The organism is Methylobacterium sp. 37f (assembly GCF_023093475.1).
Taxonomy (GTDB): domain Bacteria; phylum Pseudomonadota; class Alphaproteobacteria; order Rhizobiales; family Beijerinckiaceae; genus Methylobacterium.
The window spans coordinates 1-56526 of record NZ_JAGHKN010000001.1; the positions used below are offsets into that span (position 1 = coordinate 1).

50 protein-coding genes and 1 tRNA gene (1 of these 51 only partly in view) are annotated in these 56526 nt (G+C 68.6%); 27 read left to right on the forward strand and 24 right to left on the reverse strand.

Annotated features, from left to right (window positions below):
- The first annotated feature begins 338 nt into the window (after positions 1–338).
- The 4 genes from J7U37_RS00005 to J7U37_RS00020 all read left to right on the forward strand — a co-directional run bounded on the left by J7U37_RS00005 (position 339) and on the right by J7U37_RS00020 (position 3628).
- Positions 339–1619 carry an O-acetylhomoserine aminocarboxypropyltransferase gene (locus J7U37_RS00005; RefSeq protein WP_247634432.1) on the forward strand — a complete coding sequence of 427 codons (1281 nt, stop codon included), beginning with the start codon at positions 339–341 and terminating at the stop codon, positions 1617–1619.
- A gap of 70 nt (positions 1620–1689) precedes the next feature.
- On the forward strand, positions 1690–1848 hold the full coding sequence (locus J7U37_RS00010) for a hypothetical protein (protein WP_247634433.1): 159 nt from the start codon (positions 1690–1692) through the stop codon (positions 1846–1848).
- A 62-nt stretch (positions 1849–1910) separates the two neighbouring features.
- Positions 1911–2297: a response regulator gene (locus J7U37_RS00015; RefSeq protein WP_056481841.1), complete on the forward strand. Its 387-nt coding sequence runs from the start codon at positions 1911–1913 to the stop codon at positions 2295–2297.
- A gap of 35 nt (positions 2298–2332) precedes the next feature.
- Positions 2333–3628, forward strand: coding sequence for an aminotransferase class I/II-fold pyridoxal phosphate-dependent enzyme (locus tag J7U37_RS00020; protein ID WP_056190125.1), 1296 nt, complete (start codon positions 2333–2335; stop codon positions 3626–3628).
- 31 nt (positions 3629–3659) lie between these two features.
- Here J7U37_RS00020 and J7U37_RS00025 read toward each other — a convergent pair whose 3' ends face one another.
- The 6 genes from J7U37_RS00025 to J7U37_RS00050 all read right to left on the reverse strand — a co-directional run bounded on the left by J7U37_RS00025 (position 3660) and on the right by J7U37_RS00050 (position 11419).
- The gene (locus J7U37_RS00025) at positions 3660–4679 is read right to left on the reverse strand and encodes a PAS domain-containing protein (protein WP_247634434.1); all 1020 of its coding nucleotides are present in this window, start codon (positions 4677–4679) and stop codon (positions 3660–3662) included.
- A 275-nt stretch (positions 4680–4954) separates the two neighbouring features.
- Positions 4955–5974 (reverse strand): PAS domain-containing protein, encoded by a 1020-nt coding sequence (locus J7U37_RS00030; protein WP_247634435.1) that lies wholly within the window; start codon positions 5972–5974, stop codon positions 4955–4957.
- Between the two features lie 393 nt (positions 5975–6367).
- On the reverse strand, positions 6368–7342 hold the full coding sequence (locus tag J7U37_RS00035; protein WP_247634436.1) for a PAS domain-containing protein: 975 nt from the start codon (positions 7340–7342) through the stop codon (positions 6368–6370).
- Positions 7343–7592: 250 nt separating this feature from the next.
- Positions 7593–9932: an EAL domain-containing protein gene (locus J7U37_RS00040; RefSeq protein ID WP_247634437.1), complete on the reverse strand. Its 2340-nt coding sequence runs from the start codon at positions 9930–9932 to the stop codon at positions 7593–7595.
- Positions 9933–9999: 67 nt separating this feature from the next.
- Positions 10000–10773 carry an RNA methyltransferase gene (locus J7U37_RS00045; protein WP_282103482.1) on the reverse strand — a complete coding sequence of 258 codons (774 nt, stop codon included), beginning with the start codon at positions 10771–10773 and terminating at the stop codon, positions 10000–10002.
- A gap of 97 nt (positions 10774–10870) precedes the next feature.
- The gene (locus J7U37_RS00050) at positions 10871–11419 is read right to left on the reverse strand and encodes a formaldehyde-activating enzyme (RefSeq protein ID WP_055952093.1); all 549 of its coding nucleotides are present in this window, start codon (positions 11417–11419) and stop codon (positions 10871–10873) included.
- A gap of 309 nt (positions 11420–11728) precedes the next feature.
- Here J7U37_RS00050 and J7U37_RS00055 point away from each other — a divergent pair, with 309 nt between their 5' ends.
- The 4 genes from J7U37_RS00055 to J7U37_RS00070 all read left to right on the forward strand — a co-directional run bounded on the left by J7U37_RS00055 (position 11729) and on the right by J7U37_RS00070 (position 15843).
- Entirely contained in the window at positions 11729–12379 is a 651-nt protein-coding gene (locus tag J7U37_RS00055; protein WP_282103446.1) for a TadE/TadG family type IV pilus assembly protein, read from the forward strand.
- A gap of 40 nt (positions 12380–12419) precedes the next feature.
- Positions 12420–13097 (forward strand): TadE/TadG family type IV pilus assembly protein, encoded by a 678-nt coding sequence (locus J7U37_RS00060; RefSeq protein ID WP_056481820.1) that lies wholly within the window; start codon positions 12420–12422, stop codon positions 13095–13097.
- Positions 13098–13107: 10 nt separating this feature from the next.
- Complete coding sequence (locus J7U37_RS00065; protein WP_247634439.1) at positions 13108–14472, forward strand: pilus assembly protein TadG-related protein; 1365 nt, start codon at positions 13108–13110, stop codon at positions 14470–14472.
- Between the two features lie 159 nt (positions 14473–14631).
- Positions 14632–15843 carry an NADP-dependent isocitrate dehydrogenase gene (locus tag J7U37_RS00070; protein WP_056190406.1) on the forward strand — a complete coding sequence of 404 codons (1212 nt, stop codon included), beginning with the start codon at positions 14632–14634 and terminating at the stop codon, positions 15841–15843.
- Between the two features lie 262 nt (positions 15844–16105).
- Here the strand turns inward: J7U37_RS00070 and J7U37_RS00075 are convergent, their stop codons facing one another.
- The 3 genes from J7U37_RS00075 to glgX form a co-directional block, all read right to left on the reverse strand.
- Complete coding sequence (locus J7U37_RS00075) at positions 16106–16429, reverse strand: plasmid stabilization protein (protein WP_247634440.1); 324 nt, start codon at positions 16427–16429, stop codon at positions 16106–16108.
- Between the two features lie 37 nt (positions 16430–16466).
- A complete protein-coding gene (locus J7U37_RS00080; protein WP_247634596.1) occupies positions 16467–18035 on the reverse strand; it encodes a histidine kinase famiy protein in 1569 nt (522 codons plus the stop codon).
- A 321-nt stretch (positions 18036–18356) separates the two neighbouring features.
- Positions 18357–20633 carry a glycogen debranching protein GlgX gene (glgX, locus tag J7U37_RS00085; protein ID WP_247634441.1) on the reverse strand — a complete coding sequence of 759 codons (2277 nt, stop codon included), beginning with the start codon at positions 20631–20633 and terminating at the stop codon, positions 18357–18359.
- 397 nt (positions 20634–21030) lie between these two features.
- Between glgX and J7U37_RS00090 the strand changes: the two genes are divergently transcribed.
- Together J7U37_RS00090 and J7U37_RS00095 are read left to right on the forward strand one after the other, a co-directional pair.
- Complete coding sequence (locus J7U37_RS00090) at positions 21031–21816, forward strand: SHOCT domain-containing protein (protein WP_056190143.1); 786 nt, start codon at positions 21031–21033, stop codon at positions 21814–21816.
- Between the two features lie 139 nt (positions 21817–21955).
- Entirely contained in the window at positions 21956–23023 is a 1068-nt protein-coding gene (locus J7U37_RS00095; protein WP_247634442.1) for a spore photoproduct lyase family protein, read from the forward strand.
- Between the two features lie 33 nt (positions 23024–23056).
- On the opposite strand, the gene J7U37_RS00100 is transcribed toward J7U37_RS00095, so the two are convergent.
- From J7U37_RS00100 to J7U37_RS00115, 4 genes are all read right to left on the reverse strand, one after another.
- Entirely contained in the window at positions 23057–23893 is an 837-nt protein-coding gene (locus J7U37_RS00100; RefSeq protein WP_247634443.1) for an MBL fold metallo-hydrolase, read from the reverse strand.
- On the reverse strand, positions 23890–24537 hold the full coding sequence (locus tag J7U37_RS00105; protein WP_247634444.1) for a DsbA family protein: 648 nt from the start codon (positions 24535–24537) through the stop codon (positions 23890–23892). The genes J7U37_RS00100 and J7U37_RS00105 overlap by 4 nt, the downstream gene beginning before the upstream one ends.
- Before the next feature lie 268 nt (positions 24538–24805).
- Entirely contained in the window at positions 24806–26065 is a 1260-nt protein-coding gene (locus tag J7U37_RS00110; RefSeq protein ID WP_247634445.1) for a glycosyltransferase, read from the reverse strand.
- A gap of 777 nt (positions 26066–26842) precedes the next feature.
- A tRNA-Ser gene (locus J7U37_RS00115) sits at positions 26843–26932 on the reverse strand.
- 311 nt (positions 26933–27243) lie between these two features.
- Here J7U37_RS00115 and J7U37_RS00120 point away from each other — a divergent pair.
- The 3 genes from J7U37_RS00120 to flhA all read left to right on the forward strand — a co-directional run bounded on the left by J7U37_RS00120 (position 27244) and on the right by flhA (position 31663).
- Entirely contained in the window at positions 27244–27897 is a 654-nt protein-coding gene (locus J7U37_RS00120; protein WP_056190152.1) for an ABC transporter ATP-binding protein, read from the forward strand.
- 101 nt (positions 27898–27998) lie between these two features.
- On the forward strand, positions 27999–29243 hold the full coding sequence (locus tag J7U37_RS00125) for a hypothetical protein (protein WP_056481800.1): 1245 nt from the start codon (positions 27999–28001) through the stop codon (positions 29241–29243).
- Between the two features lie 257 nt (positions 29244–29500).
- Entirely contained in the window at positions 29501–31663 is a 2163-nt protein-coding gene (flhA, locus tag J7U37_RS00130; protein WP_056481797.1) for a flagellar biosynthesis protein FlhA, read from the forward strand.
- 109 nt (positions 31664–31772) lie between these two features.
- On the opposite strand, the gene J7U37_RS00135 is transcribed toward flhA, so the two are convergent.
- From J7U37_RS00135 to fliI, 3 genes are all read right to left on the reverse strand, one after another.
- Positions 31773–32822: a lysylphosphatidylglycerol synthase domain-containing protein gene (locus tag J7U37_RS00135; RefSeq protein ID WP_247634446.1), complete on the reverse strand. Its 1050-nt coding sequence runs from the start codon at positions 32820–32822 to the stop codon at positions 31773–31775.
- Between the two features lie 157 nt (positions 32823–32979).
- Positions 32980–33387 (reverse strand): flagellar export protein FliJ, encoded by a 408-nt coding sequence (gene fliJ, locus J7U37_RS00140; protein ID WP_056190161.1) that lies wholly within the window; start codon positions 33385–33387, stop codon positions 32980–32982.
- 93 nt (positions 33388–33480) lie between these two features.
- On the reverse strand, positions 33481–34836 hold the full coding sequence (fliI, locus tag J7U37_RS00145) for a flagellar protein export ATPase FliI (protein WP_056481791.1): 1356 nt from the start codon (positions 34834–34836) through the stop codon (positions 33481–33483).
- 424 nt (positions 34837–35260) lie between these two features.
- Between fliI and J7U37_RS00150 the strand changes: the two genes are divergently transcribed.
- Positions 35261–35962, forward strand: coding sequence for a response regulator transcription factor CtrA (locus tag J7U37_RS00150; RefSeq protein ID WP_019903129.1), 702 nt, complete (start codon positions 35261–35263; stop codon positions 35960–35962).
- Between the two features lie 260 nt (positions 35963–36222).
- Here J7U37_RS00150 and J7U37_RS00155 read toward each other — a convergent pair whose 3' ends face one another.
- The 6 genes from J7U37_RS00155 to J7U37_RS00180 form a co-directional block, all read right to left on the reverse strand.
- A complete protein-coding gene (locus tag J7U37_RS00155; RefSeq protein WP_082503767.1) occupies positions 36223–37164 on the reverse strand; it encodes a protein-glutamate O-methyltransferase CheR in 942 nt (313 codons plus the stop codon).
- Positions 37161–38339: a chemotaxis response regulator protein-glutamate methylesterase gene (locus J7U37_RS00160; protein WP_247634447.1), complete on the reverse strand. Its 1179-nt coding sequence runs from the start codon at positions 38337–38339 to the stop codon at positions 37161–37163. Before J7U37_RS00160 ends, J7U37_RS00155 begins: the two co-directional genes overlap by 4 nt.
- A gap of 83 nt (positions 38340–38422) precedes the next feature.
- On the reverse strand, positions 38423–38806 hold the full coding sequence (locus J7U37_RS00165; RefSeq protein ID WP_056481788.1) for a response regulator: 384 nt from the start codon (positions 38804–38806) through the stop codon (positions 38423–38425).
- 23 nt (positions 38807–38829) lie between these two features.
- Positions 38830–39315 (reverse strand): chemotaxis protein CheW, encoded by a 486-nt coding sequence (locus J7U37_RS00170; protein WP_056190412.1) that lies wholly within the window; start codon positions 39313–39315, stop codon positions 38830–38832.
- Positions 39316–39347: 32 nt separating this feature from the next.
- On the reverse strand, positions 39348–42080 hold the full coding sequence (locus J7U37_RS00175) for a hybrid sensor histidine kinase/response regulator (RefSeq protein ID WP_247634448.1): 2733 nt from the start codon (positions 42078–42080) through the stop codon (positions 39348–39350).
- A 171-nt stretch (positions 42081–42251) separates the two neighbouring features.
- Positions 42252–42989, reverse strand: a complete 738-nt coding sequence (locus J7U37_RS00180; protein WP_056190167.1) for a histidine phosphotransferase family protein — start codon at positions 42987–42989, stop codon at positions 42252–42254.
- Between the two features lie 142 nt (positions 42990–43131).
- Between J7U37_RS00180 and J7U37_RS00185 the strand changes: the two genes are divergently transcribed.
- Positions 43132–43998 carry a 3'(2'),5'-bisphosphate nucleotidase CysQ gene (locus J7U37_RS00185; protein WP_247634449.1) on the forward strand — a complete coding sequence of 289 codons (867 nt, stop codon included), beginning with the start codon at positions 43132–43134 and terminating at the stop codon, positions 43996–43998.
- A 16-nt stretch (positions 43999–44014) separates the two neighbouring features.
- Here J7U37_RS00185 and J7U37_RS00190 read toward each other — a convergent pair whose 3' ends face one another.
- The gene (locus J7U37_RS00190) at positions 44015–44494 is read right to left on the reverse strand and encodes a hypothetical protein (RefSeq protein ID WP_247634450.1); all 480 of its coding nucleotides are present in this window, start codon (positions 44492–44494) and stop codon (positions 44015–44017) included.
- Positions 44495–44698: 204 nt separating this feature from the next.
- Between J7U37_RS00190 and J7U37_RS00195 the strand changes: the two genes are divergently transcribed.
- From J7U37_RS00195 to lysA, 5 genes are all read left to right on the forward strand, one after another.
- Positions 44699–45319 carry a DUF1134 domain-containing protein gene (locus tag J7U37_RS00195; RefSeq protein ID WP_056190172.1) on the forward strand — a complete coding sequence of 207 codons (621 nt, stop codon included), beginning with the start codon at positions 44699–44701 and terminating at the stop codon, positions 45317–45319.
- 262 nt (positions 45320–45581) lie between these two features.
- Positions 45582–46325, forward strand: coding sequence for a hypothetical protein (locus J7U37_RS00200; protein WP_247634451.1), 744 nt, complete (start codon positions 45582–45584; stop codon positions 46323–46325).
- Between the two features lie 228 nt (positions 46326–46553).
- A complete protein-coding gene (locus J7U37_RS00205) occupies positions 46554–46853 on the forward strand; it encodes a hypothetical protein (protein ID WP_056190176.1) in 300 nt (99 codons plus the stop codon).
- Positions 46854–46955: 102 nt separating this feature from the next.
- Positions 46956–47309 carry a hypothetical protein gene (locus tag J7U37_RS00210; RefSeq protein WP_056190178.1) on the forward strand — a complete coding sequence of 118 codons (354 nt, stop codon included), beginning with the start codon at positions 46956–46958 and terminating at the stop codon, positions 47307–47309.
- Between the two features lie 110 nt (positions 47310–47419).
- Positions 47420–48697: a diaminopimelate decarboxylase gene (lysA, locus tag J7U37_RS00215; protein WP_247634452.1), complete on the forward strand. Its 1278-nt coding sequence runs from the start codon at positions 47420–47422 to the stop codon at positions 48695–48697.
- Between the two features lie 3 nt (positions 48698–48700).
- Here the strand turns inward: lysA and J7U37_RS00220 are convergent, their stop codons facing one another.
- A complete protein-coding gene (locus J7U37_RS00220; RefSeq protein WP_247634453.1) occupies positions 48701–49228 on the reverse strand; it encodes a DUF533 domain-containing protein in 528 nt (175 codons plus the stop codon).
- Between the two features lie 203 nt (positions 49229–49431).
- Here J7U37_RS00220 and J7U37_RS00225 point away from each other — a divergent pair, with 203 nt between their 5' ends.
- From J7U37_RS00225 to J7U37_RS00255, 7 genes are all read left to right on the forward strand, one after another.
- A complete protein-coding gene (locus J7U37_RS00225) occupies positions 49432–52089 on the forward strand; it encodes a TIGR02302 family protein (protein ID WP_247634454.1) in 2658 nt (885 codons plus the stop codon).
- Positions 52090–52241: 152 nt separating this feature from the next.
- Complete coding sequence (locus J7U37_RS00230) at positions 52242–52427, forward strand: twin transmembrane helix small protein (RefSeq protein WP_056190414.1); 186 nt, start codon at positions 52242–52244, stop codon at positions 52425–52427.
- Between the two features lie 175 nt (positions 52428–52602).
- Entirely contained in the window at positions 52603–53223 is a 621-nt protein-coding gene (locus J7U37_RS00235; protein WP_247634455.1) for an acyloxyacyl hydrolase, read from the forward strand.
- A 207-nt stretch (positions 53224–53430) separates the two neighbouring features.
- Positions 53431–54003, forward strand: a complete 573-nt coding sequence (locus J7U37_RS00240) for a cob(I)yrinic acid a,c-diamide adenosyltransferase (RefSeq protein WP_056190187.1) — start codon at positions 53431–53433, stop codon at positions 54001–54003.
- A gap of 213 nt (positions 54004–54216) precedes the next feature.
- Positions 54217–54966 carry an electron transfer flavoprotein subunit beta/FixA family protein gene (locus J7U37_RS00245; protein ID WP_247634456.1) on the forward strand — a complete coding sequence of 250 codons (750 nt, stop codon included), beginning with the start codon at positions 54217–54219 and terminating at the stop codon, positions 54964–54966.
- Positions 54967–55065: 99 nt separating this feature from the next.
- Positions 55066–56013, forward strand: coding sequence for an FAD-binding protein (locus J7U37_RS00250; RefSeq protein ID WP_247634457.1), 948 nt, complete (start codon positions 55066–55068; stop codon positions 56011–56013).
- Positions 56014–56204: 191 nt separating this feature from the next.
- Positions 56205–56526, forward strand: the 5' end (the start) of a protein-coding gene (locus tag J7U37_RS00255) for a 3-hydroxybutyryl-CoA dehydrogenase (RefSeq protein ID WP_056190193.1). The gene runs 560 nt beyond the window's last position; only the first 322 of its 882 coding nucleotides appear in the window; it begins with the start codon at positions 56205–56207; its stop codon lies beyond the right edge, outside the window.

Here is a 56526-nt window from a genome sequence, read left to right on the forward strand (position 1 = left end):
GCTTGCGACTCGCCCCTTCGCAGAGGCGGGCGTCGTCGCGCGCAACCCCTCTCCCCTCTGCGGGAGAGGGTGGCCCGCGTCAGCGGGTCGGGAGAGGGGAGCGACGGTGCCGGAGAGGTTGCTGCCCCTCTCCCGGTCGCTCCGCGACCACCCTCCCCCGCAGAGGGGGGAGGGAAGGCGCCCGCTCCCGCCTCGCTCCTCTTCCCGCCTTGACCCCCTCCCCCGTCCGGCATAAAGAACCAGCGTTCGTTTCAGCGGATGGCAGCCTCTTCACCCGGCTTTTGGCGGGGCGTAGAAGACTGGCATGTGCGGGCCGGCGGGCCCGGGAGGATTTTGCGATGACCGATCGTCTGCCCGGCTTCAACACGCGGGCCATCCATGCCGGCGCGGCGCCCGATCCGACCACGGGCGCGCGGGCGACGCCGATCTACCAGACCGCCTCGTTCGTGTTCGACGATGCCGAGCACGCCGCCTCGCTGTTCGGGCTCGAGGCCTTCGGCAACATCTATTCGCGCATCACCAACCCGACCAACGCGGTGCTGGAGGAGCGCGTCGCCGCGCTGGAGGGCGGCACCGCCGCGGTGGCGGTGGCCTCGGGCCACGCGGCCGAGTTCCTGGTGATGCACGCCCTGATGCAGCCGGGCGACGAGTTCATCGCCGCCGACCGGCTCTACGGCGGCTCGATCAACCAGTTCAACCATTCCTACAAGAACTTCGGCTGGAATGTGGTCTGGGCCCAGACCGACGACCCGTCGTCGTTCGAGCGCGCGATCACGCCCCGCACCAAGGCGATCTTCTGCGAGTCCATCGCCAATCCGGGTGGCGTGATCACCGACATCGCGGCGTTGTCCGAGATCGCGAAGCGCCACAACATCCCGCTCATCGTCGACAACACGATGGCGAGCCCCTACCTGATCCGCCCCTTCGAGCACGGGGCCGACATCGTCGTGCACTCGGCGACCAAGTTCCTCGGCGGCCACGGCAATTCCATCGGCGGCCTCGTGGTCGACGGCGGCACCTTCCCGTGGGCGGGCGATGCGCGCTTCCCCATGCTGTCGGCCCCGCGCCCGGAATATGCCGACAAGGTGCTGGCCGAGACCTTCGGCAACTTCGCCTTCGCCATCGCCATCCGGGTGCTCGGCCTGCGCGACCTCGGGCCGGCCCTGTCGCCGTTCAACGCCTTCCTGCTGCTCGCCGGCATCGAGACCCTGCCGCTGCGGATGCAGCGCCATTGCGACAACGCGCTGGCCGTCGCCACCTTCCTGCAGGGCCACCCGGCGGTGGACTGGGTCAGCTATCCGGGGCTGGAGACCGACCGCTACCACCAGCTCGCCCGGCGCTACACGCCGAACGGGGCCGGGGCGGTGTTCACCCTCGGGCTCAAGGGCGGCTACGAGGCCGGCGTCAAGCTGGTCTCCGGCCTGACCCTGTTCTCGCATCTGGCCAATATCGGCGACACCCGCTCGCTGATCATCCACCCGGCCTCGACCACCCACCGCCAGCTCACCGATCCGCAGCGGATCGCCGCCGGGGCCGGGCCGGAGGTGGTGCGCCTGTCGGTCGGCCTCGAAGATCCACAGGATTTGATCGCGGATCTCGACGCGGCCCTGACGGCTTGAGCGGCGGCCGTGTTAACGCATCCTTTACCATGCGCGGTGGACCCTGGTCCGGCGACCCTCGGAGGCGATGATGTCGGCCTGGGCCACTGCGGACTCGATCAACGACGGATTGGCGTTCCTCGCCATCCTGGCCGGGCTGGTGTCGCTGGCGATCGCCTTCGCGCCGGAGTTGCCCGGTCGCCGCGTCACCGCGCCGGCGAAACGGATGCGCGACACCGCCCGTTATTGACGGCACTGCCGGCGGGGAATAGGCCCCGACCGTCCCCGTATCGCGAGAACGTCCGGCCGCCGATGACGCAACCCCAGCCAGACCTCCCCGTCGTGCTCCTCGTCGAAGATGACGGCCTGCTCCTGATGGAAGCCGCCGACACCCTCGCGGATGCCGGGTTCGAGGTGCTGGAAGCGAGCCACGCCGACAACGCCCTCACGGTGTTGGAGACGCGCAGCGACGTCGATGTGCTGATGACCGATGTCGACATGCCGCGCGGCTCGATGGACGGCTTCGCGCTCGCCCGCCTCGTGGCCCATCGCTGGCCGACCATCCCCGTCCTCGTCGTCTCCGGCATGGGCACCCCCGGCCCGAACGACATGCCCGACGGGGCGCGCTTCATCCCGAAGCCCTACGAGCCCTCGACCCTGGTCCGGACCCTGCGCGCCTTCACCCACCGCGCCGCCTGACCGCTCACCGCGCCCTTCACAGACGGGAGGCCCCGATGGCCACCGAGACCCAGACCCACCGCTTCGCGACCCAGGCCATCCATGCCGGCGCCGCGCCCGACCCCGCCACCGGCGCGCGGGTCCAGCCGATCTACTTCACCAACGGCTTCGTCTTCGAGGACACCCAGCAGGCGGCGGATATCTTCGCCCTGCGCCGCACCGGGTTCTCGTATTCGCGCGGCTCGAACCCCACCGTCGCCGCCCTGGAGCGCCGCGTCGCCGCCCTGGAGGGCGCCAAGGCCGCCGTGGCGGTGGCCTCGGGCCAGTCGGCCGTGCTGATGGTGCTGATGACCCTGATGAAGAGCGGCGAGGCTTATGTCGCCTCCTCGCGCCTGTTCGGCGGCTCCCTCGGCCTGATGAATCGCCTCGACGCGCGCTACGACCTCAAGCCCCAGTTCACCAAAGGGCTGACCCCGGCCGATTTCGAGGCGCAGATCACCCCGGAGACCCGGGCGATCGTGTGCGAGTCGATCGTCAATCCGTGCGCGACCGTGATGGATCTGGCCGGGATCGCCGAGGTGGCGCACCGGCACGGGCTGCCGCTCGTCGTCGACAACACCCTGGCGTCGCCAGCCCTGATCCGGCCGATCGAGCACGGCGCCGACATCGTCATCCACTCGACCTCGAAGTTCCTCGGCGGCTCGGGCCAGACTATCGGCGGGGTGATCTGCGATGCCGGCCGCTTCGACTGGGCGGCGGTGCCCGGACGCTACAACCTGATGAGCGAGCCCTGGGCCGATTACGACGACCTCGTGCTCACGGAGCGCTTCCCGGATTTCGCCTTCGCGTCGGCCTGCCGCGTCTTCGGGATGCGCGAACTCGGCCCCGGCCTGTCGCCGATGAACGCCTTCCTGACCCTGACCGGCATCGAGACCCTGCCGCTGCGGATGGAGCGGCACTGTTCCAATGCCCGGGCGGTGGCGGCCTTCCTCAAGGACCACCCGGCGGTGGCCTGGGTGAGCTACCCGGCCCTGCCCGGCCAGGCGGGCGAGGCCATGGCGGCCCGCTACGTGCCGCAGGGTCCGGGCTCGATCTTCACCGTGGCGCTGAAGGGCGGCGAGCCGGCGGCGGTCACGTTCATCATGAGCCTGAAGCTGATCTCGCACCTCGTGAACATCGGTGAGATCAAATCCCTGGCGATCCACCCGGCGACCACAACCCACCGCCAGCTCGACCCCGCCGACAAGGCCGCCGCCATGGTCGGTCCCGAGACGGTGCGCCTGTCGATCGGTCTCGAAAACGTCGAGGACCTGATCGCCGACGTGGAGCAGGCCCTGGCGCAGCTCGGCTGAGGCCGCTCCCTTCGCCACGACCGTCAGCGCGCTACGTCGCGCTGACGCCGATGACGCCGCCCTCCATCAGGGAGAAGCGGATGCCGAAGCGGCGCAGGGTCGCCACGGCCTTGTGGCGGGACTGCAGCGCGATCCCGTCGATGTTCTCCTCCATGCGCTTGACGGTAGAGAGCGACAGGCCGGCGGCCTGGGCGAACTGGGTCATCGACCAGTCGAGCAGGGCACGGGCGGCGCGCAGATGACGTCCGTCGATGGCCTGCTCGAGACCTTCGAGAAATTGATCGGCGACCGGCGACGTGGTCGAGCCCATCGGGCGGGTGACGCCGGCCCATTCCCGGACATCCCCGCCCTCAGTACGGACCGGGACGATGAAGCTCTCGAAGCGGCCGCGGTTGTTGCCGGCAAGGCGCAAGAGAGCGACCGACCGGTAGGCCTTCCCGGCCTCCAGCAATACTCCGTTCTCGACCCGCATGCGCTCCCGGTCCTCGTTCACGATGGCCACGAACGCATCGGTTGCGATTTCACCCATCGGGATGCCGGTCATTTCGGACGATTCTTCCTGCGATGAGAACCGATTGGTCTCATGGCTGGAGAAGGTCAGAATGCGCTTTTCCAGAAACAGCGCCCGCCGATGCCGTTTCTCGGTCAAACGCGCCTGTTGCAGGATCGCCTGATCCGTCACGTCCAGCACGACCCCGGCCGCGCCACGGGGACGTCCGTCCACGCCCAGATAGATCTCGGTCCGAGCCGACAGCATGCGGACGGTTTTGTCCGGTCGGAGGATGCGGAGAGTCTGCTGGCCGAGCGTCACGCCGTGCCTCAGGTCGGCGCCGGTCTGCACCCTGTGGCGGTCCTGGGGATGGATCAGGCCAACCAGACGATCGTAGCTCGGCCGGGTACTCTGGGCGTCGAGCCCGAGGATGCAGAACAGGCCCGGCGACCAGACGTGCTGGTGGTCGGCGAAACGCCAACCCCAGGTTCCGGTCACACCCTGGCTCTCGATCAGGGTGAGGAAATACCGGGATGAGAATCCGAGGTCGTCGACGTCCATGCGTTTCGGGCCAGAAACCAACAAAAGATATTTTAGACCTATAGTGACGATATTGGTCCGGGATCAACACGCGGTAATACAAGTTTACGTCAGTCAATCGAGAGTTGCATGAACGAACTCAAGCATCTTTCGGTCAGGACGAACTATCCATAGCAAGGTGGGCAGGCCGACACCCAGGCGAGCCGGCGTCGATGACGCTCATTTCAATCCGGACGCTGAGTTTGCCGAACCGGACGCTGATTTTTTGTCTCGCGAGGTTCGGTCGACCGAGCACTTCATGTCGCGCTGACGCCGATGACGCCGCCGTCCATGAGGGAGAAGCGGATGCCGAAGCGGCGCAGGGTTTCCATGGCCCGGTGTCGGGATTGGCTCGCGATCCTGTCGACGTTCTCCTCCATGCGCTTGACGGTGGAGAGCGACAGGCCGGCAGCCTGGGCGAGATCGGTCATCGACCAGTCCAGAAGCGCGCGGGCGGCGCGCAGATGGCGCCCGTCGATGGCCTGCTCAAGGCCCTCGCGAAGCCGGTCGTCGGCCAGGGGTGTGTGCGATCCGATGGGGCGGGTCAGGCTGCTCCAGTCCACCACCACGCCGGCCGCATCGCGGATCGGAACGGTGAACACCTCGAAGCGCCCGCGATCATCGCCGGCCAGGTACAGGACGGGTTTCGTCACATGCACCAGCCCTGAGCGCTGGCCCTCGATGCTCAGCCCGCGCCAATGCTCGCGCTCCTCGCGAACCACCGACAGGAACGCATCGGCCGAGATGTCCTGGAGCGGCAGACCGGTCAGCTCGGAGGCCTCCTGGGGCATCGAGAACGCGTAGTCCGGATCGTTGGAGAAGGTCAGTGTCCGCGTCTGCCGGAACAGGGCTCGCCTGCGCTGCTGCTCGGTGATGCGGGCCTCGCGCAGCCGCTCCTGGTCCGTCACGTCCAGCACGACGCCGGCCGCGCCGCGCGGACGTCCGTCCGCCCCGAGGTAGATCTCGGTCCGGGCCGACACGACACGGATTGTATTGTCCGGACGGAGGACGCGGAGGGTCTGCTGGCCGAGCGTCACGCCGTGGATCAGGTCGAAGCTGGTCTGTACCCTCTCGCGATCCTCGGGATGGATCAGGCCGACGAGACGATCGTAGCTCGGCCGGGTGCTCTGGGCGTCGAGGCCGACGACGTGGAACAGGCCCGGCGACCAGACGTGCTGGTTGTCGGCAAAGCGCCAGCCCCAGGTGCCGGTGACCCCCTGGCTCTCGATCAGGTTCAGAAACTGCCCAGACGAAAATACGAGATCGTCGACGTTCATTGGTGTCCGACCAAAGGAAAACAACAAATGATATTTAAATTGGATAATGTCAAATCGAACAAAGCATTTTTGCGTATGATGCAACTTAAAGTCGGTTATCTGGCGTACGAAACATGTAAATCAGACCGGATGGCGGTCGGTACCGAACTATTCGCGTGACGCGGTCGGCGTTGAACCCATGGCGAAGTGGTGCCGATGTTCGTCAGAGCCTGACGCTGTTCTTGCCCCGGGCGCATAACGTCCACTGGGCCGCCGCAGGGGCCGGCCCGACACGGTGCCGGCGCCGACCGCCCTGGAGCATGCCGGGCACCTGATCGCCGATGGAATGCGGGCCCCGGCGCGACGCGGCCGAGGGGCTTATCCCAGGCAGGGTGCCCCGGCCGACGGAGCGCGTCAGGTCGCGCTGACCCCGATGACGTTGCCCTCCATCAGGGAGAAGCGGATGCCGAAGCGGCGCAGGGTCGCCACCGCCTTGCGACGGGACGCCGGCGCGGAGCCGTCGACATTCTCCTCCATGCGCTTGACCGTCGACAGCGACAGGCCGGCGGCCTGGGCGAGGTCGGTCATCGACCAATCGAGCAGGGCACGGGCGGCGCGCATGTGGCGCCCGTCGATGGCCTGTTCGAGCCCCTCCAGAAGCAGTTCGGTGGCCGGAGAGGCCTTCGAGCCCATCGGCCGGGTGATGCCGGCCCATTCTCGGATCGCTCCGCCCGCATCGCGGATCGGGACGATGAACGCTTCGAACAAGGCCCGATCATGCCGGGCGATGCGCATGTGGGGCGTCACCCGGAAGGCCCTTCCCGCCGCCAGTGCCTCGGCATTCTCGGCCCGCGCATGCTCCCGCTCATCCGCCACGATCGTCACGAACGCGTCGGCTGCGATTTCGTCCGATGAGAGGCCGGTCAGTTCCGAGGCTTCCTCCTGACAGGTGAACAGATGGGACTGGTCGCTGAAGAACGTCAGGATACGCTGGTCGTCGTACCAGGCGCGGCGGCGGCGCTGCTCGGCCATGCGCGCCTCCCTCAGGATTTCCTGATGCGTCACGTCCAGCATGACCCCGGCCGCCCCGCGTGGGCGCCCGTCCGGGGTGAGAGAGATCTCGATCCGGGACGACAGCACACGGATCGCGCCGTCCGGTCGGCGGATGCGGAGTGTCTGACGGCCGAGCGTCACGCCATGGAGCAGGTCGACACCGGTCTCCACCGTGTCCCGGTCCTGGGAATCGATCAGGCTGACCAGGCGATCGTAGCTCGGCCGGATGGTCTGCGGGTCGAGGCCGAGGACGCGGAACAGGCCCGGCGACCAGACGTGCCGGTTTTCGGCAAATTGCCAACTCCAACTGCCGTTGACCCCCTGGCTCTCGATCAAATCAAAAAAATAACGAGAGGAAAATTCCAGGTTTTCGACGTACATCTGAATTGCGCCGGGAAACTCAATAATGATACTTGCCTCTATATTATCATTTGTCGTTCAAGATCAATAGAGGTGAATACAACCTGGGGTTGATTATCCGTTCGTGGAAGCGCGTATCATGACTTGGTTTCTGAACTCTTGAGCGACTTGGTGGGTCAGCCCCTTCGCTCTGGGACGGTTCGGGGCGCCCTGACCGACGATCCGATCAGGCGATTTGGCGCACGATTCCCGCTTCCTCGTCGCCGAGCCGGTCCAGGCGGTTGCGCAGGAAACCCGGGACGCGGTTTGCCGCCATCGGCTTGGCGTGGAGGTAGCCCTGCACGAAGGTGCAGCCGTGGTCGCGCAGGAAGCCAGCCTGCTCCGCCGTCTCGACCCCCTCGGCGGTGATGTCGAGCCCAAGGCTTCGGCCGAGTTGCAGCACGGCGGCGACGATGGCGGCATCGTTGGTGTTGCGTCCCAGGTCCTGGATGAAGCTGCGGTCGATCTTGATCTCGTCGACCGGGAACTGCTTGAGGTGGGTGAGCGAGGCGTAGCCGGTGCCGAAATCGTCGAGCGCCACGCGGATGCCGGCCGCGTGCAATTCCGACAGGACGCTGCTGACCCGGTCCACGTGGCTGCCGAGCAGGACGGTCTCGGTGACCTCGACCCCGACCCGCGCGCGCGGGAGGCCGGCGCCGTCGACGTCGTCGAGGAAGGCCCGGGTCAGATCGCCGTGCGCGAACTGCACCGAGGCGAGGTTGAGGAAGACCCGGCCCGGCTCGAGTCCGAGGCCGATCCAATGCAGGATGTCGGCGATGATCTGCCGGCGCAGGGCGTCGCTCGCCGCGATGCCGATCTCGCCGTCGTCGAACACGGCCGAGAAGTCCCGGGGCTTGAGCAACCCGCGGGTCGGGTGCTGCCAGCGCGCCAGAGCCTCGAAGCCGATCACGGCCCCGGACAGCATGTCGATCTTCGGCTGGTAATGGGCCACGAGTCCGCTGCCCATCTCCAGGGCCGCGCGCATCTCGCGGGTCACCGTCACCCGGTCCTCGATGCTGGCCCGCAGCGCCGGCGCGAACAGGGTGGCGCGGTTGCGCCCCGAGGCCTTGGCGGCGTAGAGCGCGAGATCGGCATTGGTGAACAGGTCCGCCGGATTGCGCGCGTGCTCCGGATAGAGCGCGAGGCCGAGGCTCGCCCGGAGCGAGACGACCCGCCCGCCGATCGGCATCGTGGGACGCAGGGCGTCGAGGATGCGCGCCGCGACGTCGTGGATGCGGCTCCGGCCGGACCCGTCGGTTCCGCAGGAGAGGATGACGAATTCGTCGCCGCCGAGCCGGGCCACGAGATCGTCGGGGCCGATCACCTGACACAGCCGCCGGGCCACCTCCTTGAGCAGGGCGTCGCCGGAATCATGCCCAAGGGTGTCGTTGATCTCCTTGAACGCGTCGAGGTCGAGGAGGATGAGCCCGACCTGCGCGTCCTCGGAGGCGGCGCGCGCCAGGGCGGTGTCGAGCGTCGCCTGGAACAGGGCCCGGTTGGCGAGGCCGGTCAGCACGTCGTGGTTGGCGGCCAGGCGGATCTGCGCCTCGGCGGCCTTGCGGCTGGTGATGTCGACGAGGCTGGAGACGTGGCAGACGATCCCGTCCACCTGCAGCGTCTCGACCGACAGGAGCACGTCGCGGCGCTCGCCCGTGAGGACCTCGATGCTGGTCTCCCGGTCCCGGATCACCGCCTGGCGGCCCAGGATCTCCTGCACCTGATGGTGATCGGCCTGGGAGAGGAAATGCCGGGTCCCGTAATTGGTCAGAACGTCACCGGCGCCGATCTTGAAAAATCGGAATCCGGCATCGTTGGTGCTGACGAGTCGTCCGGTGGCGGCGTTCGACATGACGATCGGCACCGGGACCGCCCGGAACATCGCCTCGAACAACTCGCGGCTCTCCGCGAGTTCGCCGCTCACCTTGCGCTCGGCTCCGGCCGCAGCCCATTCGAGCCGCCGCAGGCGGTTCGAGCGCGCGACGAACAGCAGGATCGTCAGGATCGCCAGGCTGACCTCGATCGTCATGCCGATGCCCGCGGCGGGCGCGGATCGCGGCATCAGGTATCCCGCCAGCAGGACGATCCCGGAGAAGCTGCCGGCGATGGCCGTCCAGGCGAAGCTCAGCGGCAGCAGGAGCATGAAGGCGGAGGGAACCAGAAGGGTCGCCAGGACGGCGTTGTCCGTCCGCGACCCGCAGAGGCAGCCGATGGCCACGCTCACCAGCACCTGCCACAGGATGAGGAGCTGCTGCAGCCGGGCGAACGTCCGGATATGCGGCAGGGCGACGAGCCCGCCCAGGGTCGCCAACAGGATGGTAAGGCGTGCCACCAGCATCTCGCCGAGACCGTCCTGACCGCTGATGAAGCTCGCATCGTTGGCAAACAGCAGCACGTTCACCGCGATGCAGGTCAGGAAGATCACCCACGTGTGCCGCAGCGTCTCCGGCAGGCGCTCCGCCTGGAACGCCGCTTCGCGGGAGGCGGAGGCGAACTCGCCGCCGAACGTGGTGAGACGATGAAGAGGCATGGGGCTGTAGGCTGCCATGCAAATATAGCGACGCCGTTAAGATCGCCTGTTCTTGATTGTGTTGCCGTCAGTTTGTCTTGCGAGTCATGAGGGCGCGCAAAGCGCCGCGCATCGTCCGCACATCCTGCTCGGTCATGGCCATGCGGTGGAGCATGTCGCGCATGTTCCGGGCGATGATGTCCCGCTTCTCGGGCGGATAGAACCCGGCCCGGGCCAGGCCCTCCTCCAGGGACGCGAACAGGGAGGCCATCGCCTCGCGGGTGGCGGGCGGCGACAGCATCTCCCCGGTGAAGGGCAGCGCCGACAGGCCGGCGGCCCGGCGCCACTCGTAGCCCATCAGCAGGACGCCCTGGGCGAGGTTCAGCGACGAGAAGCGCGCGTCGACCGGGAAGGTCACGATGGCGTCGGCGAGCGAGACCTCGTCGTTGTCGAGGCCCGCACGCTCGCGCCCGAACAGGATGCCGACGCGCTGGCCGGTGCGCCCCGCCACGTCGCGCATGGCCTCGTCCGGGGCGTAGACCCGCTTCATCTGCCCGCGCTCGCGGGCGGTGGTGGCCAGCACGTAGTGCAGATCGGCGATCGCCTCGCCGAGGGTGGCGTGAACGGAGGCGCCGTCGAGGATGTGGGTGGCGCCGGAGGCCGCCTCGCGCACGCCCTTCTTGGGCCAGCCGTTCTTCGGCGCCACCAGACGAAGCTCCGACAGGCCGAAATTCGCCATGGCGCGCGCGGTCATGCCGATGTTCTCGGCGAGCTGCGGCTGGACCAGGATGACGACCGGGCCGGCGGGCGGGTTCGAGTCTGGTTGGGTCGAGTCTGGTTGGGTCGAGTCTGGTTGGGTCATGGCGTCGGCAGCGGGTGGGGCGGCGGGCATCCGCGCCCTGTCGCACAGGCCGGGCGCGACGGCAAAGCGCCGCCGGCCCGGCCGGGCGTGGTCCGTCTCAGATCTTTCCGTCGAGACCCATCTGATAATACTTGTGGATGATCTTGTCCTGGTTCTCCAGCAGCCAGTCGATCGAAGGCTCGTTGGTCATCGCCTTGCGGATCGCCTCGGTCATGCCCCGGCGCTGGATGTCGAACAAAGCCTTGTGGTCGACGGTCTCGGCCTCGATCACGCCGGGGCTGAGCCAGACCGAGCAGATGATGCCGAGGTCGTTGGCCTTCTCCTTGGGGATGTAGCCGGCCCGCACCGCGTCGAGCACGCCGTTGGCGATGGCGAACTGCACCGTGCCCATCAGGATCGAGGTGTACTTGCTCTCGGTGACGCTGACCTTGGAGACGCACAGCGTCACCGGCCGCACCATGATGTCGGTGTTGAGGAGGGCGAAGACGCGGCTGTGGCCGACGACCTGATCGCCCGTCAGGGTGGCGAGCGCGGTGCCCACCGGACCGTCGAGTTCGCCGATGATGACTTCGGGCTCGGAGGCGGTGTTCGGCGGGCCGCCGGCGACCAGGGCCTCGCCGGCCCGGAGGATGATGCGTTCGCTCATGGTGATCTCATCGCTGATGGTGGCGGACAGGGGCCGCGGGCGGTTCGAGAGCCGCCCGGCGACCGTCGGAGCGGCAGATTCCGGTTGTTGCGGGCAATGTCCAGCCCTGGCCCGGCCGTGGTCCGGGCTTGATCCAGACATGAACCAGGATTGCGGGCGCATCCGGGAGGTCGGGCCGGCCTTGGCCGATGACCGCGACCTTCGACGACCGGCGTAATGCGACCTTAAGGCTTGGCGCGCATTGCTGGTCTAGACGGATTCGGACTGTGGATAGTCGGAGTGAATTCAAAGGAGCCCGCGGGTCTCACAATGACGGCACGGATTATAGACCCGGATCGACAGACATCTGGCGCCGCAACGACCGTCCTGCCGTTCGCAACGCGGTGCAAGAGACGGTTGTACGGATTTCGACGCTCCGCCAGCGGCGCGACAGCAGTCGAGTTCGCGATGGTCATGCCGTTGTTCATGCTCGTCTTCGTCGAAATCCTTCAATGCGGCCTGTATATCTTCTGTTATGCGGCCGTGGAGAAGGCGACGGCCGATGCGAGCCGCGCCGTCATGCTCGGCGCGCTGACGGAGGAAGCGTCCACCGCCAACGGGTTCCGCGAGACGGTCTTCTGCACCAAGCTGATCGCCGGCCTGTCGTGCGACCGGATCATCACCAGCCTTCAGACCACGACCCTGACCGGCTCCGACGGCGGATTTGCCGCCTTCATCAACCCGGAGGAGACCGGCCTCGTCCCGGTGGTGATGGACAAGGATCGGACGCCGTATTGCCCCGGCGCGCCGGGGACCTACGGCTACATCCAGGTCTTCTATCCGGTGCCGGTCTTCAGCTTTCTCTGGCTCGGCCTCAATCTCGGCACGGACTCGAAATCCGGGAAGGTCTCCTACGCGCGGGCGGCGATCGCCTTCCGCAACGAGCCCTTCACCACGCGCAACGTCCAGGTCCCATGCTGAGGCAGCCATGAGCCTTCGACTCTGCAGCCTTCGACTCTGCATGAGCCTGCGACGTCTCACGAGCCGCCGGACCCTCAAGCGGTTCCGCGCCGACCGGCGTGGGATCGCGATCGTCGAGTTCGCCCTGATCGTTCCAGTGATGATCATCCTGTCGGCGGTAACCTTCGACCTGGTCCGCTACATCATCATGATGCGCAAGGTGGAGCTGGCCGCCAGCACCCTGGCAGATCTCGTCGCCCGCAACGACACCGGCAGCATCACCCAGACCGACATCCTGGCGATCTCGCGCGCCCAGCTCGTGATGTTCCCGGAGGCCATGAAGGCGGCCAGGGAGCAGAACGTCTCGGTCTGGACGCTGCTGAAATGGTCGCTGTCGGGCGTCCAGTTCCGGACCCTGCCCCTCGGCTGCACCACGACCTGCACCTTCGTCCCCCGTGTCACCTGGACGTCGGGTCAGGGGCGCTCCTGCACCGACGTTCTGGTCGCGGCCCCCAACACCGCGGGGCCGAGCCCGGCGACGCTCCCGAACGACACCTTCGGGCCGGGGTTCCTCGTCGTGGCCGATGTCGTGTTCGACTACAAGCCGCTGATCGCCCAATCCGTGGTCGGCTCGGTCCGCATCGCCAAATCCTTCTACCTCTCGCCGCGCTACGTCGCCGGAATCGCGTTCGACCCGAGCGGCGGCACGACGACCGCCCGTGCCTGCCCTGCGTCGTGAGGCCCTCCCGATGATCGCCGCTCTTCTCTCCCGGTTCACGCGTTGCCTGCGTCGCCTGCGTGCCGATCGCGGCGGCAACGTCGTCCTGATCTTCGCCCTGAGCCTGGTGCCGCTGATCGGCATAACGAGCCTCGGGCTCGATTACATGCGCGGCTTCAACTACCGGACCCATTTCGACCGTGCGGCGGACGCCGCCACCATCACCGCCATCGCGACGGCGCGGGACTACATTTCGCAGAATCCGAAGGGCGAAGATGACCCGACGCAATCGGCCCTGGCGCTGGCAAAGGCGCGCGGGCTCGCCGCTTTCCGGGTCAATGCCGGGCCGATGCTCACCAGTCTGCCGCTCATCCCGGACCTGACGGTGACCCGCACCGGCGGCGTCATCACGGCGCAGGTGACCTACGGCTCGAGTTTCCTGTCGCCGTTCAGCAAGGTCCTGGGCGATATGGCGTCGGTCGCGGTCGCGGGAAAATCCGTCTCCAGCCTGACGCTCAGCAGCTACGTCGATTTCTACCTGCTGCTCGATACGTCCGGCTCGATGGGCTTTCCGACCTCGCCCGTCGCGCAGACCGAGTTCGGCAAGCTCAACCCCGACATGAACGAAGGACTCCCCAACAACTGTTCCTTCGCCTGCCATTTCCCCGGATGGAAGGGCTTCGCCCTATCGAAGAAGTACAATGTCGAGCTTCGCATCGCGACGGTGAGCAACGCGGTCCAGGGATTGATTGCCAAGGCCAAGAGCAACCTGACCCTGAACAATCAGTTCCGCATCGGCCTGTACCCGTTCGTGAGCAAGCTCGAAACCGCCGCCGGCATTACCTCCGACTTCGATTCGCTGACCAATGTCGATCTCGAGAATTACATGGATATCGGCATGGAATCCGTTCCGCGCGGGAGCGGCGGGACGCACTACGACAACGTCTTTCCGGTGGTCAATCGCATGATCACCAGTGTGGGCGACGGCTTGAGCGCGAAGCGGGCGCTGCCCTACGTGTTCGTGGTGACGGACGGGATGAACAACAACCAGACTTACGAGGCGCCCAAACGCCCGGGCGATCTGCCCAAATGGACGGGATCGCAGGCGGGACCGCTCGATCCGTCCCTATGTCAGCCCTTGAAGGACCGGGGCATCACCATCTCGATCCTCCATATCCCGTATGTGCCGATCGCGAAGCCGAATCACCCGTTCCCGGCCGTCCAGGCTGAGAATTACCGGGTGAACAGCCTGATTCCGAAGGTGCCCGAAGCACTGCAGAAATGCGCGTCGCCGGGCTACTTCCGCACCGCGAGTTCGGCCACCGAGATCCAGGAGGCGCTGAACGCGATGTTCGATCAGGCCACCAAGATCGCGCGCCTCGTCGCGGCTCCCTGACAGGGCAAAAGGTTTGTCAGCGCGCAGGCCCCGAAGATGGGTCCGGGACAGGGCTGCCGCGCTTCCGCCCCGGGACCGCGCGGGCTAAGGACGGCGCGGGACCGGCATCCGCCTTGCGTGGAGCCGGTGGACATCCTGGCTCAGGAAGGCGTGCTGCTGATGGACAAGATCAAGGTTGCGAACCCGGTCGTCGAACTCGACGGCGACGAGATGACCCGGATCATCTGGAGCGAGATCAAGAACAAGCTGATCCATCCCTACCTCGATCTGAACCTCGAATATTACGACCTCGGCGTCGAGCACCGCGACGCCACCAACGATCAGGTCACCGTGCAGGCCGCCGAGGCGATCAAGCGGCACGGCGTCGGCGTGAAATGCGCGACCATCACCCCCGATGAGCAGCGGGTGAAGGAATTCAACCTGAAGGAAATGTGGAAGTCGCCCAACGGCACCATCCGCAACATCCTCGGCGGCGTGATTTTCCGCGAGCCGATCATCTGCCAGAACGTGCCCCGCCTGGTGCCGGGCTGGACCCAGCCGATCGTCGTCGGCCGCCACGCCTACGGCGACCAGTACAAGGCCACCGACTTCAAGGTGCCGGGCAAGGGCCGCCTGACCATCAAGTTCGAAGGCGACGACGGCACGGTGATCGAGCGCGAGGTCTTCAAGTTCCCGAGCGCCGGCGTCGCTCAGGCGATGTACAACCTCGACGATTCGATCCGCGACTTCGCCCGCGCCTCGATGAATTATGGCCTCAACCGGAAGTACCCGGTCTATCTCTCGACCAAGAACACCATCCTCAAGGCCTATGACGGCCGCTTCAAGGACCTCTTCGAAGAGGTCTTCCAGAACGAGTTCAAGGCGAAGTTCGACGCCGCCGGCATCACCTACGAGCACCGCCTGATCGACGACATGGTGGCCTCGGCCCTCAAGTGGTCGGGCGGCTACGTCTGGGCCTGCAAGAACTACGACGGCGACGTGCAGTCCGACACCGTGGCGCAGGGCTTCGGCTCGCTCGGCCTGATGACCTCCGTGCTGCTCACTCCCGATGGCCGGACCGTCGAGGCCGAGGCCGCGCACGGCACGGTGACCCGCCATTACCGCGAGCACCAGAAGGGCAAGGAGACCTCGACCAACTCGATCGCGTCGATCTTCGCCTGGAGCCGTGGCCTCGCGCACCGCGCCAAGCTCGACGACAACGCGGCTTTGGCCACCTTCGCCGCCACCCTGGAGAAGACCTGCATCGACACCGTCGAGGCTGGCTTCATGACCAAGGACCTCGCCCTCCTGGTCGGTCCGAATCAGAAGTGGCTTTCGACCACCGGCTTCCTCGACAAGGTCGACCAGCACCTGAAGACCGCGATGGCCTGAGACGGCAGACTCCGCAGCCCTCACGCGGGCGCGGGGTCGTTCTTTCGTCTCTGCCGGTGGGGTCATCGTGCCGACGAGGGTCCTGCCGGAGACTCACAGGAAGCGCGGCGTCATCCCGGGGCCGCGCAGCGGAGCCCGGGATCCAGACACGCAGGTGGTGCAGCACTTCGCGCCATCGGCGGATCTGGATTGCACGCCGCTGGGGCGCCCCGGAATGACGGCGCCGAGTAAATCGGCCAGCCGATCGGCTCTCGGCCGCCTGTCACGACGCGTGACGCGCCGCCTCGGCATTGCGCTTGCGGGTCGCGGCGGCCTTCTTGGCCGAAGCGGAGCGCTGTTCCGCAGTCCGGGAGGCGGAGGCTTTCCCTCCCGTCTCGCCGCCGCGATGGGCGGCTGGGTGCCCGGTCGCCCGGCCCCGCCCGGAACCGCCGGGCTTCTTGCCGCCGCCGTCGTCCTTGTTGACGGTTGCCCAGGCCCGCGCCTCGGCCTGCTTCTCCGGCACTCCGCGCGATTCGTAGGATTCGGCGATGTGCTCGGCCTTGCGGATCTGCTTGTCGGTGTATTTCGACTTGTCGCCCTGGGCCATCCGAACGCACTCCGGTGGGACGGACCCAGCCGGCGTCTCAGCCGAGGGGACCGGGTCCGTCGAGGATCGCCCGCACACGGCGGATCAGGTCCGTCCGGCGATAGGGCTTGTTCAGAAGATCGAACTCCGAGCCACCGGCATCGGTTCGCTCCAGGCTCGCCTCGGCGTAGCCGGTGGTGAGCAGAACCTTGAGGTCCGGGCGCCGCCGCTTGGCCTCGCGCCCCAGCGCGATGCCGTTCATGCCGCCGGGCATGATCAGGTCGGTGAACAGCAGGTCGATGGGACCGCCGGCGTCGAGCACCTCGAGGGCCTCGCGTCCGTTCTGCGCCATCAGGGTGGTGTAGCCGAAGTCGCGCAGGATGGTGCGGGCCAGTTCCGCCACATCGTCCCGGTCGTCGACGATCAGGATGGTCTCCGTGCCCGTGCCGTCCTGGGCCGGATCGAGCGCCGCCGCCGGGGCCGGGTCCGCCGCTTCCTGCTCGGCGGCCGGGAAGGACAGCCGCACGATGGTGCCCTCCCCCAGCACCGATTCGATCCGGGCGGCGCCGCCCGACTGCTTGGCGAAGCCGTAGACCATCGACAGGCCGAGGCCGGTGCCCTTGCCCTCCTCCTTGGTGGTGAAGAACGGGTCCATCACCCGCGCCAACACGTGGGGCGGGATGCCGCTTCCGGAATCCGAGAGGCTGACGGTGACGTAGCGGCCGGGCGCCAGGGTGCTCCCGGAATCGTCGGCGATGACGTGGTTCTCGGTCGCGACGGTGAGGCGCCCGCCCTCCGGCATGGCGTCGCGGGCATTGATGAAGATGTTGAGCAGGGCGACCTCGGCCTGGGTCGGATCGACCCGGCAGGTCCACAGCTCGGGACTGAGGTCGAACCCGATGCTGATGGTCTCGCCGAGGGTGCGGCTCGCCATGTCGGCCATGCCCTGCACCAGGGCGTTGAGGTTCACGGAGCGCCCCTCCAGGCGCTGCTTGCGGGCGAACGCCAGCAATTGCTGGGTCAGGGTGGTGGCACGCTCGGCGGCGGTGCGGATGTTGTCGGTGGCGCGGCGCAGGCGGCGGCGGTCGGCTTCGGGATCGTCGAGGCCGGAGCCGACGATGTCGACGTAGCCGACGATGACCTGCAGCAGGTTGTTGAAGTCGTGCGCGATGCCGCCGGTGAGCTGCCCGAGGGCCTCCATCTTCTGGGCCTGCCCCAGCGCTTCCTCGGCGTCGCGCCGGCGCGAAACGTCGAGCTGCGAGGCGAAGAAGTACACCAGCGTTCCGCTCGCGTCGTAGATCGGCGACACGAACAGGGCGTTCCAGAACGGCGTGCCGTCCTTGCGGTAATTGATGATCTCGGTCGCCACGTTCTCGCGGGCGGCGATGCCGCGCGCCAATTCGCGCACCGAGGCGCGGTCGGTTTCCGGCCCCTGCAGGAAGCGGCAGTTGCGGTCGATAACCTCGTCGCGACCGTAGCCGGTCATCTCCAGGAAGGCGTCGTTGGTGAAGATGATCGGATTGTCGGGCAGGCGGGGATCGCTCACCACCATCGGCATGCGCGAAGCGGCCAGGGCTGCGAAGAAGAACGCGGCCTCGGGACCGGCGTCGGGGCCGGCCGCCGCCATCGCGGGCCGGGTGGTCGCGCTTGTCTTGTCGGCCGAGAGGGTCTTGTCCGCCGACAGGGTCTCGTCCGTCGATGGGATGGTGGGGGTCTCGATCATGGTCGCGCAATCAAACCGGGAGGCTCCGGGAGGAGGCTCCCGCCGGCCTCGCCTAACATGCGACAAACACTGGGCGGACGCATCGTTCCCTCGGTGGACCGCGCGGCGGTGACAGTCTCGCGAGGCGGCACGCGCGATCCGGCCCCGCGACGGTCCGAAGACGGCCGCGCGGGGGGAGCGTGAGGCGGCCGCGCGACGGGGCGCGCGCGGCCGGTCCGGTTGGCGTCAGCGCTGCTCGGTCTCGAAGCGGACGCTGTTGACGTTGGCGCGCTCGAAGGCCTGCATCACGTGCTGGTAGGAGCGCTCCATGTCGCTGGCGTCGACGCCGTCGACCTCTTCGGGCTTGAGCACGAACATCAGCATCGAGCGCCCGGTGACGTCGTAGGTGGCGCCGATCGGCTTGCTGACCACGTCCTGGCTGTCGGGCAGGTTGGTGTCGAGAAGCCGGGTCCAGCCGACGCCGCCGACCGATTCCGGCAGCGTGAACGACACGAGGTCGTGATAGGCGTTGTAGAGGAGGAGCAGGGTGGCATCGCCGCCGCGCCGGTGGATGCCGGAGGCTTGGGCGCGCCCGTCGAGCAGCACCGCGATGGCGCGGGCGTCCCCTTGCGTCCAGTTCTCGGGCGACATCTCGGTGCCGTCCGGCTTCAGCCAGGTCACGTCCTTGACCCCGAACTCCTCGTCGTAGGCGCCCGTGAGGAAGCGTCCGCGAGTCAGGATCGGCAGAGCCTCGCGCAGCAGGGTCAGGCGCTGCGTGAACTCGGCGAGATCGCGCTCCTCCGGACCGACGGCCTCCCAGTCGAGCCAGGAGATCTCGTTGTCCTGGCAATAGGCGTTGTTGTTGCCGTTCTGGGTGCGGGCGAACTCGTCGCCGGCCAGCAGCATCGGGGTGCCGCGCGACAGGAACAGGGTCGCGAGCATGTTGCGCATCTGGCGCAGCCGGATGGCGCGGATCTCCGGATCGTCGGTCGGACCCTCGGCGCCGTAATTGTTCGACAGGTTGTGCGAGTGGCCGTCGCGGTTGTCCTCGCCGTTGGCCATGTTGTGCTTCTCGTTGTACGACACGGTGTCGTTCAGCGTGAAGCCGTCATGGGCCGTGAGGAAGTTCACCGATGCCCAGGGCTTGCGCCCGCGCTTGTTGAACTTGTCGGCCGAGCCGGTAAGCCGGGCGGCGAGATCCGGCAGCATGCCCTCGTCGCCGCGCCAATAGCCGCGCACGTCGTCGCGGAACCGGTCGTTCCACTCGGCCCAGCCGGGCGGGAAGCCGCCGACCTGGTAGCCGCCCGGACCGCAATCCCAGGGCTCGGCGATCAGCTTGACGTTGTTCAGCACCGGGTCCTGGCGGCAGGTGTCGAGGAAGCCGCCGCCCTCGTCGAAGCCGTGCGGCTCGCGGCCCAGGATGGTGGCGAGATCGAAGCGGAAGCCGTCGACCCGCATTTCGGTGGCCCAGTAGCGCAGGCTATCGGTCACCAGCTGCAGCACGCGGGGGTTCGAGAGGTTGAAGGTGTTTCCGGTGCCGGTATCGTTGATGTAGTAGCGCGGCTCCTTGGGCATCAGCCGGTAGTACGAGGCGTTGTCGACGCCCTTGAACGACAGGGTCGGACCCTTCTCGTTGCCCTCGGCGGTGTGGTTGTAGACCACGTCGAGAATGACCTCGAGGCCGGCGCCGTGCATGCGCGCCACCATCTCCTTGAATTCGGAGAAGGCGAAGTCCGGCACCGCCGAATAGCGCCGGGCGGGCGTGAAGAACGAGATGGTGTTGTAGCCCCAGTAGTTCACCAGGTCCTTCTCCTGCAGGTAGTCGTCCTGCACGAAGGCGTGGACCGGCAGGAGTTCCACCGAGGTGACGCCGAGGCTCTTGATGTAGTCGAGCACCGCCGGGGTGCCGAGACCGGCATAGGTGCCGCGCAGCTTCTCGGGCACCGCCGGGTGCAGCTTGGTGAAGCCCTTCACGTGGGTCTCGTAGAAGATCGTCTTCTCCCACGGCACGTGCGGCTTGCGGTCCCGGCCCCAGGTGAAGGCCGGGTCGATGACGCGGGACCGGCGGGTGAAGGGCGCGGAATCGCGCTCGTCGAAGGTCAGGTCGTCGCCCGTCTCCATCTGGTAGCCGAACAGCGCCGGGTTCCAGGTGATCGAGCCGACGAGGCCCTTGGCGTAGGGGTCGATGAGCAGCTTGTTGGGGTTGAAGCGATGGCCCGCCTTCGGCTCGTAGGGGCCGTGGACGCGGTAGCCGTAGATGGTGCCGGGGCGCGCGTCGGGCAGGTAGCCGTGCCAAATCTCGTCGGTGTACTCGGGCAGCTCGATCCGCTCGATCTCGTTCACGCCGTCATCGTCGAACAGGCACAGCTCGACCTTGGTGGCGTGGGCGGAGAACAGCGCGAAATTGACGCCGAGGCCGTCCCAGTTCGCGCCGAGGGGATAGGGCGAGCCCTCCTTGATGCGCGAACGCTTGGCGCGGCCGTACGGGATCGATCGGTCGGCGGGATTCGTCGTGTCGGCCATGGTGGCTCCGGGCGAGGATCAGGTCATGCGTCGAGCCGGACGCTGCGCGGCGCCCGGACTCGGAAAATCGAGACAGGAACGCTCACGCTTCCTCGGAAGGTCCGCCGGTGCGCAAATCTTTTTGCGACGCGCAACGCCGCGGGCCGGTGCGGCCGGACTCCGGGCGGAATCTCCGAACCCGTACGCCTCGCGCGAACTCTTGCCCCCGGGGCAAACTCTTGCCCCCGGGGCAAACACTTTCACCTGGGGCAAACTCTTGCACCCGCACGGTAACGGTTCGGGTTGTACCAGGAAGCGTTGTACGAACGGCCCTCCCGGCTTCCGCCGCGTGCCGGCTTGCGTCATGGTTGAACTGCATCCGGCCCGGCGTGGGCCGCCCATGCGAGGAGACCAGGGCATGACGGATCGTCCCAACGGACTGCAGGCCATCGCCGACCGCTACCGGGTCAGCCTCGATGCCGTGCGCCACCTCGTCCACGCCCTCGAGGCCGGGCACGGCCGGATGGCGCAGTTCAACCACCCGGATCTCGGCGGGTTCGGGCAATGGTCCGGCTCCGGCATGACCATGATCGGCGACATGTTCAACACCGACCTCAAGGCCCGGGTCGATGCCCTGTGCACCACCCTCGCGGCCGCGCTGCCGGCGACGGGCTGGTCCGACCCCGCGCGCGGCGGAGACCGGCCGGAGCCGCAACGCGGCACGGGTCCGTTCTGGCCCGCCGAATGGGGCTCGCCGGCCACCTCCGGGTCGCAGAACGGCATGCGCTACGCCTATTTCCCGGCCCAGCGCCGCATCGTGGTCGAGACCGAGAGCGGCGTCGCCATCTACGACACCGACGACCACCTGATCAGCGGGGTTTCGCAGCAGCAGGGCGGCGGCACGAGCCTGCGCTTCTCCGGCCCGGCCGGCGCGATCGACCTCGCGACCCTGCGGCGCCTCGACGGGGCCGAGCGTGGCGAGGGGCAAGCCGGGACGCGGCCTCCGACGCCCGAACCTTTTGCCCCCGAGCCGTTCACACACGAGCCGTTCGCCCCCGAACCGGCCTCGACCGATTCACACGCGGCAGCACCGGCCGGCGACGTGCTGACGACCATCGAGCGGCTGTCGGAGCTTCAGCGCAAGGGCATCCTAACCGCGGCCGAGTTCAACGCCAAGAAGGCCGAACTGCTGGCCCGCCTGTAGGGGTCGCGCGCGGATCGCCTTTCCGACGGATCGCCTTTCTGACGGATCGCGCTTTCGACGGAGCGCTCGCCGTCGCGGCGCGTTGCCGGGCTGTGGATCGGCCGCCGGCGGTCCGGAATGCCCGACAGCCCGAAGGCCCATGGCGCGCGCCCGCGAACTCCTCGACGTCAGCACCATCTACCACGAGCCGGCGGTGCCGGACTTTTCGCGGGGTCGGGAGATTCTCGATCGCTTCCCCGCGGCCGAGCGCATCGTGGTGCCCTCGCACTGGAACATCCCGAGCCTGCACGGCAATGCGGGGTCGGTGGAGGACTGGGTGCGGATCAAGCGCTCGACGCTGGTGCTCGGTGTGAAGAAGGGTCTGGCGATGCGTCCGAACGGGCGCAGCGCCCACTTCATCGCGCCTTCGACCTCGAACGGCTGCGCCATGGCCTGCGCCTATTGCTACGTGCCCCGGCGCAAGGGCTTCGCCAACCCGATTTCGCTGTTCGTCAATGTCGAGGCGGTGGCCGCCGCCATCGCCCGCCACGCCGCCCGCCAGGGGCCGCTGACCGAGCCCGACACCATAGACGCCGCGCACTGGGTCTACGACCTCGGCGAGAACGGCGACCTCTCCGTCGACGCCATGGTCAGCGACACCGTGCGCGACCTCGTCGGCCTGTTCCGCGACCTGCTCAACGCCAAGGCCTCCTTCGCCACCAAGGCGGTGAACCGGGACCTCCTCGCCTACGATCCGCAGGGCAAGACCCGGATCCGCTTCTCGCTGATGCCGGAGCGCATCGCCCGCATCGTCGATGTCCGCACCGCCCCGATCCCGGAGCGCATCGCTGCGATCGACGACTTCGTCGCCGCCGGCTACGAGGTCCACGTCAATTTCTCGCCGGTGATCCTCTACGAGGGCTGGGAGGCGGATTGGCGGGCGCTGTTCGAGGCGATCGACGACGCCATCGGGCCGGCGGCCCGGGCGCAGCTGAAGGCGGAGATCATCCTCCTGACCCACAATGCCGACCTGCACGCGGTCAATCTCGGATGGCACCCCAAGGCCGAGGACCTGCTGTGGCGCCCCGACATCCAGGAGGCGAAGGTCTCGGAAGGCGGCGGAGCCAACCTGCGCTACCGCACCGGCTGGAAGGGCCAATGGCTCGCCCGGTTCAAGGCCCTGCTCGCCGAGCGGATGCCCTATTGCACCGTGCGCTACGCCTTCTGACGGGCTGTCCTCACCACCTGAGCCGAGGCACCCTCAGCCCCAGCTCATCGCACCGGTGGCGACCTTGGCGCCGATGTCGAGGGCGATGCCCATGCCGAGGCCCGGGAACCGGGCCTGCATCGCCGCGGTCAGCGCGGCGGCATCACCGCCCTTGGCCAATTCTTCCTCGAAGGCCAGGAGGTAGGCCCGGGTGAAGGCGAGGGCTGACGCGTCGGTCGCCGCGTCCGGCACCTGATGGCCCGGCACCACGACGACGGGTCGGCGGGCGGCGATGCGATCGAGTTCGGCGATCCAGGCGGCGCGTGCCTTCGGGCTCTGCGTGTCGGCGGTCCAGACATGGACGCCGGAGAAGATCAGGACGCCGCCGAACACCGCGTTCAGCGCCGGCACGAACAGGGTGCGCCGGTTGGGCAGACCGGCGGCTGGCACGATCTCCACCCGCTCGCCATCGACCGCGAGGGCAGCCCCGTCGAACGCCTCCGGCATCACCGTCCCGTCCCGGGTCTGCGGGCCGTTGGTTCCGAGCTGCGGCCCCCAGGCGGCGATCTTCTTGTCGACCGAGGCGGCGATGGCCGCCACCGTGGCCGAGGCGGCGAGCACCCGCGCCTCGGGGAAGGCGTGGCAGACCGGCGTCAGGCCGAAATAATAATCCGGGTCCGACTGGCTGACATAGATCGTGGTCAGCCGCTTGCCCGTGGCGGCGATCGCCTCCGCGAGGGCGCGACCGTCGGAAAAGGTGAACCCGCCATCGATCAGGATCGCCTCGGTCGGCCCTTCGACCAGGACCGGGGCCCGAAAGAAGCCGTCCGGCCCGGCGGGAAAGTGGGTCCAGCGCAATCCGGTTTCGGGCGCCGTGGTGGTCTGCGTCATGATAATCCCCCTGATCCTGCCTGAAGCTCGGCGGCCAGCCCCTGCCGGTCGCCGAACAGAATGCCGCTCGGCATCAGCCGGGCGCCGCGCCCGTCCGCGATGACGAGGGCGGGAACACCCCGGACCCCGAACTGCGCCATCATCCGGCGCGCGGCGTCGATCCGGCGGCGGCCGCTGTCGCGGAGCGTTTCGTCGGACGCCGTCACCCGTGCGGCAGCCTCGGCGAAGCCGGCCCGGGTCAGCACATCCGCCACGACGGAACGGTCCGCGGTATCCCGTCCCTCGACGTAGCGGGCCTGCTGCAGCGCCCTCAGCCCCTCGGCCTCGGAGCCGGACGCGGTCAGCCCGATCGCCACGACGCCCAGGGTGGTCGCGGCCGAGTCGAACACGAGGCCGGAAGTCTCGAAGATCAGGGCGCGATAGGCTTCGGAGAACACCTGCCCGGTCTGCGCCGCGATGCGCTGATCGTTCTGCCAGGCATAGCCGGCGAAGGCCGCATCCATCGGGCGGGCCGCGTCGCCTGCGAACAGGCCTGTGGGCGCGAGCCGCAGTTCGACACCCTCCCTCTGGGCGAGCCAGGCCAATGCGGGACTCGCGCCGTAACACCAGCCGCACAGGGGATCGAACAGATAGGTGAGATGCATGGATCTGCACACGCCTTGTGGCCTGAGGCGCACCGAGACAATTTGAAAAGTCGGATAAAGCCCGGGCTTTATCCCCCTTAGCGGCAGACTTTCCGCAAGACTAGGCCGGATTTCGAATGTCTGTCCAGTCCCGGGTCGAGGCCCCCGCGGGACGGGCCGCGGGCGTGGCGTCCGTGGCGGCGGAGCGCTTCCGGGCCGGCTCGCATCCTGACCTCCGGCCACCGACGGCGTCTTGCGGCTCGCGGCTCGGGACGTCAGGCGGCCCGGATCACGAACCGGCCGAAGACGGAGCCGAGGACGAGGCCGAAGACGAGGCGGACGAAGAAGCCCTGTACCGGCCGGCCGGGGCGAGGGACTCGAGGACGTTCAGGAACTGCCGGCCGTTCTCGCTCCAGTCGAAGGTGCCCGAAGCGGCGGCGAAGCTGCCTTCCTGCATCGCGTTCAGACGCGGGAAATCGTCGATGACATCGACGATCTTGCGGGCCAGCTCCGCGCCATCCCCGGCCAGCAGGCAATGGTCCATGATGGCGTCCGGAACGCCCTCGAACGAGCCCGCCAGGGCCGCCACGGGAAGACGATTGAAGATGTAGTCCAACACCTTCAGCTTGAAGCCGCCGCCGACGGCCTCGACGATGAGCCCCAGACGGGCTTGCGCCATCACCTGCTCCGCGTCCTCGACAAAGCCGAGGAAGCGGGTCGCCCGGAGCTGCCCTTCCCATTCGGCCCGGAACGTGGCCGAGACGTCGCCGACCAGATGCAGCTCGACGCCGGCCGAGGCCAGGATCGCGTCGGCGGCCGTCAGGAAGGCGGCGACGTTCATCTTCTTGGGCAGCCATCGCAGGGAGCCCAGCATCACCACCCGGCGCGGAACCGCAGCATCGATCCGCCGCGCGGCCACCCGTTCTCCGGCGAACCCCGGGGGCACGACGAGCACATCGGCGCCCGCCAGGCGCGGCTTGAACATCTCGGCATCCCTGCCCGTGAGCGTGACCACGAGGTCCGCCGCGTGGAGCAGTTTGCGCTCCAGATGGGCGACCTTGAGCGCATTCGCCGCCAGGACGAGCTTCTTCAGCGTGTTGCCCCTATAGGCCTGCGCGATGTCGCGGGCGACCTGCTCTTCGTCGTTATGGGCGATGTAGACGAGCTTGAACCGGCTCTCGGGCACGCGGGCGAGCTTCCGCAGCACCCAACCCGCCGCATAATTGTCGATCACGACGACGTCGGGCTTTTCCTCCGCCAGCAGGCGCAGCATCCGTTTGCGGATGGTCCTGGGCGAGCAGCGCGCCGTGACGATGGGCAGCCGGCTGACGACGGCGCGCGGTCGCCCGCGCTGCGCCGCGTGGACGGGCAGCAAGATGACGTCCGACCCGAGGCTGTCCGCATCGTCCGGCCCGTCTCCGGAACTGAGACCGAGGAGATAGACGTTTGCCCCGGCTGCGCCGACGGCCTCCGCGAAACGGGCAGAATAGACCCGATCACCGGCAGTCAATGGGAGCGGAATAAGGCCGCTGATCCAAACAACCTTCATCCAGCCGACGTCCTACCGAGTGTTGACGAAGCAATGACCTCTCATTTCTGGCAAAGAACCGGAACTTGAGTTGCTTACAGGCACAGAAAGCCGCCGATCACGAGCCGCCCTCCCGGGAGTTCATCGGCCGCTTCCACGAAAACGTTTCGTTAACCAAGTTAGGGCGGCGCGCCCATTTTTGAAAGAGGAAATCCGTTCAGCCTAAGAAAATTTGCAGATCTGGACAGAGTTCAGTCTGGATGGACTGCGCAGGCGCATGATTGTGCCGCACCTACGTAGTATCGCCCCGGGATCGCATCGCAGAGTGCGGCTCAAATACGCCGGTGAAGCCTGCGAAGACGGGAAATCAACTTGTAAGTTCGCGCTCTGGTTGCGAGCTGGAGGCTTGTGGGGCGGGCATGACTGAGGCGGTGCGGTGCCGTTGCTGGCGACGAGTTCGCCGCGTTTTTGACAGCATCAGGCGGGTCGAGGCTGGTTGCGAGACCCGTCCGGCTGCGGCCGCCGCGCCTCGGGCCAGACGCATCGTGAAAGCCGGACGCCGCCACTGTCGGAGCCGCGCCGAGATACGGGGCGGGCGCCAGCGCTGTCCGGCCCTGGATGGGGGCTTCACGCTCGCCATGAGAGCGGTGAGAACCCGCAGGCGCACGGTCCGACGACCGCAGGGCGACAGCCGATTCAAGGCGCGCCGCACCCTCGGCGTCGCATCCCCGGGACACCACGACGCCACACGGGCTATCGCGTGCCGAAACCGTTTGCTGTCAGAGGGTTACGAGCATCTGGCGGAGGGAGCGGGATTCGAACCCGCGATACCGTTTCCGGTATACACACTTTCCAGGCGTGCGCCTTCAACCACTCGGCCACCCCTCCGGTCCCGGGCCTGCGTCTCACAGCCGCCGCTCGGGCGACCGGGCTTCGCAAGGGCGCCGGGAGGCGTCGTGTACAAGCCGCACCCGCGGCGTGCAAGCCTCTGAACGGCAAAGCTGCCGATTCTTCTCGGAATCGGGACCGAAGGATCTTGGAATTGGGACCTCGGAATTCCCTCGGACGAGCGCGGGGGGCGCTACCCGGTCGGGGTGCCCTTTCTCAGATTCGCCGCTTTTGTCGGCGATCCCGTCGCGGTGACGTGCTGTCCGCGCCCGCGATCGGGCCGGCCGCGCCGTCGGGAGCCCTCCTCAGCCGTGATCCGCTTCGACAACGTGACCAAGATCTACCGGACGGACGGGCACCGCCGCACGATCCTGGAGCGCGTCTCGTTCACCCTGAAACCGGGGGTCAGCTACGGCATCCTGGGCATCAACGGCGCCGGCAAGTCGACCTCCCTGCGGCTGCTCGCTGGAACCGAGATGCCGACGAAGGGGCGGGTCATCCGCAACCGGCGCGTGTCCTGGCCGCTGGGCTTCGCCGGCGGCTTCCACCCGCAGATGACGGGGCGCGACAACATCATCTTCGTGGCCCGGATCTACGGCGAGGATCCCCGCAAGGTCTTGGAATTCGTCGAGGATTTCTCCGAACTCGGCAGCTATCTCGACGTGCCGATCAAGACCTACTCGTCGGGCATGGGCTCCCGGCTCGCCTTCGGCATGAGCATGGCGATCCCGTTCGACTGCTACCTCATCGACGAGGTGACGGCGGTCGGCGACGCCCGTTTCCAGAAGCGCTGCGAGGAGGCCTTCGCGGCCCGGCGCGAGAATGCCGACGTGATCATGGTCTCGCACGGCATGGACACCCTGCGCACCTGGTGCCAGCAGGGGATCGTCATCATCAACGGGCGCGCGATCGTCTACGAGGACATCAACGACGCCATCGAAGTCTATCGCCGCCTGAACGCGTGAGCGCGCGTCCGGGCCGGTTCGGTCACGGTTTCGCCGCGGCGATAATGAATGGACACGGACGGGGCGGTGGCTTCGCCCACCCAGAGGGACGACCGGGGCGCATGAGCATCGAAATCCGCAACCCGCAGGGACAACCGCTCACCACGGCCGACCGGTCCAACGCGGTGGCCGAATCCCTCAAGCAGATCGCGCGCGTCTCCCGCTTCGCCGACCGTAAGAAGGGCATTCGCTCCTATCAGAGCCACGTCAAGACCGACGCCATCATCCCGGTGCTGTTCCTGGTCTGCTTCGTGATCCCGACCCTGGCCGCCATCGTCTATTACGGCCTCATCGCGTCCGATCGCTACGTCATCGAATCGCGCTTCGCCCTCCGGCCGGCTCTCGGCAATGTCGAGAAGGCCTCGCCCGATCAGGTCGGGACCAATTCGGGTTCCCCGAGCCACCAGATGGTGGCGCAGGACAGCCTGATCGCGATGAACTACATCGTCAGCCGTCCGATGATCGAGGCTATCGAGAAGCATCATTCGGTGCGCGCGATGTTCTCGCGGCCCGATATCGACTACTTATCCCGCTTCGACCCGGAAAAGCCGGTCGAGAAGCTGGTGAAGTACTGGAACGAGCGGGTCCACGCCAAGATCGAGGCCGGCTCCGGCATCATCAACCTGACGGTCACGGCCTTCGATCCGCAGGAAGCCTTCGATCTGTCGAACGCGATCCTGGCCGAGAGCGAGCGCATGGTGAACGCCCTGAGCAGCCGCGCCCGCGACGATGCCGTGGCGGAAAGCTCGCGCGAGCTGAAGCGGGCCGAGGAGCGGATGACCAAGATCCGGACCGAAGTGGCGGCCCTGCGCAACCGGGACGGCGTCCTCGACGCGCAGAAGACCAACGAGAGCAATCTCAAGGTCATCAGCGAACTCCGGACCACCCGCATCAACCTGGCCGTCCAGCTCATCCAGAGCCAGCGCGACCTCTCGCCGGAGACGCGCCGCATCCAGGACATGAAGGCCCAGCTCAAGGACCTCGACGACAACATCGCCCGGATCGAGCGCCAGTCGGCGAGCGAGGACCCGGAGCAGCGCCGGGTGCTGGCCGATGCCCTCACCCGGTTCGAGGCCTTCGACGCCGACCGCATGGAGGCCGAGAAGTACTTCGCCAAGGTGCTGGCCTCGAACGAGCGGGCGCGTATCGTCGCCGCCCGGCAGATCGAGTTCTTCAGCATGATCGTCCCGCCGGTGAAGCCGGAATCGGCGCAGCAGCCCCGTCGCGTTCTGATGATCTGCCTGATCGCAGCGGGCGCCGCCGCCCTGTTCGCGGGCGCCGTGGTCACGCGGAAGTACATGACCTGACAGGTACGGGCCTGAGACCCAGAGGCCGAGGCTTTCAGACGGGCCAGGCCTGCCTGCGCGCGTCGGGGAAGCACCTGCCCCCCGGTATCATCGAATCCGGGCGCGTCCGTCGCCGGTCTTTCTCGGCGTTCGAGGGCTTCCAGTCCCTCATAATCCCGGCCCAGGACGGTCGGTCTGGCCCGGTGTTAACGCTTCGCTAACCCTAAACCCGGCAAAACTTGCCTGGTCCCCGGATCGTTGGGGGCGTGAGGGTGACGATGAGCGAGACGGCCGCCACGCCGGGTCCGGCAGCGGGATTCGGGGGGAGCTTGGGGCATCTCGCGAGCTTCGCGATCCCCAACCGGGCGAACCTGACCGCGCTCTCGAAGCGCACCGATCTGTTCTTCGCCACCGCCGTGATGGGCATCCTCACGGTGCTCATCTTCCCCCTGCCGGCGTTCCTGCTCGACCTCCTGCTGGCGGTCTCGATCATCATCTCGGTGCTGATCATGATGACCGGGCTGTTCATCGACAATCCCCTCGAGTTCACGGTCTTCCCGACCCTGCTCCTGGTCGCGACCCTGCTGCGCCTCGCCCTCAACCTCGCCTCGACCCGGCTCATCCTCGGGCACGGCCACGAAGGCACGGCGGCGGCCGGCCACGTCATCGAGGCCTTCGGCAACTTCGTGATGGGGGGCAACTTCGTCATCGGGATCATCGTCTTCGCGATCCTGATCATCGTGAACTTCGTCGTCATCACCAAGGGTTCGGGCCGCATCGCCGAGGTGGCGGCCCGCTTCACCCTCGACGCGATGCCGGGCAAGCAGATGGCCATCGACGCCGACCTCTCGGCCGGGCTGATCGACGAGAAGGTGGCCAAGGCCCGGCGCGGCGCCCTCGAGGAGGAATCCTCGTTCTTCGGTGCCATGGACGGTGCGTCGAAGTTCGTCCGCGGCGACGCCATCGCGGCGCTGCTCATCACCTTCATCAACGTCATCGGCGGCATCATCATCGGCGTCGCCCAGCAGGGCATGCCGTTCCTGGGGGCGGCCAAGACCTACACCCTGCTCACCATCGGCGACGGGCTGGCCTCCCAGGTTCCGGCCCTCATCGTGTCGGCGGCGGCCGGCATCCTGGTGTCGAAGGCCGGCGTGAAGGGCTCGGCCGACAAGGCGCTCGGCAAGCAGCTCGCGAACTATCCGAAGGCGCTCGGCATGTCTTCGGGCGTCATGGTGCTGATCGCGCTCCTGCCCGGCATGCCGATGCTGCCGTTCCTCGGCCTGGCCGTCGCCTCCGGCTATGCCGCCTGGCACTTCGCCAAGGTCGCCCGCGAGGCGCCGCCCCTCGACGCAGACGGGGCGCCGATGGACGCCTCCGCCGTCGCCGCCGCCCAGGCCGCCAAGGAGGAGACCGTCACCGACCTCCTCAAGCTCGACGACCTCAAGCTGGAGATGGGCTACGCCCTGCTGGCACTGGTCAACGGCCCGGAAGGGCAGGACCGCCTCACCGACCAGATCAAGGCCCTGCGCCGGCAGCTCGCGGCCGAACTCGGCTTCGTGATGCCGTCGGTCCGCATCCTCGACAACGTCCAGCTCGATGCCAACGCCTACGTGATCCGCGTCAAGGAGATCGAGGCCGGAACGGGCCAGATCTTCCCCGGTCAGTTCATGGCGATGGACCCGATGGGTGGGCAGGTGCAGCTGCCCGGCCAGCACATGCTGGAGCCGACCTTCGGTCTGCCCGCCACCTGGATCGACGCCTCCCTGCGCGATCAGGCCCAGCTCAAGGGCTACACCGTGGTGGACGCCGCCACCGTGGTCTCGACCCATCTCACCGAGATCATCAAGGCCCACGTCTCCGAACTCCTGAACCACGTCGAAGTCCAGAAGCTGCTGCGCGAGGTCTCGAAGGAGCATGCCGACCTCCTCAAGGAGGTCATGCCGAGCCAGATCGGCACCACCGGCATCCAGCGCGTGTTGCAGTTCCTCCTGGCCGAGCGGGTCTCGATCCGCGATCTCGGGGCGATCATCGAGGGCATCGCCGAGGTGGCGGGGCACGTGAAGAACCCGCGCGACATCGTCGAGCACGTCCGCGCCCGGCTCGGGCGCCAGATCTGCGCCCAATACCAGGGGCCGGACGGCATGCTGCCGATCATCACCCTGTCGCCGGCCTGGGAGCAGGCCTTCCTCGACGCGATCGCGGGCGAGCGCGACGAGCGTTATCTCGCGATGCAGCCTTCCAAGCTTTCCGAATTCGTCAACACCGTGCGCGATCGCTTCGAGACCGCCGCTCGCATGGGCGAGATGCCGGTGCTGGTCACCTCGGTCCAGGCCCGGCCCTTCGTGCGCTCGATCATCGAGCGCTTCCGGCGCGAAACGCCGGTGATGAGCCAGGCCGAGATCCATCCGCGCGCCCGGCTGCGCACGGTGGGATCGGTGTGACCCTCCTCACCCGTCGGGACAGCGAAAAGGGCCTGCCGCCGGGTGCCCCGGTCGGGGCGCTCGGCGACAGGCCCCGGACAAGGCTGCGACGGGGGTGTTCGAAGCGGGATCAGACCGGCTTCTTCTCCATGCGGCGCTCGAGGGCGTTCGCATCGAGGCCCGGGGCGGTCAGGGGGGCGTCGGGCGCGGCGGAATCGTGCGGCTTGTCGCGCAGGGCCGAGGCGAGGCGGTTGCGCTCGTAGAGCAGCACCACGACGACCGAGATCAGGAAGGGCAGCCAGAAATAGAACAGGCGGAAGACCAGGAGCGCGGCGATCACCGAGGGCCGTGCGATGTCGGGCATCGCCACCACGAAGACCAACTCGAACACGCCGAGGCCGCCCGGCGCGTTGGAGACCAGGGCCGCCGAGAACGACGCCAGGAACACCGCCAGCACCACAAGGAAGCCGGGATTGCCGGCCTCGGGCAGCGCGAAGTAGATGATGCCGGCCGCACCCAGAAGCTCCAGCGGAGCGGCGATGAGCTGGCGCGCCATGATGCGGGGACGCGGATATTCGAGCTTGAACGTGCGGATGGTCAGCGGCTTCAGGTGCAGCAGCGAGCCGATCACGTACAGGGCGACGAAGGCGAGGAGGCCGGCGCCGAGGATGCGGGCGGTGGCGGGGTCGGTCAGGATCGCCGGCAGGTAGCCGTTCAGGCGGGTCAGGGTGTCGGGCAGGACCGTCAGCACGAAGCCGCCGAGCAGGATGGTGCCGAGGCCGAAGGTGAAGGAGCACAGGGCCACCAGCACCGCCACCTGGGCCGCCGACAGGCCCTTGGCGGTGTAGGCCCGGTAGCGCACCACCGCGCCGGAAAAGACCGAGGCGCCGATGTTGTGCGACAGCGCGTAGGTGGTGAACGAGCAGACCGAGACGAAGAACCAGCCGATGTGGCGCACGCCGAGATGCAGCAGGGCGATACGGTCGTACCAGGCCAGGGCCGCATAGGCGACCAGGGTCGAGAGGGCGGCGAGAAGGAAGCGATGCGTCGGGATCGCCGCGAAGCTGCCCTTGATCTCGGCCATCGAGATGCCGGCCAGTTCCTTGTAGAGCAGGTATCCCGAACAGATCACGGCGGCGAGGCCGATAATCGGCCAGATGAAATCGCTGATCTTCTTCATGGTGGTTCGGACACGCCCCTGGTTCGGGCCTTTCCCTGCACGACGATGCGGCGCATCGCAAGCGAGGTTCGGTCTGGCCCTGGCAGGACCGGCTCATCCCACGGGATCATGACGGTTTCGTGCCGGCTCGCGCCTGCGGCCGGCACGAAACCGGGGGTCAGGCGCGGATGCGCGAGAGGCCGATCCCGTCCATGGCGGCCTGATCGCGGGCGGCCTCGGCCGCGCGCTCGGCGGTCCGCTCGCGGTCGTCGAGGATCTCGATCTTCTTGAGGTCCTCGAAGGCCTCGCCGAGTTCGGCCTTGGCTTCGGCGAGCTGGCCCTCGAGGGCGGCTGCCGATTGGCGCATGTTGTCCCGGCGCGTGGCGGCGGCACGGGCATAGGTCGGGTAGGCGAAATGGGCGGGATCGGAGATGCCGGCGCGGCTCTCCTCGTGGGCCACTTCGCGGTCGAGCTCCAGCGCCATGCGGGTGAAGTCCGCCTTCATCATCTCGATCTGCGTCACGCGGCGACGCTTCTCGTCGACCTGGAAGCGTCGCAGCCGGATCAACGTGTCACGGGATTTCATGGACGGGTTCACTCCACGCAACGCTCGGCCTGCCGGCGCGCGGGGACTGCGCGACCGGACCCGGCTTCAGGATGATTACGTCGGGGTGACCCCTTACGGGGCACCGACAATCTCTGCCAGGCGACGGTAACCCTCGCCGATCGAAGTTGCTTCTTCCTTACCCTGACCCAGAAAAGCCTCCATTTCGGGCATGAGGGCGACCGCCTCGTCGACTTCCGGCGAGGCGCCCGCCCGGTAGGCCCCGAGCCGGATCAACTCCTCCATGTCGGCATAGGTCGAGAGCAGGCGCCGCGCCCGCCGCACCGTCGGCAGGTGCTCCGGGTCGCAGGCGCGCGGCATGGTGCGGGAGACGGAGCGCAGGACGTTGATCGCCGGATAGCGCCCGCGCTCGGCGATGCCGCGCTCCATCACGATGTGCCCGTCGAGGATGCCCCGCACGGCGTCGGCCACCGGTTCGTTGTGGTCGTCGCCCTCGACCAGAACGGTGAACAGGCCCGAGATCGCCCCCTCCCCCGTGCCGGGACCGGCCCGCTCGAGCAGGCGCGGCAACTCGCTGAACACCGTGGGGGTGTAGCCCTTGGCGGTGGGCGGTTCGCCGGCGGCGAGGCCGATGTCGCGCTGGGCCATGGCGAAGCGGGTGATCGAATCGATCATGCACAGCACCTGCGCGCCCTGATCGCGAAAATACTCGGCCATCGCCAGGGTGACGTAGGCGGCGTTGCGGCGCATCAGGGCCGGCTCGTCGGAGGTGGCGACCACCACGACCGACCGGGCCAGGCCCTCGGCGCCGAGATCGTCCTGAAGGAACTCCTGGACTTCGCGCCCGCGTTCGCCGACGAGGCCGATCACCGCCACGTCGGCGGCGGTGTAGCGGGCGAGCATCGACAGCAGCACCGACTTGCCGACGCCGGACCCGGCGAAGATGCCCATGCGCTGGCCGGCGCACATGGTCAGGAAGGTGTTGATGCAGCGGATGCCGAGATCGAGGGGCGGACCGACGCGGCGCCGGGCGTGGGCCGGGGGCGGATCGGCGCGCAGGGGATAGATCGCCGGGCCGGGCGGCAGCGGCCCCAGCCCGTCGATCGGGCGGCCGAGGGCATCGATGGTCCGTCCGAGCCAGGCCGAGGACGGCCGGACCGCGCCGGCGGCCTCGTCGCGCACCATGGCGGGGCAGCCGCGCCGGACGCCCTCGAGGGAGCCGAACGGCATCGCCAGCGCCCGGTCGCCCTGAAAGCCGATGATTTCGCAGGGGACGGCGCCGAGACCGTTCTCCACGGCGATGTCGAGGCGGCCGCCGAGGCGCATCGCCGCGACCGGACCCGCCACCTCGATGAGCAGGCCCCGAATCGCCACGACCCGTCCGTAGGTCTCCAGCACCTCGACGCCGTCGAGCGCACCGCGCGCTCCAGCCAGGCGCAAGCGTGCGGCGCTAGGGTCAGGCTGGGTCATCGGTGAATCTCTCAACCATTCATTTACCTCCCTCCTTAACACTGTGGGCATCGGGCTTGTAGCGGGCTGCCGGCCCTGAGCCGGAACCTAAAAAATTTCCTTCCGGACCACACGACGTTTCGGCGTCGTGGCGCCGGAGAGACAGCGCGAAACATGTCCTTGCGGACGAGGCACTTGAGGCGATTTGCAGAGGCTTCGCATCCGACCCGCGACCGGTCTTGTGAGAACAGACCGTCAACGGTTCGAGGCGCGGCCGGCACCTGGGGTGATTTGGGTGCTTGCGTCCGGGAATCAGGGTTTGTTAACGATTAACGAATAGCGTTTCACGTCATAGACGAGGGAGCGTCCGCCACGGGCCGGTGGTGGACGAACAGCGGGGGCTTGCCCGTACGCTGCAGACGGCCGGCTGGGCTGGGGACCGACGATGCGGGTACTTCTGATCGAGGACGACAGCGCAACCGCGCAGAGCATCGAGCTGATGCTCAAGTCCGAGAGCTTCAACACCTACACCACTGACCTGGGCGAGGAGGGGATCGACCTCGGCAAGCTGTATGATTACGACATCATCCTGCTCGACCTGAACCTCCCCGACATGTCGGGCTACGAGGTGCTGCGGAACCTCCGCGTCGCCAAGGTGAAGACCCCCATCCTGATCCTCTCCGGCATGGCCGGTATCGAGGACAAGGTGAAGGGCCTCGGCTTCGGCGCCGACGACTACCTGACGAAGCCGTTCCACAAGGACGAACTCGTCGCCCGCATCCACGCCATCGTGCGCCGCTCGAAGGGCCACGCCCAGTCGGTGATCACCACCGGCGACCTGATCGTGAACCTCGACCAGAAGACCGTCGAGGTCTCCGGGTCCCGCGTCCACCTCACCGGCAAGGAGTACCAGATGCTGGAACTCCTTTCGCTGCGTAAGGGTACGACGCTGACCAAGGAGATGTTCCTCAACCATCTCTACGGCGGCATGGACGAGCCCGAGCTGAAGATCATCGACGTGTTCATCTGCAAGCTTCGGAAGAAGCTGGCCAATGCCTCCTCGGGCAAGAACTACATCGAGACGGTGTGGGGCCGCGGCTACGTGCTGCGCGAGCCCAACGAGGGCGAAGAGCGCATCGCCGTCTGACGAACCCGAGCCAGACGGTGAAACGGCCCCGCGCGAGCGGGGCCTTTTTTGTGTCCGGACCTCAGCGTGTCTGGCGATCAAGGGGCTGTGGTTCCGGGTCGTGGTCGGTTCAGCCGTCGACAGGATCGCGGGGCCTGGCCCCATCGCGCGGATTCACGCTTGCCCGCAATCGTCCAACGTCCAAGCACCGCATCCGGCTCTGGTTCACGACGAACGAAGCGACGGCCCGGCGGGGCGTGGCTTTGGGCAACCGGGCTGTTCTAGAGCCCGACCACCCGGCGCAGGGGCGGCGCTGCGGCCGCGCCCGTCTGGGCGGCGGGTGGCAGGAGGCCGGGAGACCCGGCCGCAGGGGACAGGATGCCGCCGGCCGCCGGCCGGGCGGCGGGGGCGCGGCCGGCCTGGACGTAGAGGCCGCGGTGCTGGGCGTTCGGAACCAGCTTCTCCGTCAGTCCGATCACGGTCTCGGCCGCGCCGAGCAGCAGGGCTCCGTCCGGGGCCAGGCTGGTGCTCAGGCGGGCAAGGACGTCGCCCTTGGTCGGCGCATCGAAGTAGATCAGCACGTTGCGGCAATAGATGATGTCGAAGGTGCCGAGGCCGTCGAAGGGCTGCAGCAGGTTGAGCGGGCGGTAATCCACCATCTGCCGCAGGGACGCGGAGATGCGCCACTGCTCGCCGACCTGCTCGAAATGCTTGATCAGGGACTGAACCGGCAGACCGCGCTGCACCTCGAAGTGGCTGTAGAGACCGGCCTTCGCCTTCTCCAGCACTTCGGTGGAGAGGTCGGTGCCGATGATGTCGACGGTCCAGCCGGCGAGGCGCGGCGCCGCGTCCTGCAGCATCATCGCGAGGGAATAGGGTTCCTGGCCGGTGGAGGCCGCCGCGCACCAGATCCGCAGGCGGCGCTGGCTGGCGCGCCGGGCCATGGCCTCCGGCAGCAGGACGTCGCGGAACAGGTCGAAGGGCGTGCGGTCGCGGAAGAAGAACGTCTCGTTGGTGGTCATCGCCTCCACCACGGCACGCTCCAGGGCGACGTCGCGGCTGCTCTTGAGGGCCGACACCATCGCGCCCAGGGTGGCGATGTCGAACCGGCGGCAGACCGGGCCGAGGCGGCTCTCGACGAGGTAGCGCTTCTCGCCGCTGAGGGCGAGGCCGGAGCGGGTCTTGAGGTAGGCGCGCAGGAAATCGAATTCGACGTCGGTCATGCGCCCTGCCCCGTCAGAAGATTGCGCAAGGCCGGGCCGATCTCCGCCAGCGGCAGGATGGCCTGGGCCAGGCCCGCCTTGGCGATGCTGCCCGGCATACCCCAGACGGTGCTGGTCGCTTCGTCCTGGGCCAGCACCGCGGCGCCGGCCTCGGTCAGCGCGCGGGCGCCGCCGGTGCCGTCCGAGCCCATCCCGGTCAGCACCACCGCCAGGGCCGAGGCCCCGAAGATCGTGGCGGCATCCTGGAACAGGACGTCGACGGCCGGGCGGCAGAAATTCACCACCGGGCCGTCGTGCAGGCGGATCGTCACGTCCTGACGACTGCCGCCGAGGCCCATGTGCCGGCCACCGGGCGCCACGTAGATCCGTCCGGGCTGGAGGCGCTCGTCGGCCTTGCCCTCCGCCGCCGGCAGGCCGGTCCGGACGCCGAGATGCTCGGCGAACACCGCGGTGAAGACCGGCGGCATGTGCTGCACGATCAGGACGGGGAACTGGCGCAGGGTGGCGGTGCCGATTTTCTCCAGCACCTCGCCGACGGCGCGCGGGCCGCCGGTGGAGGCGCCGATGAGGAGGACGCGGGGCGCGATGCCGGTGCGGGCCTTCGGACGCAGGACCAGGGGCGACGTCGGCCGCAGGGCCGAGACCGGCGCGTGGGCGGGCATGCCGTGGGCGATTGGGATCGGCGCGCTGGAGGCGCCGCGCTTGCGAGCGCGGGCGGAGCCGAAGATGCGGACCCGCTCGATCAGGTCGGTGCGGAAGGCGTCCGAGGTGGTGACGCCGCGATTGCTCTCGGGCTTCGGGATGTAGTCGACGGCGCCGAGAGCGAGGCAGCGCAGCGAGATGTCGGCGTTGCGGGTCGTCAGGGTCGACATCATGATGACCTGGACGCCGGGGCTCTTGGCGAGCAGCAGCGGCAGGGCCTGGGTGCCGTCGAGTTCCGGCATGTCGATGTCGAGCAGGATCACGTCGGGGTCGTGGCGGGACATCGCCTCCAGGGCGATGCGGCCGTTGGCGGCCGTGGCGACGACCTCGTAGCCGGCCTCCCCGATCCAGCGGGCGACGAGCCCGCGCACCACTGCCGAATCGTCTGCGATCAGCACCCGGACGCGCTGCCCCGTCTGGGGTGGCGGGGCCGGATGGGTCGACGCGTAGGTCGGTGCGGTGGCGGCCATCATGGATTCACGGTTTGAGCGACGCAGAAGAGCGGTCTAGAGGGTAGAGGGCCGGCGCGGGGCGCGCGGCGCGGCCCGGGGCCGCGTCAGGCCGCGTCGGCCTCGACGGCGAACCCGACCTGGGCCAGCTTCGCCGTGACGATGTCGCGGTCGAACGGCTTCATGATGTACTCGTCGGCCCCGGCATGGAGCGCGCGCGCGATGGCGCCGACGTCGTTCTCGGTGGTGCAGAACAGGACCTTCGGCTTCTCGCCGCCGGGGGATTTCCGCAGCGCCCGCAGGAAATCATAGCCGTCCATGGTCGGCATGTTCCAGTCGAGCAGGATCGCGTCCGGCATCGTCTCGGTGCAGGCGGTGAGCGCCTTCTCGCCGTCCTCGGCTTCCCCGACCTGGAAGTTCATGGTCTCGAAGATGCGGCGCGCGACCTTCCGGATGACGGCGGAGTCGTCGACGATGAGGCAGGTTTTCATCGGTTCAGTCTCCCGTTGCGCGCTCACGCTGCACCGGCGGTGCGGGCGGTCGTTCCGAAAGCCAGGAGGGCGTCGACGTCGAGGATGACGAGGAGGCGGCCGTCGAGGCGGTGCACGCCCAGGGTCAGGTCGCGCCAGCGGGCATCGAGGTTGATCGGGACCGGCTCGTGCGTCTCGGCTCCGAGCTTCAGCACCTCGCCGACCCCGTCCACGATGAGCGCGAAGGTCTCGCCGCCCTGTTCCAGGCCGATGGCCATCTGGGCCGCGTCGCCGGTCCGGGCCGGCATGCTGAGGCGCCGGCGCAGGCACAGGGCGGTGACCACGCGGCCGCGAAGGTTGAGCAATCCGACGATCTCGGGCGGCGACAGCGGCACCGGCGTGACACCGGCCGGGATGAAGACGTCGTGGACCCGGTCGATGGCGAGACCGAACATCGTCTCGCCGACGAAGACGGTGACGAAATCACGGGTGCCGCCGGCATCCGCGGCATTGGTGTTGGCAGCCTGCATCATGGGCGTGAACTCCGAAGGGGGCTGTGCGATCAGGCGGCGGCGGCGACGGCGGCGAGGCTGGGCGCGTCCAGCTCCGCCAGCGCCGAGATCAGCCCGCTGCGGTCGAACTTCGCCACCAGATCGGCGATGCCGAGCGTGCGTGCCCGTTCGATGGCTTCGGCCCCGATGGTGCCGGACAGGCCGATCACCGGAAGGCTGGCCACCCGACCCTCGACCTTGCGCATGGCGCCGACGAGATCGAAGCCGCTGCGGCCCGGCATCTCGAGATCGCACACCACCACGTCGACGCGGCCGTTCGACAGCAGGGTCGCCACCGCTTCGTCGGCGCTGGCGGCGGTGATGACGCTGTAGCCGGCGGCCTTGAGCACCGGGCTCAGCATGTCGCGGAAGAAGGCGGAATCGTCGACGAGGAGGAGGGTCGAGCTGTGCTTGACCGGCTTCTTCGGGCCGCGCGCCCAGTCGTCGTAGGCGAGCGGCAGGAAGTGGGCGATGTTGATGATCTCCGTGGCGCGGCCGCGCAGAACGGCGGAGCCGATCAGGTCCGAGCGCTCGGCGGCGATCTCGACGTCGAGGCGTTCCTCGACGATGTCGACGATCTCGTCGACCACGAGGCCCATGGCCCGCTCGCCGTCGGAGAACACCACCAGGGCCTGGGTGCCGGAGCTGCGGATCTCGATCGACGGATCGGCCGGCACCAGCGGCATCAGGCGACCGCGATACTGGATCAGCGGGCGTCCGCCGACCCATTCCACCTTGGCCGACTCGATCTCTTCGAGACGGGTCACCAGTGAGAGCGGAACCGCCTTGAAGCTGCCGGCGCCGCCCTTAAAGACGAGCAGCGTGGACTTGGCATCGGCGGCTTCGATCTCCTCGACCTCGGCCTCGACCGGGATCGCGCCGGACTGCGAGCCCTGGCTGACCTGCTGGGCGATGCCGTTCGGATCGACGATGAGCACGACGGCGCCGTCGCCCAGGATGGTGTTGCCGGCGAAGAGCGGCAGGTGGCGCAGCTTCGAGGACATCGGCTTCACGACGATCTCTTCCGTGTGGAAGACCTCGTCGACCAGGATGCCGAAGCGCTGGCGGCCGACCTGGGCCACCACCACGAAGCCGGAATCGACGGCGTCGGCGGCCTGATCCTGGCCGAGCACGCCCGTCAGGGTGACGATCGGCAGCAGGCGCTCGCGCAGGCGCAGAACCGGCGAACCGTTGATGCGCTCGACCTTCTGCGCGGTCGCCTTGTCGACCCGCACCAGCTCCAGCACCGCCACCTGAGGCACCGCGAAGCGCTGCTCGCCGGCCTTCACGATGAGGGCGGCGATGATCGCGAGGGTGAGCGGGATCTTGATGGTGAAGGTGGTGCCGCGGCCGAGCTGGGTGTTGATGTCGATGACACCGCCGATCAGCTCGATGTTGGTCTTGACGACGTCCATGCCGACGCCGCGGCCCGAGACCGAGGTGATGGCGGCGGCGGTGGAGAAGCCCGGGTGGAAGATGAACTTCGCCACCTGGGCATCGGTCATGCGCTCGACCTCGGCCTGGCTCGCGACCTTGCGCTCGACGGCCTTGCGGCGGATGGCGGCGAGGTCGAGACCCTTGCCGTCGTCGGCGATCTCGATCGTGATGGTGCCGCCCTCATGGTAGGCGGAGAGGCGGATCGTGCCGCGCATCGGCTTGCCGGCGGCCTTGCGGTCGGCCGAGGACTCGATGCCGTGATCGGCCGAGTTGCGCACCATGTGGGTGAGCGGGTCCTTGATCACCTCCAGGACCTGACGGTCCAGTTCGGTTTCGGCGCCGCTCATGACGAGCTCGATCTGCTTGCCGAGTTCGGACGACAGGTCGCGGACCACGCGCGGCAGCTTCTGCCAGGCATTGCCGATCGGCTGCATGCGCGTCTTCATGACGCCCTCCTGCAACTCGGCCGTCACGTGGCTGAGGCGCTGGAGCGGCACCTTGTAGGTGGAATCGTCGTGCCGGCGGGCGATCTCGAGGAGCTGATTGCGGGTCAGCACCAGCTCCGACACCATTGTCATGAGGTGTTCGAGGGTGTCGACATTGACCCGGATGGTCTGGACCTTGGCGATCGCGCCCTCGCCGTCCGAGGCGGCGGGCGCATCGGCGGATTTCGCGGGTGCCTCGGTCACCGGGGCTTCGGCGGCCCGGACCGGCATCGGGGCGGGCGCCTCGGGCTCCGGTGCCAGAGCGACGGGCTGAGGCGCGACGGGCTCGGGTGCGGCCGCCACGGGGGCGTCGAACGGATCGGGACCCTCGGCCTCCATGAAGGCGCGCTCGAGATCCTCCAGGGTGACTTCGCCGGGCTTCAGTTCGCGGATGACGGGGTCGGGCAGCTTGATCTCGGGGGCGGGCGCGGGAGCGGCCGGCGCGATCGGTGCCGAGGCCATCACCTCGAGGGCGCCGATGAGGTCGTCGTCGCTGCCGGTCGGCTCGGTGCCGGTGGCTTCGAGATCGCCGAGAATCGCCTTCAGGCGGTCCAGGGTGACGAGGATGAGGCTGACCGCGGGACCGGTGACCGGCATGCCGTCGCGGAACTGGCCCATCAGGGTCTCGGCGGCATGGGCCAGCGCTTCGAGGCGCGGCAGGCCGAGGAACCCGCAGGTGCCCTTGATGGTATGGACGAGGCGGAAGATATTCCGCAGGATCGTCTGGTTGTTCGGATCCTGCTCGAACCGGACGAGTTCGGCATCGACCGTATCGAGATGCTCGGCGCTCTCGGTCAGGAACTCACGCAACAAGTCGTCCATGAGGGGTACTCAGTCCATACGCGCACTACAGTCTGTGCAGGACGGAGCTTGGACCCGAACCAGTTAGGGAAGGGTTTCACCGCATGGATCAAAGTGGGAGACCGCAATAATATTTGTCGATCTCCCGCCTATCCGCCTTGGGGCAGGCTTTTTCCGGGGTCTTGCCCGGCCTCAGGCGAGGGCCGTCTCGGGCGGCTCGGAATCCGAAGGACGGTCGTCCTCGATCGCCTTCGGGGCCGGGGCATGGGCGTCGGGGGCCGGCGCGACGGATTTCGGCGTCGCTTCGATCGTCACCGTGTCGCCCTCGATCGAGAAGCGCACATCCATGTTGGCCGCGCGGGAGACGAGGCCGGCATAGAACGGCAGGATGCCGTGGGCGTCGACGGTGCCGCCCTCCGGGGTTCCGGCGATCATCGCCTCGACATGAGCAGGGATGCGGGCATGCGAGCCCTTGCTCTTGAGGACGAGGGTCGGCGCCTCGCCGTCGCCCCGCACCACCACGTCGATGAGGCCGCCGCGCGGGATCGCGCTCTGGGCGATCATCACGAGGTTGAGGAGCAGCTTGACCTTGTTCTTCGGATAGAGCGCCTGCGGCGCGCTCCAGGCGAGCTGCGTCTTGTCGTCGACGAACATGCCGCGCGACACCTTCTCGGCGTCGGCGAGATCGATCGAGGCTCCGGCCGAGCCGGCCGCGCCGAAGGCGATGCGGGCGAATTGCAGCCGGGCCGAGGCCTGGCGCGCGCTCTTAGCGATCAGCTCCAGGGCGAATTCGCGCATGGAGGTGTCGCTCTCGTCCTCCAGAACCTCCAGGCCGTTCACGATGGCGCCCACCGGGCTGATCACATCGTGGCAGACGCGCGAGCACAGCAGGGCGGACAGGTCGAGGGCGTCGAGATCGAGGGGGGTCATGGTGCGCTCCGCGCAGGCGTTTCGGGGCCGCGTCCGGTCGTGAACGGCACCGATAGACGGCGCCGATTGCTTTGAAAAGCGTCTCGGCCCGTCGCGATCCGGGTCGACAAGGGTCTGTGGCACGGGCATCATAGGCAGTATTATGTCGATTGATGCTCCGACGCGCGACCGTATTGCCGCCACCCTGATGGAAATTGCCTGCCGGGCAGGCGAAATCCTGAAGCGGCATCACGGCGGCGATTGTCCGCACGTGGTCAAGCTCGACGGATCGCCGTCGAGCCAGGCGGATGCGGAATCCGAGGCCTTCATCCTCGCCGAACTCGCCCGCCACTGGCCGGGCATCCCGGTGATCGCCGAGGAATCGACCTACGATCACCCGCCCGCGCCGCTGTTCTTCCTGGTCGATCCCCTCGATGGTACCCGCGACTTTCTCGCCGGCAACGCCGAGTACAGCGTCAATATCGGGCTGGTCGCCGGCAATCGGCCGATCGCCGCCGCCCTCGCGGCTCCCGGGCTCGCCCGGGTCTGGGGCGCGGGCGCGCAGGCCTTCGAGGCCGAGATCCGTGACGGACGCCTCGGCGAGCGGCTGCCCATCGGGGTCCGACCGATGCCGGACAAGGGCCTCGTCGCCCTGCGCAGCAACCGCCACGGCGATGTCGAGACCGAAGCCTGCCTGGGGGCTCTCAGGGTGAGTGCCACCCGCTCGGCCGCCTCCGCCCTGAAATTCTGCCTGATCGCCTCCGGCGAGGCCGACATCTACGTGCGCTGCGGCCCGACCATGGAATGGGATACGGCGGCCGGGGACCACATCCTCACGGTCGCGGGCGGCTGCGTCGTCGCTCCGGCCGGACGGCCGATGACCTACGGCCATTACACCCGCAACTACCGCAACGGTCCGTTCGCGGCCCTGGGCGACGCCCGATACGCCGAAAACCTCGTCCTGCCCGAGCGCAGTCCGGCCGGGCGCCCTTCGGAGCGGCGCTCCGCCCAGGGCGAGAGCCGGGTCTGAGCCCGCGTCCCGGCGCTCAGTCCGACAGGTTCCGGTCGCGCTGATCCTGCAGGGTCGGCCAGCGAGCCTCGGCCCGGGGGGCGAGGCTCGGATCGGCCATCGCCTGCGCCCGGTGCGCTTCGTTGCGGAACAGGTAGAGCCGATCGCCGCCGTCCGGACCCGACAGTCGCGCGAAGATCAGCGGGTCCGTGTCGACGAGGCGCCCGTCCAGGATGCCGACCGCATCGAAGCCGCCGAGGCGGGGTGCGTAGGCGATCGGATCGCGGCGGAAGGCTTCCAGGTTTCCGGCGCGCGCGAAGCGCCAGGTCCGGCCATGCCAGGCCCATTCGTAAGCCGGGCGCCCCGCCTCGGGTCCGTCGAGGAAGTAGCTGACCGCATCGAAGCCGTTCAGGGCGATCGGGCCGGCCGGCAGGTCGACCAGGCTGGCGGCCCGGGCGATGATCGGGTGTCCGACGCCGGCGGCGGCGAGGAGCCAGTGACGGCGTGTTAACCACATGTTGCTTTGTTTCGCATCATGGTCGCCAAAATCGGTTGCCGGAACCGGTCGGCAGATCCGGTTGCGGCCTTCGCCGGGGATCGGAACGCACCGACACGGGGTGACGTCCGCCCCCAGGGTTGTCCCGCGATGGATAGCGCGGCCTCGGTTAGCAAGACGATACCGCCTCGCATCGGCGGCAGGGATAAGCAGGAGGGACGAGGCATGACGTCGAACCATCGGGCCGCCCGTGCCCTCTCAGCGCCCCGACCCGCGACGCGGCGCGGTTTCGTCGGCGGCCTCGCGGGCGCGCTGCTCCTCGGTGTGTCGCCGCGTGCGCTCGCCGCCGTCGAAGGCGGGCCGGGCACGTTCCGTCCGGAGGAACTGGTCGATAACGGCCACCGCTTCTTCGGCTCGATGTCGCGGGGTCTGGCCAAACTCGTCGAGGAGGCGACCCGCCGCTGGGGCGAGCCGAATGGCTACATCCTGGGCCAGGAGGCGTCCGGCGCCATCGTGGGCGGCGTCCGCTACGGCGAGGGCACGCTCTACACCCGCAATGCCGGACAGCGCCGCATCTACTGGCAGGGGCCGTCGATCGGCTTCGATGTCGGCGGTGACGGCGACCGCACCATGATGCTGGTCTACAACCTTCCGGCCGTCTCGGGCCTGTATCGCCGCTTCGGCGGCGTCGACGGGTCGGCCTACCTCGTCGGCGGCTTCGGTATGACTGCGGTCACGGCCGACAACATCGTGGTCGTGCCGATCCGGACCGGTGTCGGCGCCCGCCTCGGCATCAATATCGGCTACCTGAAATTCACCAGCAAACCGACCTGGAACCCGTTCTGACCCGGACGCCCGGCGCTGCGGCAGCAGGTCGCAGCCGGCCAGGTGCCGAACCGTCCCGAGCGGCCCGGGCGGCGGCGCATAGGGGGGGCGTCTTCGTGGTTTGCGCCGAAGTCCTGCCGTCGGTCACCGATGCCGCCTCGGCTTTCTGAGAGAGCCTTGCCCATCCCGGGAAGAAATGAGCTAAACAGGCGTCCCAGGGGCGACGGTGCCGGGCGCATCGGGCGCCGTTCCCGTCCACGGCGTCTTGGGTGAGCGTTACCGCGTGATCGAAACCGTGATGATCTTCGCGCTCGGCTTCCTCGCCGCCAGCCTGTGCGCGCTGCTGCTGCTGCCCGCCGTGAACGCGCGGGCCGCTCGCCTGTCCGAGCGCCGCCTGCAGGCACGCCTGCCCCTCTCGATCACCGAAGTGGCGGCCGAGAAGGATTCCCTGCGGGCGCAATTCGCCGTCGCCCAGCGCCGCCTGGAGCGGAAGGTCGAGGCGGTGGCCGCCCATCGCCACGCCGACCTCGCCGCCATCGGGGCACGGACGATGGAGGCCGCCGCCCTGACCCGGACGGTGGAGGCGCGCGACGCCACCCTCAGCGAGCGCGAAGCGGTGATCGCGGCGACGCGGGCGACCTTGAACGCGGTCGAGCGCGATCTCGAAACGGCCCGCCAGGACACCGCCCTCGGCATCGCCACGCTGCAGGTGCTGGAGGAGGCCCACCGGGACGTCCTCGACGACCTCATCGCCCTCCGCTCCGGGCCGGTCCAGCCGGGCGGCGCGACCGACACCGCCGATGCGGGCAGGGATGTCACGGATCTCACCGCCGCGCTGGTGGCCGAGCGCGAAACCCTGCGGGCCAGCCTCGCGGCGGCCGAAAAAGCCCTCGCCGAGGTGATGGCCCGCCGCGACGGCGAGGCTGCCGACCTCCGGCGCCGGATCTCGGACGTGGCCGACGGCCTGATGCAGCGCGAGCGCCTGTCGCCGGCCTCGGCCTTCTCGCTCCCGGCCCAGACCAACTGAGGGTTCGGCCACGAACCCGGATCAACCGACGGATCGGCCGCCAAACCCATGCGGCGGCCTGAGGCGTCGTCATGTGCGCCGGAAAACGTGGCGGCCGTTGCGCGGACCGGAAATCGCGGCGTAGAAAGCCGCCTGACCACGCGGCGACCACCCGCGCGCCTTGTTTCGACCATGTCGGCGCTTCATCGGATCGCCCATTCCCTGTTTTTGAGACGGACTGCGCCCATCATGGCCCTTAAGCTCACGTCGCTTGCCCTCGTCCTCGCCGGAACGGCCTCCATCCTGGCCGCGCCGGCCCTCGCTCAGCCGGCCGCCCAGCCGCAGGGGGCCGCGGCACCCCAGACCAAGCGGGGCAACGAGACCCTGAAGAAGTACTGCACCGGCGACTACCTGACCTATTGCGGCAATCTCGCCACCGACGATCCGGCCCTGGACAAGTGCTTCCAGACCAACTGGACCAAGCTGTCCGAGAATTGCCGTCGCGCCATCGACGTCTACCAGAAGACCGACGGCAAGAAGAAGGGCTGAGCCTCGTCGAACGCCAAGCGGGACAGCGTCGCCGTCGTGCTCGCCTCGCGATGCCGCAACGGCTATGCTGTCCGCCACCGCGTTTCGGATCGCCAAGCGTTGATGTTCCTCCCCGCCCGCCATCTGCCGACGATCGCCCTGGTCGGTCTCATCGCGCTCGGCGCCTCGGCCTGCGGCCGTCGCGGCGCGCTCGAGCCGCCGCCGGGCACCGAGGCCGCGCGCTCGTTCGCCCGCCCGGGTCTGCCCGGCGTCGCGAGCCCCCGCGCCCTGCCGCAGAGCGTCGGCCTCGGTGGCGGTACTGCGGCGCCGGATCCGGAGGCCGTGCGGGCGGGCGACGAACTCGACACCCTGGCGGTGCCGGGCTCCGGGGCTGAGGCACCGGTGAAGACGACCCGCGGCGCCAAACGCGGCTACGTCGTTCCCAACCGGCCTTTCCTGCTCGATCCACTGCTGTAGAAGCGGGTCACCAAGCTCCTCCTCCTCCCCCTCCCCCGTGCGGAGCGGCGCGCCTCGCGGTGCGCCGTGCCCGGACGATGATCCCGGTCGGGACGCTCGCAGGCAGGCCGATGCACCACTTCCACTATCGCGATGGCCGTCTTCGGGCCGAGGATGTCGATCTGACCGCCCTCGCCGAGGAGGTCGGGACGCCGTTCTACTGCTATTCGACCGCCACGCTAGAGCGTCACTACGGCGTCTTCGCCGAAGCGTTCGGGGGCGACGACGCCCTGGTGTGCTACGCCATGAAGGCGAACTCCAATCAGGCCGTGCTGACGACCTTGGCGCGCCTCGGCGCCGGTATGGACATCGTGTCCGAGGGCGAGTTGCGCCGGGCGCTGGCGGCCGGCGTCGATCCGCAGCACATCGTGTTCTCCGGCGTCGGCAAGACCCGCGGCGAGATGGCCGCCGCCCTCAAGGCCGGCATCTACTGCTTCAACGTCGAGAGCGAGCCCGAACTGGCCGAACTCTCCGCCGTGGCCACCAGCCTCGGTCTGACCGCGCCGATCTCGATCCGGGTCAACCCCGATGTCGATGCCGGCACCCATGCCAAGATCTCGACCGGCAAGTCCGAGAACAAGTTCGGCATTCCGTTGAGCCGGGCCCGGACGGTCTATGCCCATGCGGCGTCGCTGCCTGGCCTCGCCATCTCCGGCGTCGACATGCATATCGGCAGCCAGATCACCGATCTGGCGCCCTTCGACCATGCCGCCGGCCTGCTCGCGGGGCTTGCGCGCGACCTGATGGCCGAGGGCCATCCGCTCCACCACATCGATTTCGGCGGCGGTCTCGGCATTCCCTACCGCGACGACAACGCCCCGCCGCCGGAGCCGGCCGCGCTCTCCGCCATCCTGCGCCCGCATTTCGCGCCGCTCGGCCTGCGCCCGGTGTTCGAGATCGGCCGGATGATCGCCGGCAATGCCGGGATCCTGGTCACGCGGGTGATCTATGTGAAGCGCACCGAGGGTCGGACCTTCGTCATCGTCGACGCGGCGATGAACGACCTCATCCGCCCCACCCTCTACGACGCCTATCATGGCCTGCGCCCGGTCACGGAGCCGACACCCGAGACGCCCCGCCTCGTCGCCGACGTGGTCGGACCGGTCTGCGAGAGCGGCGACTACGTGGCGCTCGCCCGCGAGATGCCGGAGGTCGCCCCCGGCGACCTGATCGCCATCATGAGCGCCGGGGCCTATGGGGCGGTCCAGGCCGGCACCTACAATTCGCGCCTGCTGGTGCCGGAGGTGCTGGTGCGGGGCGCCGACGCGGCGGTGGTGCGGCCGCGCCAGAGCTACGAGGACCTGATCGGCCTCGACCGGATGCCCGACTGGCTCACCCCGCAGGCCTGACCGTCACGCCGCCAGTTCGCCCTCGATGCGGCTGACCGCCTCTTCGGGGACATCCAGGGTCTCGGCGAGACGCTTCAGGAACTCGCGCTCCTGCAGGGTGTCGGCCAGCACCGAGAGACGGACGGCGGCGTAGATCCGCGCCGCCTGTTCCGGCGTCTCCACGGCGTCCCCGATCTCGTCGAGATCGACCGGGTCGGCGATCTCGGCTTCCAGCCACGCCGCTCCGTCGGTGGCCAGGCCCGAGGCCTGCACCGCCGCGTCGAGACGTTGACGCTCGTCCTTGTCGATCAGGCCGTCCGCCAGGGTGGCGGCCACCATCGCCCGCAGCATGATACGAGCCTCGTCCTCGCCCACCGTAGGGGCCGAAGCGTCGGCGGCGGGAGCCGCTGCCGCCTCCGGCGCGCCCGGCCCCCGCAGGGCCCGCGCCGCGAGACCCGCCACCAGGGCAAGGCCCCCGAGGGCCGCCGTCGCCGCGAGGCTGCCGCGCCGCGAGCGGACCAGAGCATCGACGAGGGGTTTGACATCGACCATGGCGGGCATCCTTCCGGCGTTCTGAAAATCGTGGCAGCAACCCGCGAGAGGCACGACCGGTTCAGATCGATCCCTCGAACGACCAGACCGCTTTCGACAGGACCCCTCCCCTGGGCTGATTTGACCCCGCCGCACGGCGCCTCCACCATGCTAGCCTGATCGGCAGGCGTGCCGCCGATGCGGCGCGCGAGGAGCCAGACACGATGGGCGAGGCCGAGCCGGCGACCTCCACGGGCAATCCGCAGGCACAGGCGACCGGCGGTGCCGGGCCGCAGCAGCGGCTCGACCGCCTCGTCGCGCGGTCGCAGGTGGCCGGGCTGTGGGAACGGGCCTGGCCGATCCTGTGGCGCGGTTTCGGCGTTGGGCTCGCCTTCCTGACCCTGTCGTGGCTCGGGCTCTGGCTCGACCTGCCGCCATTCGGCCGCATCGTCGGCCTCGCCCTGTTCGCACTGGCGCTGGGGGCCGTGCTCCTGCCGCTCGCGCGTCTGCGGCCCGGCACCCGCCGGGAGGCGCTGGCGCGGATCGACCGCGAGGCTGCCGCCAAGGGTGGCGCGCTGGCTCATCATCCCGCCGCGGCGATCGACGACACCCTGGCGGTCGGAACCTCCGACCCGGCCACCCGCGCCCTCTGGGCCCTGCATCAGGCCCGCGCCGTCGCCGCCGTGGCAGGCCTGAAGGCCGGCCCGCCGCGACCCGCCATGGCGCGGCGCGACCCCTTCGCACTGCGGGCCGGCCTGATGGTCGCCGCGGTGGCGAGCCTGTTCGTGGCCGGCGCCGAGTGGCGCCCGCGCATCCTCGGGGCCTTCGACTGGCAGGCGCCCACGGCGCCTGGGCCGAACTTCCGGGTCGACGGCTGGATCGACCCGCCGCTCTACACCCGGCTGCCGCCCCTGGTGGTGACCATGACCGGCGACCGGCAGCGTCTGCGCGCGCCGGTCAATTCCACCCTGATCGTCCGCATCGCCGGCCTGGGCGAAGCCGTGCTGACGCCCAATGCCGGCTTGAAGGCGCTGCCCGGCAAGCCCCCGCAGGCGGACCTGCGCGAGGACCGCTTCCAGCTTACCGGCGAGACGGCCGATCTCACCATCGCGACGGTCGGCGGCCCGACCCAGCACCTCGTGATCGAGACCATCCCGGACACCCCGCCCGAGGTGCAGCGCATCGGTGCGCTGGACGTGAATGCGCGCGGGACCTTCAACCTGACCTACCGGGCCAAGGACGATTACGGCATCGCCGCCGCCGAGGGCCTGGTCGAGCCCCTCGCCAACACCCGCTCCCTGGTGCCGCCGCCGCGGATCGCCCTGGCGCTGCCGGCGGATGCGACCGGCGAGCACGACACCAAGACCCTGGTCGATCTCACCGACAATCCCTGGTCGGGCGCTCGCGTCCGCCTGACCCTGGTGGTCAAGGACGAAGCCGGCCAGGAGGGGCGCACCCCCACCGCCGAGATCACCCTGCCGGCCCGGATCTTCGCGCAGCCCCTCGCCCGCGCGCTGGCCGAGGAGCGCCGCCGCCTGATCACGGCGCCGGACGAGAGCCGCGGGCGGGTCCAGACCGCCCTCGATGCGCTCCAGATCGCTCCGGACCGGTTCACGCCTCAGCCCAGCGTTTTCCTCGGGCTGAAGACCGCGTCCCGCCGCCTGCGGGCCGCCCGCAACGACGAGGCCCTGATGGAGGTGGCCGACCTTCTGTGGGAGATGGCCCTGAAGATCGAGGACGGCGACCTTTCCGACGCCGAGAAGAGCCTGCGCGCGGCACAGGACAACCTCAAGCAGGCGATCGAGCGCAATGCGCCCGACGAAGAGATCAAGAAGCTTACCGAAGATCTCAAGCAGGCCCTCGACAAGTTCATGAAGAACATGGCCGAGCGTCAGCGCAAGGATTCCCAATCCCAGGCCGAGAAGCGCCCGCCCAATCCGAACGCCAAGACCGTGACGCCGGACGACCTCAACAAGATGCTCAGCGACATGGCCGAGGCCATGAAGCGCGGCGATACGGCGGAGGCGCAGCGGCTGCTCGATCAGCTTCGTGAGATCCTGGAAAATCTCCAGACGGCCGAGCCGGGCGGCAAGTCCGACCCCAGCAGCCGCGAGATGAGCAAGCAGGCCGACGAACTCGACAAGCTGTCGCGCGAGCAGCAGGCCCTGCGCGACGAGACCTTCAAGGACGGCCAGGACAGGCGCAGTCAGCAGGGGCAGGGCCAGCGCGGCCAGCGTCCGCAGCCGGGTCAGCAGGGCCAGCGGCAGGAGGGACAGAAGGGTCAGCCTGGCCAAGGCCAGCAGGGCCAGCAGGGTCAAGGCCAGCAGGGCCAGCAGGGGCAGGGCCAGCAGGGCCAAAAGGGCGAGGGCCAGAAGGGTGGCGCCGGACAGCGCCAGCAGGCCCTGCGCGAGCGCCTTGAAGACCTCCAGCGCCGCATGAAGGACCTCGGCATGCAGGGCGAGGACGGCCTGTCGGATGCCGAGGAGGCCATGCGCGAGGCCGAGGGCGCTCTCGGCCAGGGCAAGGACGGCGATGCCGCGGACGCCCAGGGTCGGGCTCTCGAAGGCCTGCAGCGGGGCGCCGAGGGCATGCAGAAGCAGATGCAGGAGATGGCGGAAGGGGAAGGCGAGGGTAAAGGCGAGGGCGAGGGCGGCGAGAAGCCGAGCCAGCAGGGCCAGGCCGGCAATCGCGACGACGATCCCCTCGGTCGCCCCAGCAAGGGCCGCGACATGACCAGCGGCAATGCCCGCGTGCCGACGGCGGACGAATCCGCCGTGCAGCGCACCCGCCGCATCATGGAGGAGCTGCGCCGCAAGCTCGGCGACCCGAGCCGCCCGCGCGAGGAACTCGATTATTTCGAGCGTCTGCTGCGCCGTAACTGACCCGGCGCCCCGAATTCGGGGCGCCTTCCCCGCCGGGCATCTGTGCCCCCTGGGCTGCGCCAACGGCGCGGCCCATATGGGGGCCCAGCCCCGAACCGACCCGAACCGACCCGAACCGAACCGACCCGACAGACGCGAGACCTGACCCCGTGATCTCTTCCAACTCTCTCGTGCTCCTCGCCTGTGTGGCGGTGGCGGTGGTGCTGTTCCTCGGCCTCCTCAACATGATGCGCGGCGGCAGCGCGAACGTGTCGCAGAAGCTGATGCGCCTGCGCGTGCTGCTGCAGTTCCTGGCGATCATCCTCATCATGGGCGTGGTCTGGTGGCGCTCGGCCTGAAGCGGTTCCGCGTCCCGGCGATTCTGCCCGGCGCGTAATCCCCGTCGCGTCCGGGAAGCCGGGGGTGTGGCTGGTGAGCCTCACCGCACAGCTATCGGCGATCCGCTCGTCGTGGAGCCTGCCGCCCGCGCGATCGCGCGTGCTAGACAGGACCGGTTCAACCGGAACCGTCTTGATGCATTCCCACTCGTTCCGCCTCGCTGCCGCTGCCGCCGTGCTCGCCACGGCCCTGCCGGTCCAGGCCGCAGACTTCCCGTCCGCGCCGCCGCCGGCCGCCGTCTATCTCAGCCCGGTGAAGCCGCTTAGCATCGTCTCCGAGGTCCGCATCGGCGGGGCCGTGCAGGACCCCGGCAGCGCCGAGCACAACACCAGCAACATCAACGGCGAGATCCTGTTCTCCAAGCCGCTCGTCAGCATCGATCCGTTCTGGCAGGCCTTCGTGCCCCGGGCGACGGTGGGCGGCAGCTACAATTTCGGCGGCCGCACCAGCTACGCCTATATCGGCGCGACCTGGACCGTCGACCTCTTCCCCCAGACCCTGAACAACATGGTCTTCCTCGAGGGCTTCTTCGGCGCCGGCGCCCATAACGGCTACACCGGACCGAAGCCGACCGCCCCGGCTGGCTTCAACACGCTGGGCTGCAACCCGCTGTTCCGCGAGGCGGCCGCCCTCGGCTTCCGGCTTACCGAGCACTGGAGCATCATGGCCACGGTCGAGCACATGTCGAATGCCGGCCTTTGCGCCAACAATCGCGGCCTGACCAATTTTGGCGGCAAGATCGGCTACACCTTCTGAGCGGCCGCATGGTCTGATCCGACAGTCCCTTCGGACTTGCCGGGGCCGGTTTCGCGAGAGCGGGGCCGGCCCTCTGCGTTTGCGGGGGTCTGCGGCGGGCTCCTTCGCGCCCGCGCAATCTCCCGCGCGCCGGCATAGACTCCCCGGCGCCGGATTCTGCGCTAGGTTCCGCCCCACCGCCAGGCTCGCTCAGGATCGGACGTCATCGTGGTCACGCTCAATCGCATCTACACCCGCACCGGCGACAAGGGATCGACCGCGCTCGCCAGCGGCGAGCGTCGCTCGAAGGCGGACCTGCGCATCGAGACCTACGGCACCGTGGACGAGACCAATTCGTGCATCGGTCTCGCGCGGCTGCATGCGGAGCCGCGCCTCGACGCCATGCTGGGCGCCATCCAGAACGACCTGTTCGATCTCGGCGCCGACCTCGCGACGCCGGAGAGCGCCGAGCCGCCCCAATACGAGCCGTTGCGGATCGTCGCCGCCCAGGTGCAGCGGGTGGAGCGCGACATCGACGCCCTCAACGCCGACCTGTCACCCCTAAAGTCCTTCGTGCTGCCCGGCGGGTCGGCCGCCTCCGCCGCCCTGCACCTGGCCCGCACCGTCTGCCGTCGGGCCGAGCGTCTGGCTGTGGCGCTCGCCGCCACCGAGGGCGAGATCGTCTCGGCCGAAGCGCTGCAATACCTCAACCGGCTCTCGGATTTCCTGTTCGTGGCAAGCCGCACCGCGAACGCCAACGGGGCCGACGACGTGCTCTGGGTTCCGGGACAGAACCGCTGACCGCACGCGGCCGCAGCTGGGAGCACGGCCCCCGTGCCCTGCGCAGCAGGCGCTCGCGCGCGCGGAGCCTTGCGTTGACAAGGCGGAAATGAGGCCGTTACGGTCCGCCGCTTCAATGATCAGGGTCCAGACCTTCGGTTGTGCCGGGGGGTCTTTGCGCGCCGCGCCGACCTGATCGAACAATAACCGTCCGCGCGGAGGAGAGTGAACGCCATGAAGGTTCTGGTGCCCGTCAAGCGGGTCGTCGACTACAACGTGAAGATCCGGGTCAAGGCCGACGGTTCGGGCGTGGACCTCGCCAACGTCAAGATGTCGATGAATCCCTTCGATGAGATCGCCGTCGAAGAGGCGATCCGTCTGAAGGAGAAGGGCAAGGTCACCGAGATCGTCGCCGTCTCCATCGGCCCGCAGCAGGCGCAGGAGACGCTTCGCACCGCACTCGCCATGGGCGCGGACCGGGCCATCCTGGTGAAGACCGACGGTCTCGTCGAGCCCCTCGCCGTCGCCAAGATCCTGAAGGCCCTGGTGGAGAAGGAGGCCCCCGGCCTCGTCATCCTGGGCAAGCAGGCGATCGACGACGATTCGAACCAGACCGGCCAGATGCTGGCCGCGCTCCTCGACTGGCCGCAGGGCACCTTCGCCTTCAAGCTCGAATTCGGCGAGGGCTCGATTGACGTCACCCGCGAGATCGACGGCGGATTGCAGACCGTGTCGCTGACGCTGCCCGCCATCGTCACCACCGACCTGCGCCTGAACGAGCCGCGCTACGCCTCGCTCCCCAACATCATGAAGGCCAAGAAGAAGCCGCTGGAGGAGTTGGTGCCCGACGCGCTCGGCGTCGACGTGACGCCGCGCGTCACCGTGCTCAAGACGGTCGAGCCCGCCGGGCGCAAGGCCGGCATCAAGGTCGGGTCCCCGGCCGAACTCGTGCAGAAGCTGAAGGGCGAGGCCGGGGTTCTCTGAGCCCGACGCCACCCATCGGTTTCACGGCCCGCCGCAGGTTTGCGGCGGGCGATCGGGGTCCGGGACCCTCCCGCTGATCGATTTCGAGGTTCGCACACCATGGCCACCCTTCTTCTCATCGAGCACGACAACGGCGCCGTCCGCGACGCGAGCCTCAAGGCTCTGACGGCCGCGACCGCCCTCGGCGCTCCCGTGCATGCCCTCGTGGCCGGGGCCGGCAGCCGCCCGGCCGCCGAGGCCGCCGCTAAGCTCGACGGAGTCGAGACGGTGCTGCTGGCCGAGGACGCCACCTACGACCACCTCCTCGCCGAGCCCACCGCCGCGCTGCTCGTCGCCCTGGCAGAGCGCTACGACGTGATCGTCGCCGCGGCCTCCACCACCGGCAAGAACGTACTCCCGCGCGTGGCCGCGCTCCTCGACGTGGCGCAGATCTCCGACATCATCAGCGTCGTCTCGCCCGACACCTTCGAGCGTCCGATCTATGCCGGCAACGCGATCCAGACCGTCCAGGCCGGCGCCGGCAAGAAGGTGATCACCGTTCGCATGGCGGCGTTCAAGCCGGCCGGCGAAGGCGGCGCGGCCGCCGCGATCGAGCCGGTCCAGGCCGCCGCCTCGTCGGGCAAGTCGAGCTTCAAGGGCGAGGAGATCGCCAAGTCCGACCGTCCGGAACTGGCCGCGGCCAAGATCATCGTCTCCGGCGGCCGTTCGCTCGGCTCGTCCGACAAGTTCAAGGAGCTGATCGAGCCTCTGGCCGACAGCCTCGGAGCCGCGGTCGGCGCCTCCCGCGCCGCCGTCGATGCGGGCTATGCCCCGAACGATTGGCAGGTGGGCCAGACCGGCAAGGTGGTGGCGCCCGATCTCTACGTCGCCGTGGGCATCTCCGGTGCGATCCAGCATCTGGCCGGCATGAAGGACTCCAAGGTCATCGTCGCCATCAACAAGGATGAGGACGCTCCGATCTTCCAGGTGGCCGATTACGGCCTCGTCGGCGACCTGTTCCAGATCGTGCCCGAGCTGCAGGCCGAGATCGCCAAGGCCAAGGGCTGAGACGAACGCCCGAGACGGCCGGTCTGCGCTGTTCACACCGGCCGTCCCGGGCGAAGGGTGGTCGCGCGAGGTGGAATTGCTCTAGGACGCTGCCGCCGCAGGACGTTATAAGCGACACGGTCGTTCCGGGCGGCCGGGCGGGGGGCCCGGTCGGCGACGAGGGGACGCCCTCAGGGGTGCGAGTGCAGACGATGGGCATCGATATCAGGACGGTCGGCATCATCGGCGCCGGGCAGATGGGCAGCGGCATCGCCCATGTGTGCGCGATGGCCGGCCTGGACGTCCGCCTGAACGACCGGGACCCGGCGCGCATTCACAACGGCCTCGCCACGGTCGACGGCAATCTCGCCCGTCAGGTCGCCAAGGGCACCATCGCGGACGAGCAGCGCCGGACAGCCGTCTCCCGCATCGTCGCAGCGGAGACCTTCGACGATCTGGCGCCCTGCGACCTCGTGATCGAGGCCGCGACCGAGGACGAAGCGACCAAGCGCCAGATTTTCAGCGCGCTCTGCG

Excerpts from the sequence above, each read along its gene's own strand:
- J7U37_RS00005 (WP_247634432.1), top strand. The coding sequence starts at position 339 with ATGACCGATCGTCTGCCCGGCTTCAACACGCGGGCCATCCATGCCGGC.
- J7U37_RS00125 (WP_056481800.1), top strand. The coding sequence starts at position 27,999 with ATGAGCATCGAAATCCGCAACCCGCAGGGACAACCGCTCACCACGGCC.
- J7U37_RS00090 (WP_056190143.1), top strand. The coding sequence starts at position 21,031 with ATGACGGATCGTCCCAACGGACTGCAGGCCATCGCCGACCGCTACCGG.
- J7U37_RS00020 (WP_056190125.1), top strand. The coding sequence starts at position 2,333 with ATGGCCACCGAGACCCAGACCCACCGCTTCGCGACCCAGGCCATCCAT.
- J7U37_RS00195 (WP_056190172.1), top strand. The coding sequence starts at position 44,699 with ATGACGTCGAACCATCGGGCCGCCCGTGCCCTCTCAGCGCCCCGACCC.
- J7U37_RS00080 (WP_247634596.1), bottom strand. The coding sequence starts at position 18,035 with ATGGCGGCGGCCGGCCCCGACGCCGGTCCCGAGGCCGCGTTCTTCTTC.
- J7U37_RS00180 (WP_056190167.1), bottom strand. The coding sequence starts at position 42,989 with ATGACCCCCCTCGATCTCGACGCCCTCGACCTGTCCGCCCTGCTGTGC.
- J7U37_RS00165 (WP_056481788.1), bottom strand. The coding sequence starts at position 38,806 with ATGAAAACCTGCCTCATCGTCGACGACTCCGCCGTCATCCGGAAGGTC.
- J7U37_RS00075 (WP_247634440.1), bottom strand. The coding sequence starts at position 16,429 with ATGGCCCAGGGCGACAAGTCGAAATACACCGACAAGCAGATCCGCAAG.
- J7U37_RS00015 (WP_056481841.1), top strand. The coding sequence starts at position 1,911 with ATGACGCAACCCCAGCCAGACCTCCCCGTCGTGCTCCTCGTCGAAGAT.
- J7U37_RS00040 (WP_247634437.1), bottom strand. The coding sequence starts at position 9,932 with ATGCCTCTTCATCGTCTCACCACGTTCGGCGGCGAGTTCGCCTCCGCC.
- J7U37_RS00170 (WP_056190412.1), bottom strand. The coding sequence starts at position 39,315 with ATGCAGGCTGCCAACACCAATGCCGCGGATGCCGGCGGCACCCGTGAT.
- J7U37_RS00050 (WP_055952093.1), bottom strand. The coding sequence starts at position 11,419 with ATGAGCGAACGCATCATCCTCCGGGCCGGCGAGGCCCTGGTCGCCGGC.
- J7U37_RS00205 (WP_056190176.1), top strand. The coding sequence starts at position 46,554 with ATGGCCCTTAAGCTCACGTCGCTTGCCCTCGTCCTCGCCGGAACGGCC.
- J7U37_RS00235 (WP_247634455.1), top strand. The coding sequence starts at position 52,603 with ATGCATTCCCACTCGTTCCGCCTCGCTGCCGCTGCCGCCGTGCTCGCC.
- J7U37_RS00220 (WP_247634453.1), bottom strand. The coding sequence starts at position 49,228 with ATGGTCGATGTCAAACCCCTCGTCGATGCTCTGGTCCGCTCGCGGCGC.
- fliJ (WP_056190161.1), bottom strand. The coding sequence starts at position 33,387 with ATGAAATCCCGTGACACGTTGATCCGGCTGCGACGCTTCCAGGTCGAC.
- J7U37_RS00105 (WP_247634444.1), bottom strand. The coding sequence starts at position 24,537 with ATGCATCTCACCTATCTGTTCGATCCCCTGTGCGGCTGGTGTTACGGC.
- glgX (WP_247634441.1), bottom strand. The coding sequence starts at position 20,633 with ATGGCCGACACGACGAATCCCGCCGACCGATCGATCCCGTACGGCCGC.
- J7U37_RS00175 (WP_247634448.1), bottom strand. The coding sequence starts at position 42,080 with ATGGACGACTTGTTGCGTGAGTTCCTGACCGAGAGCGCCGAGCATCTC.
- fliI (WP_056481791.1), bottom strand. The coding sequence starts at position 34,836 with ATGACCCAGCCTGACCCTAGCGCCGCACGCTTGCGCCTGGCTGGAGCG.
- J7U37_RS00100 (WP_247634443.1), bottom strand. The coding sequence starts at position 23,893 with ATGACGCAGACCACCACGGCGCCCGAAACCGGATTGCGCTGGACCCAC.
- lysA (WP_247634452.1), top strand. The coding sequence starts at position 47,420 with ATGCACCACTTCCACTATCGCGATGGCCGTCTTCGGGCCGAGGATGTC.
- J7U37_RS00225 (WP_247634454.1), top strand. The coding sequence starts at position 49,432 with ATGGGCGAGGCCGAGCCGGCGACCTCCACGGGCAATCCGCAGGCACAG.
- J7U37_RS00250 (WP_247634457.1), top strand. The coding sequence starts at position 55,066 with ATGGCCACCCTTCTTCTCATCGAGCACGACAACGGCGCCGTCCGCGAC.
- J7U37_RS00185 (WP_247634449.1), top strand. The coding sequence starts at position 43,132 with ATGTCGATTGATGCTCCGACGCGCGACCGTATTGCCGCCACCCTGATG.
- J7U37_RS00060 (WP_056481820.1), top strand. The coding sequence starts at position 12,420 with ATGAGCCTGCGACGTCTCACGAGCCGCCGGACCCTCAAGCGGTTCCGC.
- J7U37_RS00095 (WP_247634442.1), top strand. The coding sequence starts at position 21,956 with ATGGCGCGCGCCCGCGAACTCCTCGACGTCAGCACCATCTACCACGAG.
- J7U37_RS00030 (WP_247634435.1), bottom strand. The coding sequence starts at position 5,974 with ATGAACGTCGACGATCTCGTATTTTCGTCTGGGCAGTTTCTGAACCTG.
- J7U37_RS00150 (WP_019903129.1), top strand. The coding sequence starts at position 35,261 with ATGCGGGTACTTCTGATCGAGGACGACAGCGCAACCGCGCAGAGCATC.
- J7U37_RS00245 (WP_247634456.1), top strand. The coding sequence starts at position 54,217 with ATGAAGGTTCTGGTGCCCGTCAAGCGGGTCGTCGACTACAACGTGAAG.
- J7U37_RS00210 (WP_056190178.1), top strand. The coding sequence starts at position 46,956 with ATGTTCCTCCCCGCCCGCCATCTGCCGACGATCGCCCTGGTCGGTCTC.
- J7U37_RS00155 (WP_082503767.1), bottom strand. The coding sequence starts at position 37,164 with ATGACCGACGTCGAATTCGATTTCCTGCGCGCCTACCTCAAGACCCGC.
- J7U37_RS00070 (WP_056190406.1), top strand. The coding sequence starts at position 14,632 with ATGGACAAGATCAAGGTTGCGAACCCGGTCGTCGAACTCGACGGCGAC.
- J7U37_RS00065 (WP_247634439.1), top strand. The coding sequence starts at position 13,108 with ATGATCGCCGCTCTTCTCTCCCGGTTCACGCGTTGCCTGCGTCGCCTG.
- J7U37_RS00160 (WP_247634447.1), bottom strand. The coding sequence starts at position 38,339 with ATGATGGCCGCCACCGCACCGACCTACGCGTCGACCCATCCGGCCCCG.
- J7U37_RS00025 (WP_247634434.1), bottom strand. The coding sequence starts at position 4,679 with ATGGACGTCGACGACCTCGGATTCTCATCCCGGTATTTCCTCACCCTG.
- J7U37_RS00055 (WP_282103446.1), top strand. The coding sequence starts at position 11,729 with ATGACGGCACGGATTATAGACCCGGATCGACAGACATCTGGCGCCGCA.
- J7U37_RS00135 (WP_247634446.1), bottom strand. The coding sequence starts at position 32,822 with ATGAAGAAGATCAGCGATTTCATCTGGCCGATTATCGGCCTCGCCGCC.
- flhA (WP_056481797.1), top strand. The coding sequence starts at position 29,501 with ATGAGCGAGACGGCCGCCACGCCGGGTCCGGCAGCGGGATTCGGGGGG.
- J7U37_RS00010 (WP_247634433.1), top strand. The coding sequence starts at position 1,690 with ATGTCGGCCTGGGCCACTGCGGACTCGATCAACGACGGATTGGCGTTC.
- J7U37_RS00110 (WP_247634445.1), bottom strand. The coding sequence starts at position 26,065 with ATGAAGGTTGTTTGGATCAGCGGCCTTATTCCGCTCCCATTGACTGCC.
- J7U37_RS00190 (WP_247634450.1), bottom strand. The coding sequence starts at position 44,494 with ATGTGGTTAACACGCCGTCACTGGCTCCTCGCCGCCGCCGGCGTCGGA.
- J7U37_RS00045 (WP_282103482.1), bottom strand. The coding sequence starts at position 10,773 with ATGACCCAACCAGACTCGACCCAACCAGACTCGACCCAACCAGACTCG.